Source organism: Oceanobacillus longus (assembly GCF_042650085.1).
GTDB lineage: Bacteria > Bacillota > Bacilli > Bacillales > Amphibacillaceae > Oceanobacillus > Oceanobacillus longus.
The window spans coordinates 115,343-158,887 of the sequence record NZ_JBHSAO010000007.1 but is presented as its reverse complement, the minus strand read 5'-3'; the positions used below and the strand labels follow the sequence as shown (position 1 = coordinate 158,887).

Annotated in this window: 42 protein-coding genes (1 of these 42 running past the window's edge); 13 read left to right on the top strand and 29 right to left on the bottom strand. The window is 37.2% G+C overall.

Annotation, left to right across the window (positions count from 1 at the left end):
- Positions 1-117 precede the first annotated feature (117 nt).
- From ACFOUV_RS10640 to ACFOUV_RS10630, 3 genes are all read right to left on the bottom strand, one after another.
- Positions 118-684 carry an NADPH-dependent FMN reductase gene (locus ACFOUV_RS10640; RefSeq protein WP_379496742.1) on the bottom strand — a complete coding sequence of 189 codons (567 nt, stop codon included), beginning with the start codon at positions 682-684 and terminating at the stop codon, positions 118-120.
- Positions 685-869: 185 nt separating this feature from the next.
- Positions 870-1,262: an OsmC family protein gene (locus ACFOUV_RS10635; protein WP_379496741.1), complete on the bottom strand. Its 393-nt coding sequence runs from the start codon at positions 1,260-1,262 to the stop codon at positions 870-872.
- A gap of 85 nt (positions 1,263-1,347) precedes the next feature.
- The gene (locus ACFOUV_RS10630) at positions 1,348-1,674 is read right to left on the bottom strand and encodes an MGMT family protein (RefSeq protein WP_379496752.1); all 327 of its coding nucleotides are present in this window, start codon (positions 1,672-1,674) and stop codon (positions 1,348-1,350) included.
- A gap of 139 nt (positions 1,675-1,813) precedes the next feature.
- On the opposite strand from ACFOUV_RS10630, the gene ACFOUV_RS10625 reads away from it, so the two are divergent.
- A complete protein-coding gene (locus tag ACFOUV_RS10625) occupies positions 1,814-2,005 on the top strand; it encodes an H-type small acid-soluble spore protein (protein ID WP_379496740.1) in 192 nt (63 codons plus the stop codon).
- 46 nt (positions 2,006-2,051) lie between these two features.
- On the opposite strand, the gene alr is transcribed toward ACFOUV_RS10625, so the two are convergent.
- The 6 genes from alr to ACFOUV_RS10595 all read right to left on the bottom strand — a co-directional run bounded on the left by alr (position 2,052) and on the right by ACFOUV_RS10595 (position 8,777).
- On the bottom strand, positions 2,052-3,179 hold the full coding sequence (alr, locus tag ACFOUV_RS10620; RefSeq protein WP_379496739.1) for an alanine racemase: 1,128 nt from the start codon (positions 3,177-3,179) through the stop codon (positions 2,052-2,054).
- A gap of 162 nt (positions 3,180-3,341) precedes the next feature.
- Positions 3,342-4,088, bottom strand: coding sequence for a hypothetical protein (locus tag ACFOUV_RS10615; RefSeq protein ID WP_379496738.1), 747 nt, complete (start codon positions 4,086-4,088; stop codon positions 3,342-3,344).
- A gap of 124 nt (positions 4,089-4,212) precedes the next feature.
- The gene (locus ACFOUV_RS10610; protein ID WP_379496737.1) at positions 4,213-4,524 is read right to left on the bottom strand and encodes a hypothetical protein; all 312 of its coding nucleotides are present in this window, start codon (positions 4,522-4,524) and stop codon (positions 4,213-4,215) included.
- Positions 4,525-4,573: 49 nt separating this feature from the next.
- Positions 4,574-4,984 (bottom strand): transcriptional regulator Spx, encoded by a 411-nt coding sequence (gene spx, locus ACFOUV_RS10605; RefSeq protein WP_379496736.1) that lies wholly within the window; start codon positions 4,982-4,984, stop codon positions 4,574-4,576.
- 408 nt (positions 4,985-5,392) lie between these two features.
- Entirely contained in the window at positions 5,393-7,270 is a 1,878-nt protein-coding gene (gene htpG / locus ACFOUV_RS10600; RefSeq protein ID WP_379496735.1) for a molecular chaperone HtpG, read from the bottom strand.
- 901 nt (positions 7,271-8,171) lie between these two features.
- Positions 8,172-8,777 carry a YpjP family protein gene (locus tag ACFOUV_RS10595; protein ID WP_379496751.1) on the bottom strand — a complete coding sequence of 202 codons (606 nt, stop codon included), beginning with the start codon at positions 8,775-8,777 and terminating at the stop codon, positions 8,172-8,174.
- A 432-nt stretch (positions 8,778-9,209) separates the two neighbouring features.
- Between ACFOUV_RS10595 and ACFOUV_RS10590 the strand changes: the two genes are divergently transcribed.
- Both ACFOUV_RS10590 and ACFOUV_RS10585 read left to right on the top strand, forming a co-directional pair.
- On the top strand, positions 9,210-9,380 hold the full coding sequence (locus ACFOUV_RS10590; RefSeq protein WP_379496734.1) for a hypothetical protein: 171 nt from the start codon (positions 9,210-9,212) through the stop codon (positions 9,378-9,380).
- 349 nt (positions 9,381-9,729) lie between these two features.
- On the top strand, positions 9,730-10,449 hold the full coding sequence (locus tag ACFOUV_RS10585; RefSeq protein ID WP_379496750.1) for a YebC/PmpR family DNA-binding transcriptional regulator: 720 nt from the start codon (positions 9,730-9,732) through the stop codon (positions 10,447-10,449).
- A 47-nt stretch (positions 10,450-10,496) separates the two neighbouring features.
- On the opposite strand, the gene ACFOUV_RS10580 is transcribed toward ACFOUV_RS10585, so the two are convergent.
- Entirely contained in the window at positions 10,497-11,063 is a 567-nt protein-coding gene (locus tag ACFOUV_RS10580) for a hypothetical protein (protein WP_379496733.1), read from the bottom strand.
- Between the two features lie 252 nt (positions 11,064-11,315).
- On the opposite strand from ACFOUV_RS10580, the gene ACFOUV_RS10575 reads away from it, so the two are divergent.
- On the top strand, positions 11,316-12,122 hold the full coding sequence (locus ACFOUV_RS10575; RefSeq protein ID WP_379496732.1) for a YitT family protein: 807 nt from the start codon (positions 11,316-11,318) through the stop codon (positions 12,120-12,122).
- Positions 12,123-12,186: 64 nt separating this feature from the next.
- On the opposite strand, the gene ACFOUV_RS10570 is transcribed toward ACFOUV_RS10575, so the two are convergent.
- The 3 genes from ACFOUV_RS10570 to ACFOUV_RS10560 all read right to left on the bottom strand — a co-directional run bounded on the left by ACFOUV_RS10570 (position 12,187) and on the right by ACFOUV_RS10560 (position 16,529).
- The gene (locus tag ACFOUV_RS10570) at positions 12,187-13,632 is read right to left on the bottom strand and encodes a DEAD/DEAH box helicase (protein ID WP_379496731.1); all 1,446 of its coding nucleotides are present in this window, start codon (positions 13,630-13,632) and stop codon (positions 12,187-12,189) included.
- Positions 13,633-13,818: 186 nt separating this feature from the next.
- A complete protein-coding gene (locus ACFOUV_RS10565; RefSeq protein ID WP_379496730.1) occupies positions 13,819-15,339 on the bottom strand; it encodes a malate:quinone oxidoreductase in 1,521 nt (506 codons plus the stop codon).
- A 278-nt stretch (positions 15,340-15,617) separates the two neighbouring features.
- Positions 15,618-16,529, bottom strand: a complete 912-nt coding sequence (locus tag ACFOUV_RS10560) for a LysR family transcriptional regulator (RefSeq protein WP_379496729.1) — start codon at positions 16,527-16,529, stop codon at positions 15,618-15,620.
- Between the two features lie 130 nt (positions 16,530-16,659).
- Here ACFOUV_RS10560 and ACFOUV_RS10555 point away from each other — a divergent pair, with 130 nt between their 5' ends.
- From ACFOUV_RS10555 to ACFOUV_RS10530, 6 genes are all read left to right on the top strand, one after another.
- Positions 16,660-17,850: a coenzyme F420-0:L-glutamate ligase gene (locus tag ACFOUV_RS10555; RefSeq protein ID WP_379496728.1), complete on the top strand. Its 1,191-nt coding sequence runs from the start codon at positions 16,660-16,662 to the stop codon at positions 17,848-17,850.
- A 198-nt stretch (positions 17,851-18,048) separates the two neighbouring features.
- On the top strand, positions 18,049-18,912 hold the full coding sequence (locus tag ACFOUV_RS10550) for a MurR/RpiR family transcriptional regulator (protein ID WP_379496727.1): 864 nt from the start codon (positions 18,049-18,051) through the stop codon (positions 18,910-18,912).
- The gene (locus tag ACFOUV_RS10545; protein ID WP_379496726.1) at positions 18,903-20,054 is read left to right on the top strand and encodes an amidohydrolase; all 1,152 of its coding nucleotides are present in this window, start codon (positions 18,903-18,905) and stop codon (positions 20,052-20,054) included. The genes ACFOUV_RS10550 and ACFOUV_RS10545 overlap by 10 nt, the downstream gene beginning before the upstream one ends.
- Positions 20,051-20,863: a GNAT family N-acetyltransferase gene (locus ACFOUV_RS10540; RefSeq protein ID WP_379496725.1), complete on the top strand. Its 813-nt coding sequence runs from the start codon at positions 20,051-20,053 to the stop codon at positions 20,861-20,863. Before ACFOUV_RS10545 ends, ACFOUV_RS10540 begins: the two co-directional genes overlap by 4 nt.
- Positions 20,863-21,969, top strand: coding sequence for an o-succinylbenzoate synthase (gene menC / locus ACFOUV_RS10535; protein ID WP_379496724.1), 1,107 nt, complete (start codon positions 20,863-20,865; stop codon positions 21,967-21,969). The genes ACFOUV_RS10540 and menC overlap by 1 nt, the downstream gene beginning before the upstream one ends.
- Positions 21,970-21,982: 13 nt before the next feature.
- On the top strand, positions 21,983-23,038 hold the full coding sequence (locus tag ACFOUV_RS10530; RefSeq protein WP_379496723.1) for a YkvI family membrane protein: 1,056 nt from the start codon (positions 21,983-21,985) through the stop codon (positions 23,036-23,038).
- A 353-nt stretch (positions 23,039-23,391) separates the two neighbouring features.
- Here the strand turns inward: ACFOUV_RS10530 and ACFOUV_RS10525 are convergent, their stop codons facing one another.
- The 4 genes from ACFOUV_RS10525 to ACFOUV_RS10510 form a co-directional block, all read right to left on the bottom strand.
- On the bottom strand, positions 23,392-24,576 hold the full coding sequence (locus ACFOUV_RS10525; RefSeq protein WP_379496722.1) for an MFS transporter: 1,185 nt from the start codon (positions 24,574-24,576) through the stop codon (positions 23,392-23,394).
- A gap of 648 nt (positions 24,577-25,224) precedes the next feature.
- The gene (locus ACFOUV_RS10520) at positions 25,225-25,767 is read right to left on the bottom strand and encodes a histidine phosphatase family protein (RefSeq protein WP_379496721.1); all 543 of its coding nucleotides are present in this window, start codon (positions 25,765-25,767) and stop codon (positions 25,225-25,227) included.
- A gap of 63 nt (positions 25,768-25,830) precedes the next feature.
- A complete protein-coding gene (gene rlmH / locus ACFOUV_RS10515; RefSeq protein WP_379496720.1) occupies positions 25,831-26,310 on the bottom strand; it encodes a 23S rRNA (pseudouridine(1915)-N(3))-methyltransferase RlmH in 480 nt (159 codons plus the stop codon).
- 69 nt (positions 26,311-26,379) lie between these two features.
- Complete coding sequence (locus ACFOUV_RS10510; RefSeq protein WP_379496719.1) at positions 26,380-27,600, bottom strand: hemolysin family protein; 1,221 nt, start codon at positions 27,598-27,600, stop codon at positions 26,380-26,382.
- Between the two features lie 217 nt (positions 27,601-27,817).
- Here ACFOUV_RS10510 and ACFOUV_RS10505 point away from each other — a divergent pair, with 217 nt between their 5' ends.
- On the top strand, positions 27,818-27,967 hold the full coding sequence (locus ACFOUV_RS10505; RefSeq protein WP_379496718.1) for an aspartyl-phosphate phosphatase Spo0E family protein: 150 nt from the start codon (positions 27,818-27,820) through the stop codon (positions 27,965-27,967).
- A gap of 289 nt (positions 27,968-28,256) precedes the next feature.
- Here ACFOUV_RS10505 and ACFOUV_RS10500 read toward each other — a convergent pair whose 3' ends face one another.
- Positions 28,257-29,426 (bottom strand): TraB/GumN family protein, encoded by a 1,170-nt coding sequence (locus ACFOUV_RS10500; protein ID WP_379496717.1) that lies wholly within the window; start codon positions 29,424-29,426, stop codon positions 28,257-28,259.
- Positions 29,427-29,683: 257 nt separating this feature from the next.
- Here ACFOUV_RS10500 and ACFOUV_RS10495 point away from each other — a divergent pair, with 257 nt between their 5' ends.
- Positions 29,684-30,229 carry a GNAT family N-acetyltransferase gene (locus ACFOUV_RS10495; protein WP_379496716.1) on the top strand — a complete coding sequence of 182 codons (546 nt, stop codon included), beginning with the start codon at positions 29,684-29,686 and terminating at the stop codon, positions 30,227-30,229.
- Positions 30,230-30,252: 23 nt separating this feature from the next.
- On the opposite strand, the gene ACFOUV_RS10490 is transcribed toward ACFOUV_RS10495, so the two are convergent.
- The 3 genes from ACFOUV_RS10490 to ACFOUV_RS10480 form a co-directional block, all read right to left on the bottom strand.
- A complete protein-coding gene (locus ACFOUV_RS10490; RefSeq protein ID WP_379496715.1) occupies positions 30,253-30,591 on the bottom strand; it encodes a YqzG/YhdC family protein in 339 nt (112 codons plus the stop codon).
- Between the two features lie 304 nt (positions 30,592-30,895).
- Entirely contained in the window at positions 30,896-31,657 is a 762-nt protein-coding gene (aroD, locus tag ACFOUV_RS10485) for a type I 3-dehydroquinate dehydratase (RefSeq protein WP_379496749.1), read from the bottom strand.
- A 68-nt stretch (positions 31,658-31,725) separates the two neighbouring features.
- Entirely contained in the window at positions 31,726-33,441 is a 1,716-nt protein-coding gene (locus ACFOUV_RS10480; protein ID WP_379496714.1) for an ABC transporter ATP-binding protein, read from the bottom strand.
- Positions 33,442-33,615: 174 nt separating this feature from the next.
- Between ACFOUV_RS10480 and ACFOUV_RS10475 the strand changes: the two genes are divergently transcribed.
- Positions 33,616-33,984 carry a DoxX family protein gene (locus tag ACFOUV_RS10475; RefSeq protein ID WP_379496748.1) on the top strand — a complete coding sequence of 123 codons (369 nt, stop codon included), beginning with the start codon at positions 33,616-33,618 and terminating at the stop codon, positions 33,982-33,984.
- A 320-nt stretch (positions 33,985-34,304) separates the two neighbouring features.
- Here the strand turns inward: ACFOUV_RS10475 and ACFOUV_RS10470 are convergent, their stop codons facing one another.
- The 8 genes from ACFOUV_RS10470 to ACFOUV_RS10435 form a co-directional block, all read right to left on the bottom strand.
- Positions 34,305-35,507: a S1C family serine protease gene (locus tag ACFOUV_RS10470; protein WP_379496713.1), complete on the bottom strand. Its 1,203-nt coding sequence runs from the start codon at positions 35,505-35,507 to the stop codon at positions 34,305-34,307.
- 71 nt (positions 35,508-35,578) lie between these two features.
- Positions 35,579-36,364: an MBL fold metallo-hydrolase gene (locus ACFOUV_RS10465; protein ID WP_379496712.1), complete on the bottom strand. Its 786-nt coding sequence runs from the start codon at positions 36,362-36,364 to the stop codon at positions 35,579-35,581.
- Positions 36,361-37,281: a two-component system regulatory protein YycI gene (locus tag ACFOUV_RS10460; protein ID WP_379496711.1), complete on the bottom strand. Its 921-nt coding sequence runs from the start codon at positions 37,279-37,281 to the stop codon at positions 36,361-36,363. The genes ACFOUV_RS10465 and ACFOUV_RS10460 overlap by 4 nt, the downstream gene beginning before the upstream one ends.
- 2 nt (positions 37,282-37,283) lie before the next feature.
- A complete protein-coding gene (locus tag ACFOUV_RS10455; RefSeq protein WP_379496710.1) occupies positions 37,284-38,591 on the bottom strand; it encodes a YycH family regulatory protein in 1,308 nt (435 codons plus the stop codon).
- Positions 38,588-40,420, bottom strand: coding sequence for a cell wall metabolism sensor histidine kinase WalK (walK, locus tag ACFOUV_RS10450; RefSeq protein ID WP_379496709.1), 1,833 nt, complete (start codon positions 40,418-40,420; stop codon positions 38,588-38,590). The genes ACFOUV_RS10455 and walK overlap by 4 nt, the downstream gene beginning before the upstream one ends.
- Positions 40,421-40,425: 5 nt before the next feature.
- Positions 40,426-41,127 carry a response regulator YycF gene (yycF, locus tag ACFOUV_RS10445; protein ID WP_379496708.1) on the bottom strand — a complete coding sequence of 234 codons (702 nt, stop codon included), beginning with the start codon at positions 41,125-41,127 and terminating at the stop codon, positions 40,426-40,428.
- A 142-nt stretch (positions 41,128-41,269) separates the two neighbouring features.
- Positions 41,270-42,739: a peptidoglycan DD-metalloendopeptidase family protein gene (locus ACFOUV_RS10440; protein WP_379496707.1), complete on the bottom strand. Its 1,470-nt coding sequence runs from the start codon at positions 42,737-42,739 to the stop codon at positions 41,270-41,272.
- Positions 42,740-42,958: 219 nt separating this feature from the next.
- Positions 42,959-43,545, bottom strand: the 3' portion of a protein-coding gene (locus tag ACFOUV_RS10435) for an adenylosuccinate synthase (protein ID WP_379496706.1). The gene runs 703 nt beyond the window's last position; the window shows 587 of its 1,290 coding nt (coding positions 704-1,290); its start codon lies off the right edge, out of view; its stop codon occupies positions 42,959-42,961.

Genomic DNA, 43,545 nt, shown 5'->3' with positions numbered 1-43,545 from the left:
AGTGGTTTGAAATCCTGCGAATAAGCGAGCATTTAAGAGTAAATTGAATCTATCTGAGGGAGTTTATCTCAACTCTGCAATGATAAAAAAGCAACAAACTATACGAAGAGGCTTTAATTAAAAGGGATATGCCGATTCATTTGCTTTTTTTATTTCTTCTGCTGCTTGAATAGAATAGATGGTATCATCTGCAAGTCTGTCGAGTCTGAAGATTATTTCGTCATCTATGATTTCTTTTTGATAATAATGCTTTTCTTCTATAAATACATATTTTGAAACAACCGATGCCAGCATATAGGTTAATATCGGTTTTAATTGCTGTTCTACAACTAAATAATGCTTCGCTGATCCAGCAGTTGAAACGATACCGATAACTTTATCACGGAAAGCATCCATGGGGAGCAAATCAAATAGGTTTTTCAACGTTCCTGGTATGGAGGCCTGAAATGTAGGTGTGCCGATGATATAACCATCGGCTGCCATGATTTTTTCCAAAACCGTTTTCGTATCCCCTGTATAATCGCGATAATCCCTGCCATCGCTGAACACAAGCCGGTATTCTTTCATATCAATTAGTTCCACTTCAACATCTGTATGTTGCTTTTTCATTCTATTTAAAACCCGTTCGACAGCTATTCGGGTTTTCGAACCAACAATAGAGCCGGAAATTCCGATTATTTTCATTTATAACCCTCCCCTTTTACAAGATTATTTATATAATTTTAAATTTTGTTCTCTTTGGTTTATACACCTTATTATACCGAGTAGATTTATTGAAAGATAATATGTTGCCTGAAAAAGATATTGTTTCCTACTATTATACTTTAAATAATTTTTAGTTGTTCATGAACAACTAAAAAATCCAAAGCCTAAGCTTTGGATTTTTTGATTTCAAATGTTTCTATCACATTTATACTTCCTTTTACTGATTGCACCATGGAACAATTTTTTGACGACGTTTCCAGTGCTTTTGCTACTTTAGTCTCGGAAATATCATTGCCAAATATAATAAAATGCACTTTAATTTCTTCCACACGATTAGCCTCATCAGGATTTCTTTTAACATCAGCAGCTATTTTTATATCATCATAGTCAATGCGCATTTTTGTAAGAACCTTTTTCAAAACGCCCCCACTACAGCCCGCAATGGAAGATACGAGTAACGCAAATGGTCTGAAGCCGAATTCATCGTTACCAGAAATAGTTAACTTTCCAAAATCAAACTCTGACTCAAAACCGTTCTCATGCATTTTAAACTCCATTTAAAGTCACCCAACCCTTTTTAGTATTTATCTTTATTATAGCGAAGCGAATTAAAAGTAAATAAACATATGCTTAAATAGCTATTTATACTTCTTCATTATTGAATATTTCATTGATTTGATATTCCTTTAAGTCAATATAACCAGTATCACTAACTTCGATTCCTTCATCCTCAAGCAGTAATTTTTGTTCCATCCAGGCCTCTTTATCCTTTATGGCAATCTGTCCTTTCGCATTAATCACCCGATGCCATGGCAACTTATGCTTATTGCTCATGGAATGGAGAATCCGTACCACCTGTCTGGACGCTCGAGGGCTCCCCGCTACCTTTGCAATCTGACCATAAGTCATGACTTGTCCTTTTGGGATTTGCTTAATAATACGAATAGCTCTTTCAGTAAATGGTGTCATCGATTTCTTTTCCAATCCGAATTCGTTTTTTATAGGCATTTATTTTTTCAATTAGTATCATCTCCCAATTAATGTTGCTTTGTATATTCTTCTGTGACACAGCAAAAAATAACATACAGCCATACAAAGGAGGATTCCCATGGATAAACAACGTGCACAGGAAATTTTGGAATCCATTGCGATGGTCAATGTAAACTACCATGGTATTCCGGTATATATTCAATCATTGGACAAACAAAATAATACAGCCACCGTATTTCCACTTGATAATATGAATCACGAGCAATCCGTTGAATTAACTGGTTTGGACGAAGTAAAAATAGGTAAATAAAACATTTTATGGATGAGAATGCTCCCTGCAGAGAGCATTCTCCATCCTAAAGATAAACACGTGGCACCCTTTTCCCAATTAAGCACGCTACCTCATAGTGTATCGTATCCATTTGTTCGGCCACTTGTCCTAGCGAAATAAAGCCATCTTCGGGGTCGCCAAATAATGTAACTACATCATTCGTATTCAAGGTATTTACAGCTGTCACATCTACCATTGTCTGATCCATACAGATTCTGCCTACGATTGGTACATGCGTGCCTTTTACAGTAACGCTCCCTTTATTGGATAGGAGTCTTGAAAATCCATCTGCATAGCCGACAGGCAAGGTAGCAATGGTTGATTTATGCTTAGGTATGTAGGTGCGTCCATAGCTGATTGGTTCATCTTCTCCGAGAATTTTTATCATAACTGGTTTTGTTTTAAAACTCATTGCCTGTTTCAATTGTATTTTTTCTTGCAGATGTTTACTGGGATAGAGTCCATATAAGCTTATTCCAACACGGACCATGTCCATATGTAAATCTGGGTAAGCAATGGTTCCTGCACTGTTACAGCAATGCTTAATTGGTATATCTATCTTATGTGCTTCCAAATAGTCAATGACAGCAGTGAAATGATTAAATTGTTTATATGTATACGTCGATTCCGGATGATCTGCATCGGCAAAATGGGTAAATATCCCTTCTAGTTCGATGTCAGGAAAGGCCAGCATGGATTGTGATACTCGGAGAGCTTCTTCTTTATCACGTATTCCTATACGATTCATTCCGCTATCTATTTTAAGATGTATCTTTGCCTTTTTATTGTATGCTTTTGTTGCGTTTATAATTTCTGTTATCGACTCATCCGAGTAAACGGTGATGGAAATATCATTCTTGACTGCTTCTCCGACGGCAGCAGGTGGGGAGTATCCCAAAATGAGGATAGGAGTACGAATCCCCGATTCACGGAGTTTCAAGGCCTCGTCCAAAAAGGCAACACCCAAATAATTTGCGCCGGCATGAATGGCTGCATTTGCTACTTCTACTGCTCCATGACCATAGCCATCCGCTTTTACTACTGCCATTAATTTACTGTTTCTCTGGATGTGTCTTTTAAACGTTTTTACATTGCTTTCAACGGCATCCATGGATACTTCCACCCATGTGTCGCGATAACTTCCATGATTCATGAAGTTGGCCTCCTCAAGTATATATAATGATCCATACAATCATTTTACCATTTTAGAAAAGGGAATTCACAGATTTTATGATATAGGAGATTTTACAGTACTTTACAAAAAAAGAAATTCCATAAAGAAAACGATACAGTTATAAAAACTGTATCGCCTTCTTTATTTATTACTTTTTTCCTTTTCTCTTTGTTTCTGGGATAGTAGATAATTCTTTTGCAGCTGAGCCGATCCTGATATCATGCTGAGGATATACGATGAGGTCTGTTCCATTTTTTCCGATAAATAATTTGTACGTTCAAATAACAGACTTCGGAAATAGTCCACTTGTCTGGTTATTTTTTCCATCATTGCTTCCTGATTATCCAACCGTTTGGTAACAGCTTCATTGGAATTATCTTGTGTGCTAATTTGCTCAGACATTCTTTCCTGCACACTTGTCTGTTGATCCATCTTTAGAACAAGCTGCTCGTTTACTTGTGATACTCCTTCTAACATTTGACTGATTATCTCTTGTGAGGCGTTCAACTGTGTAAGCTGCTCCCTTACTTGTTGTTCGGATAATCGGTCTTCTTCAATAAGCACTTGAAGTTTTTGGTGGTCTGCATCGATTTTGTTTAATCGCTGCATCATCTCGTTTTCCATTTCTGCGTGTTGGGCATTCATCTTTTCTAATTGTTTCAATTGAATACCCAACTCTTCCCACCTCAAGGAGTTCTTATATTCTTGTTGTTCTTTCCTGTTTGATATCTCATGAAACGAACGCAGTAGTGACTTGTTTATTCGCTGCTGTTCCTGAATCATCTCTGAGACATTGTTTTTTATAAACACACCTTGATTAGGCGCTTGTATACTTCCATCATTTTTATAAATATTTTTATTGTTCGTAGCATTAATGTATAATCCCATTGAATTGCACTCCTTATCCATTACTGCATTATCTTATGCATTATCTTAAAACATGGGACTAAGGAACGGTGAGCATAACAAAAACAGCTACTTTTAAGGAAGCAGCTGTAAGTATTCTAGTATTTCACTTAACATTTCCTTTGTCTTGACGAATTGTTTCACGATAATCTTTAAATGCCTCAACGAACGCCGCAGGGGAAGACTTTACGATATAGGAATACACCCCGTATTTAGTATGTAAGTATAGTAACCCGCCATCCTCACCTATAAAGCGATAAGAAATATCCAGTATATCTTCTATAGAGAACTCTCTATGTTGGGTAACAATCTTTTCTTTATATAAATACATCTTTCGTTTCTGTTCGATATCTATCTGATCAATACTGCTTACTTCCCGTACAATCTTTATGTAGGACTGTTCGGCTATCAGATTCATAAAAACCCTCCATTACATGACAGCGTGTTTCCTTTTGTCTCCAACAATCTTAGCCCTCCGCCAGACTCAGGTGATTGGTTCTCCATTGCAGCCATTGATACTCGCGGGTCTTTCTAGGAAGGAACTGTCGTATGTCCTCTTCATGATAGCCGACCTGAAGTCTTTTAGCATCCACAATAATTGGACTTCTGAGTAATCTTGGATGTTCCTTAATTAATTCAAGAAGTTCCTGTAAAGGCAATGATTCAATATCCAGATTTAAATCTTTATATACTTTTGATCTTGTAGAGATAATTTCATCTGTCCCCTCTACGGTCATACGTAAAATACTTTGAAGTTCATGAACAGTCAATTCATCTTTCATAACATTTCTTTCGACATAATTAATGCCATTTTTTGAAAACCACTGTTTTGCTTTTCTTGTGGACGAACAGGCAGATCCATAAATTGTTACTGACATTTATCATACCCCATTTAGAATTTATTTTCATATGTTATTTCTTCATACTTTAACTGATTCTAGTTCAATATATCCTTGCGCACTAATCTCAACACATTAAAATGTGACATGATGTCACCTTCTCTATTACCTATAATAAATGGCACAGTGGCATATGTCAATAAATTATATGACATTGTGTCACTTTTATCGTGAAATTTGACCATTTTATGAATTTAGTTCCCCATTTCCTTATCTACTTATTCCCTATTTTTTTAAACTTTAATCATCCATTTTAGAAAACTTGGCATTCGCCAAGCCTTTGGGCGATGCCTTAGTTGCACTTATGCAGAAAGCAGAAAGGAATATGGATATACTTTCTTTACTGCCAAAAAAGCCCCTGCCTATTAGGCGGGGCCAAAAAAATGTTTAAACCATTACCTTGCAAATATCATTTGTGAACTCTACCGGATCATTAATTGGCAGTCCTTCGATAAGAAGCGCCTGGTTGTACAGTAAATTTGTATACAATTTCAGTTTATCTTCATCCTGCTCCTGAGCGTTCTTTAATGTCTGGAATACTTCATGATTAACATTAATTTCAAGTACCTTATCAGCCTGAATCGTTTGATCGTCAGGCATGGCATTTATAATTTTCTCCATTTCAAGGGAAATTTCCCCATCTGCAGTCAATACAACTGGATGAGATTTTAATCGCTTGGATGCTCGTACGTCCTTAACTTTATCAGACAAGATTTCCTTCATTGCTTCAAAGAGATCTTTATTTTCATTTGTCTCTTCTTCTGTAGAATCCTGTTCGTCATCCTCGATTCCTAAGTCTCCGCTTGATACAGATTTGAATTCTTTTTCTTTAAAGTTCATCAGCATCTTTATAGCAAATTCATCAATTTCATCGGTGAAGTAGAGAATTTCATAACCCTTGTCTGCAACCATTTCGGTTTGTGGAAGTTTTTCAATACGTTCATTGGACTCACCCGATGCATAGTAAATATATTTTTGATCTTCGGGCATTCTTGATACATACTCTTCCAGTGTAACGAGCTTCTTCTCTTTTGAAGAATAGAACATTAATAAGTCCTGCAGTAAATCTTTATTTTGACCATAATCACTATAAACACCGAATTTCAGCTGTTGACCGAAAGATTTATAAAACTTCTCATACTTTTCTCTTTCATCACGCAAAATGCTGAGCAACTGTGTTTTAATTTTCTTATTGATATTCTTGGCAATTAACTTCAATTGTCGATCATGTTGCAGCATTTCTCTTGAAATATTTAGAGAAAGGTCCTCGGAATCTACCATACCTTTAACAAAACTAAAATAGTCCGGAAGCAAATCAGCACTTTTCTCCATGATTAATACACCATTGGAATAAAGCTCAAGCCCTTTTTCAAATTCCCTAGTGTAATAGTTATGGGGTGCATTTTCTGGAATATAGAGAATGGCGTTATAGCGTACGGTACCATCAACATTAATATGAATATGTTTTAACGGTTTATCAAAGCCATAATGTTTTTCATTATAGAAGTTTTCATAGTCCTCGTCTGTCAGTTCACTTTTATTCTTTTTCCAAATTGGAACCATTGTGTTAAGTGTTTGTTCTTCGATGATATCCTCGTATTCATCTTCACTGCCCTCTTTAAGCTTACTCTCTGTAATATCCATTTTAATTGGATAGCGGATGAAGTCGGAGTATTTTTTAATAATCTGTTTCAGACGATATTGATCCAGAAACTCGTCGTAGTTCTCATCTTCTTCATTCTGTTTAATTTCCAAAATAATTTCTGTACCTACTTCATCCTTTTCAGCAGAAGTAATCGAATATCCATCAGAACCTTTGGATTCCCATTTAAATGCCTCATCACTATCGATCGATTTACTGATGACGGTTACTTTATCAGCTACCATAAATGCAGCGTAGAAGCCTACACCAAACTGCCCAATAATATCATGGCCATCTTTAATCTCATTTTCCGATTTAAACGTATGAGAACCACTCTTAGCAATGACACCAAGGTTATTTTCCAAATCTTCCTTCGTCATTCCAATACCAGTATCTGTAATCTTTAACGTTCGATTATCTTTATTTGCATCAATCTTTATGTAATAGCTCTCTTTATTAAAAGTTAACGCATCATCGGTTAACGCTTTGTAGTAAATCTTATCAATTGCATCACTCGCATTGGAAATAAGCTCTCTCAAAAATACTTCACGTTGCGAATAAATGGAGTTTATTACCATATCCAATAGTTTTTTGGATTCTGCTTTAAATTTTCTTTTTCCCATTACTATTCCACTCCTTTAACTTTTTGATGTTAGCACTCTCGATACCAGAGTGCTAACCCCTATACTTTTAATACCATATTCACTTTTTTATGTCAATTATAATAGCTGTAAATAAGAATATCGATTAATTTTTTACTCAACTTTCGCACTATTAAAATAAGTTCGAATCGTTAACTGGGTTAAACTTAGAACGTTTCTAATAATCCCCTTGCTAAACTTGATTAAAACAAGGCTGTTTTTCGTACTGTTTATAGCCTTTTAATCATCGCAGAGTTGAGATAAAATGCGAACTAACTACTAGCTGATATCCAAAATCGTGTGCTTCTATCTCCGTCCGGGATCGCTCTGGGCGGATGCTTTCCGCGGGCACGGCCTCAGCCTCCTCGAGAAACCCACTCTGCGGGGTCTTCGGACACGTGCTTTTCCCGCAGGAGTCACCGCCCGCCGCTCACCCGGACTGGTGAAGTTTTATAATGTTATTTTAGCTACGCTAGTATAGTAATTATTAGCAACCTTCTAACCAGCTCTGGGAAATACACGGAGACTTCTGCGGGAGGAAAGGCATCGGTGAGACACTGAAATGCGTCAGCATGAAGAGGCTCACCAGTCGCCCGCGAAAAGCGCAGTGTATTTCACAGAGCGACCGCCGAAGTTTCTGCATACCGATAGAAACCAACCAGCATTTACTTCGCATTTTATATAAAATCCGACGATAAAAGAGGGAAATTAACGAAAAGATCCTTGAGTATAGATGTATCCAGACTGCTCAGTGCAAACAGTTAATCCAAAGTCAACTTAAACAGTGTAGCTCCAGTCCTCCTAATTCTAAACACCAATACAGGAATTGGATAGATAAAACAAGCAAAAAAAATCTCTTTTCTAAGTAAGAGATTTTTTTGCTCTATGCCATCCATTTTGGTGGGGTATTTTTATCCCAATAGATTTCACCGATATCATGATGTTCTTTGAAACCGTCACTACTTAAATGATAGTGGAAGTTAAAGTAGTATCCTTCTAAAGGCCGGTTATCACGTCGTACATGAAACGTTGCAATGTCTTGTTCTAAATGATGATCATATACATTAAAAATTCTTTCCCCATAACCTTTGGCGGGTTGTTCCGTAATTCCGAAATAAGAATAATCATTTACTACATGATCCGCTACGATCGTTTGAAGTACTGCTTCGATATTAGGCAAGATTACTGCATTAAATTCTTCTTCCACCTGACCAGCAATTTTAGGTCCAAATTTTGTGATTGTTTGCTCTTTGGCTTTTTCAGTTAGTTTATTAATTACATTATCTTTACTGTAATCTTCGGTGCCTACATTAAAGTCAATCTTCTCTGCTTCTTTTGAATCAGAAACAGCTTCATTAACATCTGCTTTCGACGCAACATTATCCTTATTATCTTCGGCTTCTATATTTAAAAGATCTGCTGGCGTATAAATACCCAATGTAACAATCGTAACAAGGACAACTGCTATTTTTCTCATCCATAGCTTCATCAAAAATCTCACCTTCTTATTTAACTACTTATTTCTAAATTTTATCATGTTCAGCGAATATGTCCATAATAGTTTTAATATTTACTTAAATTTTACACTTCTTTTTCATTAAATAGTTGAATTTGCTTATATGTTCTTCGGTTTCCAGGAAATTAGCGCAATCTCCCAATTTTATAGAAGCTAATGACCCTATTTTTAATTCAAATCTTTTGGAAGATGTGAGATAAAATGAATCGGGATATTTATCATGATACCTTATACCTGTAATGATAGTTCTAAATAAACAGAAAAATATTATCCTATTAAATAACTAGGATAATAGGATTAAGAATAGTCTAATTTATTTAAATATTATTACATTAACTTAATAGTAATTTAAAAGAAGTATTTTATACTGGAATAGAATCAAATTTGTTAGGAGAGGTGATTATATTGAAACTGAAGAAGTTAACATTTGCTATGATGATTGCGATTCTTTCTGCAGGACTATTAGTCGGATGTGGAGCTGAGGATGGAGAGAATCCAGAAGAGCCAGCAACTGAAGATCCTGCCGAACAAGAAGACCCGGCGGAATCTGATGTAGAGGAAGAAGAGGGAGAATAAAAATACGATTTTTTTGAAGCCTTCACTTAGTGAAGGCTTCTGTTAATCCCTTCAAATAGCTCACAAGCAGAAAAATCATGTGTCATGAAATTTAGATTGACTTTAGTAAGAAACCTCCATTTCTCTCACACTTGGTGTACAACAACATATTTCACACCCCTGCTGCCTTATCCTGCATCTAAAACGGCTCTCACTCGTTTAAATCAAACATACACATTCTATTTTGATATACTCTAAGATACAGCAATCAATTCCTTAATTAATTATCCTTTTTTTAGAAAAAAACTAGCAATGTCTCTTCTAAAGTTTTATAGTTTTAAATAGAGGCACTGGAAAGAGAGTGAACATGATGGGGCGTAAATGGAATAATATTAAGGAAAAGAAAGCTTCCAAAGATGCAAATACGAGCAGGATATACGCAAAATTTGGGCGTGAAATCTATGTTGCGGCTAAACAGGGTGAACCCGATCCAGAATCAAATGAAGCTTTAAGAGTTGTACTTGAACGAGCGAAGACCTACAGTGTTCCGAAACATATTATTGATCGAGCCATTGAAAAAGCGAAAGGCAATTCAGAGGAAAGTTATGACGAAAATCGTTATGAGGGATTCGGACCAAGTGGATCCATGGTAATTGTCGATACACTAACAAATAATGTTAACCGCACCGCATCTGAAGTGCGCGCTGCATTCGGTAAAAATGGAGGCAATATGGGTGTAAGTGGATCTGTTGCCTATATGTTTGACTATACAGCAGTCTTTGGTATTGAAGGCAAAACAGAGGATGAAGTGCTTGAACTACTGATGGAGACAGACGTTGAAGTTCGGGATATAATGGAAGCAGATGGAACCATTATTGTTTATACCGAACCCGATCAATTCCATGCCGCACATGAAGCATTTAAGTCGATCGGCATTACAGAATTTACAGTGGCTGAGCTTACAATGCTCGAACAGAATGATCTTACTCTTGCACCAGATGATCAGGAGCACTTTGAAAACATGATCGATGCGTTAGAAGATTTAGAAGATGTTCAACAGGTATACCATAATGTAGATTTAAGTGAATAAGATAATAAAGAAATCCAGCATTTGCTTTTCATAGCAAAATGTTGGCTTCATTTTAGCGTCGAATAATAATCCTTCCATACTTTCGCATATTTCTTTTGATACTTAGGATCCTCTTCCATCTCAATTAATTCCTCTGCCAGCTTTTTTATATGCTCATCTTTTACTTCATCATATAAGTTTCGCAAATCTTGAATAATATCGAATCTGATTAATGTATAATTCTTTTCGTCCTTACAATTTTTAAATCGATTAGCCAAATGATGGACCACCATCTCTTTTTGCTCCGGTCCAGCTAAACCTACTTTCCAAATCGATTGCAAGGCGTGTCTTGCCGTAACAAATTTTTCATCTTTGGTTACTTGCCAAAGAGCAGGGAAATCATTCATGATCCGCTTATCATGATCACTTTTTGAAAGGCCTGATAGAAACTGTGCATACCGTGAACGCATATGGTTATCAGTTGAAGACAGCCCTGCCACTAATTCATCCCATACTTCATATGCCCAGTCTACTTCATGCTCAATCGCCGTAATGATATGATTGAAGGCTTCATATTGTTCGTTTTTATCTTTAGAATCAAGATTATCAAAATGAATTTTCATTGCTTTATCCATACTACCCGCCCTTTATATATATACTAGTTTCATTAAAACCATATCATATGTTAATACATTTGGCTTTTTGATTCATCAGCTGCAATGAAAATGTAAATACTAATGACAGGAATTAGGGATGATTATGAACTTTCTTTTAATAATATAATTGCTGACATAATTGTTTTTTTCGGATAAGATAATTAAATAATATCCTTAAAATCCCTCTTACACCAAGATGTCTACATATTTTTTTCAGGAGGTTATCTATAGATGAAAAACATCATGGTCGTCATCGGCTCATTAATCATTGCATTTGCTTTTAACTTTTTTCTCGTACCTTTTGAAATTCTAAGCAGTGGAATTAGTGGGATTGCCATTTTAGTGGGATTACTTACTCCGTTTGATACTGGATTATTGAACTTTATTTTTAATTTACCTATCCTTATTTTTGGCTACTTTAAGCTTGGAAAGGAAATCACAGTCAATACACTCGTATGTGTTGTCACACTCTCTTTCTTCTTATACCTCTTGCCCGTAGTGAATGTAACAGACAATATTCTGTTATCGGCAATTTTTGGAGGGGTTATAAGCGGAATTGGAATAGGGACCATTATGAAGTTTTCCGGTACTTCAGGTGGTTTGGATATTATTGCGATTTTCATTTCCCGTACAAGTAATATCAGTGTTGGTCTGCTTCTCACTGGAATGAACGGAATTATTGTTCTTATTTCTGGTGCTACTTTCAGCTGGAACATCGCATTATATACACTATTATCAATTTATTTGACAGGTAAAATGATCGACAAAGTCCACACGAATCATATTAAATTAACGATGCAGATTGTGACGACCGAGGGTGAGGCCATTCGTCAAGAATTGCTTCAATCCATTTACAGGGGAATTACGATTACAGAAGGTTACGGTGGTTATACGAAAGAGACCAAACAAATAATCATGATGGTTGTTACACGATATGAAACATTGCATATTAAAAATGTTGTTCGTTCACATGATAGTAAGGCATTTATTAATATTTTTGAAACGGTTGAAGTTGACGGGGAATTTGCTAGAAATTAAGACTGGGAAATCGTAAAGGAAGCAGGTTGAACCTGCCTCCTTTACATTCCGGGCCACCTATCTACTACTTATTAGCCTCAAATACTTTTAATAACTTACCTTTCACTTTAGTATCCTTCATTGTTTTTAAAACCAGTGGGCCTTTGCCATTTAATATTTCAACATACGTAGATGTCTCCATGATTGTAATAATTCCTATATCATCAGCTTCTACGCCATCAATCTTAGCAATTGTCCCAACGAAATCGACCGCTCTGAGTTTCTTTTTCTTTCCACCGTTAAAATATAATTTCATAATTTGTTTGTTTAACTGCTCACTTTTAGACTTTTTAACTTCCCGGTACATCTTCATTTTTTCCTGGAAGGCAAATCTGTTTCTATTAACTTCTTCTTTTGATGGAGGGGAAATTTTTCGAATTGTAAAACCGATATAGTCTTCAATTTCCCTTAAAAAGCGATCTTCATACGGTGTAACGAAGGTGAGCGCCTTTCCCTTTTGTCCTGCACGTCCTGTTCTTCCCGTACGATGCACATAACTATCTTTCTCTAATGGAATATCGTAATTGATGACATGCGTGATATTATCAATATCGATTCCTCTGGCAGCTACGTCTGTAGCGACTAGGTAACGAAATTCGCCTTTTCTAAAGCCATTCATGACAACAAGTCGATCATCCTGTTCCATTCCACCATGGATTTTATCACAGCTATATCCTTTTTTCTTCAATTGTTCTGAAACTGTATCGACACGTTCCTTCGTTCTACAAAAAATGATACAACTATCCGGATTTTCAACAACCGTAATATCCATAAGTCTCATCAATTTATCATTTTCAGGAACTTCGTAGAGAAAATGGTCGATTTTTTCCGTTGTTAGCCCTGTTGCTTTAATTTCAATATCTGTAGGTGTTTTCATATACTTTTGACTTAAATTTTTCACAGCTTCAGGAAGTGTAGCCGAGAATAGCATGGTCACTCGATTTTGAGGTAACTCTTTTATAATAGATTCCACTTGTTCGATGAAACCCATGTTCAACATTTCATCCGCTTCATCAATAATAAGATAACTGATTTTATCTAATACCAACGTACCTCTTTCAATATGATCCGAGACCCGACCAGGAGTTCCAACAACAACATGTGTTTTCTGCTTTAACTCTGTCTTTTGAATAGCAATGGGTTGTTTCCCATAGACTGCTGTTGCCTTTATACGCTTAAATCTGCCTATGTTTGTGAAATCCTCTTTTACTTGAATAGCCAGTTCTCTTGTTGGTGTGAGAATTAATGCTTGTGGTTTATTCTCCATCCAATCGACCAATTCACATATAGGAACCCCGAATGATGCCGTTTTACCACTACCTGTTTGTGATTTTACGACAAGGTCCTTCTTATCTAACGCAAGTGGAATGACTTTACTTTGAACCTCTGTAGGGTTTTTATATTCCAATTCTGTTAGTGCTTTTATAATTTCATCACTTAATTTATAATCCTCAAAACGTTTCGCTCTCATTATTTAGCCTCTTTTTCAAAGTATTTTCTCTTATTGTTGTCATGGATATTATTACATTATACAAGTTATTGTCATCGAAAAACCACTTTCTAATGAATCTCCCACCAAAAATTAATATAAACAGGGCCAGTTCCTTACTACCTTAGTAGTGAGGAACTGGCCCTTTAGCATTGCCTAATCAAATATTTAACTAAATGCCAGTTCTTTTTTTTCGCTTAGACCTAGCGTCTGCTCTATGAAAGTCTGAATTTCTTGGTAAATCTCTGGGTTTTCTGATAGGGACACACCGTAAGAAGGAATCATTTCTTTTATTTTCGGTTCCCACTCAGTCAGATGTTCTGGAAAGCATCTTTCCATGATCTCAAGCATGACGTGAACGGCAGTAGAAGCACCTGGTGAAGCACCTAGCAATGCAGCGATCGAACCATCAGCGTCAGTAACTACTTCTGTGCCAAATTGAAGTGTTCCCTTGCCGCCAGTCTCTGTATCTTTAATCACCTGCACACGTTGGCCCGCTATTACAATCTCCCAATCTTCGCTTTTGGCATTTGGGATAAACTCTCGTAATTCTTCCATGCGTTTTTCATCTGATAAAATGACTTGCTGGATTAAATATTTTGTTAACGGCAGCTCTTTTGCACCTGCTGACAACATGGTTAAGAGGTTATCGGATTTTACAGAGGTCACCAAGTCAAGCAATGAACCCGTTTTTAGAAACTTTGGCGAGAAGCCGGCAAACGGTCCAAATAGCAACGATTTTTTATTGTCGATAAATCGTGTATCAAGATGCGGAACGGACATTGGTGGAGCACCAACCTTAGCTTTACCGTATACTTTTGCATGATGCTGTGCTACAACTTCCGGATTGCTACATACCATAAATTGTCCGCTTACCGGAAATCCTCCAATATGTTTTGATTGCGGAATTCCGGTTTTTTGTAATAAATGCAGACTTCCACCCCCACCGCCAATAAAGACGAATTTTGCAGTATGGTATTCAATTTTACCGTTGTCGATATCATGTACTTTCACTTCCCACAAATCATCGTCCGTACGTTTAATATCCTCAACACTATGCTTGTAGTTTACCTCGACATCTTTACTCTGTAAGTGATCAAACAGTATACGTGTTAAAGCGCCAAAATTGACGTCTGTTCCGGAGTCGATTTTTGTTGCAGCTATCGGTTCATTTGATGTACGCCCTTCCATGATTAGTGGAAACCATTCTTTTAGCTTTTCAGGTTCATCGGAAAATTCCATCCCTTGAAATAGTGGGTTGTTTGATAATGCTTTAAAACGATTTTTTAAAAACGCTATATTTTTTTCCCCTTGGACCAAACTCATATGAGGTAATGGCATGATAAAGTCTTGCGGATTCCGAATCAGATTGCTATTTACAAGATAAGACCAAAACTGTCTGGAAAGCTGAAACTGTTCATTAATCTTTATTGCTTTGCTAATTTCTATAGAGCCATCTGATTTTTCGGATGTATAGTTAAGCTCGCACAGTGCAGAATGGCCTGTACCCGCATTATTCCATTCGTTAGAGCTTTCTTCTCCTGCACTTGCGAGTTTCTCAAATGCTTTGATTTCCCATTCTGGTGCTAACTCTTTCAATAATGATCCCAAAGTTGCGCTCATAACTCCGGCACCAATTAAGATAACGTCTGTTGTTGTCGGTCTGCTACTCATTATACCCTTCCTCATCTCAATATTTGCAAAAAAGATGTAAGCGCTCTATCATAGATTAACAATAGCCAGCGCAATTTTAGCAACACACCTTTTCTGTATGAATTGTAACCGTGTTTTAGTTAATTTTAAATATGAATAAATTTATAAATCTATTCTTATCTAATAATTATAAACTATTTCACAATATTTATAAACATGAAGTCTTCCAAAAAACAGATTAATCCATAATCGAAATCCCTATTGCTGACAATTACAGATACATAAGATCAGCAATGTTATGATAAAGCGCACATTCATACATCTAAAGGAGGTTGTCCTACTTCAGATGTATGAATATTTCCTACAAACTTCTTGGCAGCACGTGATAACGGAACACTTTTTAGATAGCATATACCAATATTTCTTTTTGGAATTTCCTCTTCTAGCTTTATTTCATATAAATCTCCTCTTTCTAAATAATCCCTTGAAAACTCTTTTATGACACAGGAAATGCCTAAATTTATTTTTGCGAATTCTAATACTAAATCAAATGATCCCAGTTCAAATACTGGAGAGACATGGAAGCCCCTCTTCTTAAAGAACTGGTCGACAAACCTTCGTGAATTTGATTTCCTTTCTAAAAAAATGAGCGGCATCCCCATTAAATACTCTAAACTAACTGGTTGTGTAGTGAGATTTTTATATTTTTCTCCGCAGACAAAAATATCTTGAATTTCCTTACAGGGGATAACTTGAAGATGTTCGTCATGGATTGGTAAATTACATACCCCAACATCGACTTTTCCTGATTTAATAAAATCACAGATTTCTGTTGTGGTTCCATTTAATATATTCAATTTGATTCCAGGGTATCCTTTATGAAATTTCTCCAAATACGGTAATAAGAAGTAACGAGAAATCGTATCTCCAACCCCTATACGTAATTGTCCAGTCTTTAAAGTTTTAAATTCTAACATTTTATCTTCTGCTACGTTAATGATTCCCAAAGCTGAGTTAATATGCTTATTTAATAATTTTCCTTCGTTCGTCAATACTACTCCCTTCGATGTTCGATAGAAAAGTGGTATCTCTAATTCTTTCTCCAACTTCGAAATAGCTTGACTAACAGCTGATTGTGTCATAAATAGTTCTTGTGCGGCTTTCGAAAAACTTTTATTCTGACTAACGACGTTAAAAATACGATATGCATCCAATTTCCCAATCATATAACTTCTCCTTATATCCGATATTATTATTATTAATTTTAATTATATCCCTATAAAGGTTATAGTAACATAGGGTTTTAAATTAGTGCTTACATCATATAAAGCAACTCTTATTAGAGGAGAGATTATATTGGAAAGAGTAGTTGGAACAGTAGTACGCGGACTTCGCGGACCAATCATTAATAACGGAGATAACATGGAGCAAATCGCAGTAGATACGGTATTACAAGCTGCAAAAATGGAAGGTTTTTCAATCGAGGATCGGGACATTGTAACGATCACTGAATCCGTTGTAGCTCGTGCACAAGGGAACTATGCGACAATTGATGATATTGCGACTGATGTTAAAGCAAAGTTCGGTGAGGAGACAATTGGTGTTATTTTCCCAATTCTTAGCCGTAACCGTTTTGCTAACTGCTTACGAGGCGTTGCAAAAGGAGCAAAGAAGATTGTCTTAATGTTGAGCTATCCAGCTGATGAAGTGGGGAATCACCTTGTAGACATCGATGAACTAGATGTGAAAGGGATCAATCCATGGACAGATGTATTATCAGAAACTGAATTCCGTAATCATTTTGGTTATAAAAAGCACCCATTCACAGGTGTTGACTATATCGACTATTATAAAAGTTTAATCGAAGCAGAAGGCGCAACCTGTGAGGTTATCTTCTCAAACAATCCTAAAACAATTTTAGACTATACCAAAAATGTGTTAGCGTGTGATATCCACTCACGTTTCAGAACAAAACGTATTTTAACAAATAATGGTGTTGAAAAGGTATATGGCCTTGATGATATCCTTAAAGAATCCATCAATGGCAGTGGCTTTAATGAAGAATATGGTCTACTTGGATCAAATAAAGCAACCGAAGACAGCGTAAAATTATTTCCAAATAACTGTCAACCGATCGTTGATGCAATTCAAGCAAAAATAAAAGAAGTAACAGGTAAAACCGTTGAAGTCATGGTTTATGGCGATGGTGCATTCAAAGATCCTGTCGGAAAGATTTGGGAACTTGCGGATCCAGTTGTATCACCCGCTTACACAGCAGGACTTGATGGTACACCTAATGAAATAAAATTAAAATACCTGGCAGATAACAATTTCTCTCATCTTCGTGGGGAAGAGTTAAAACAAGCTGTTTCCAAGTATATTGAGAATAAAAACGAGGATTTAGTTGGTGCGATGGAAGCACAAGGTACGACACCACGTAGATTAACAGACCTAATTGGGTCATTATCTGATTTAACTTCTGGTAGTGGGGACAAAGGAACACCAATGATCTATATTCAAGGTTACTTCGATAACTATACAAAATAAGATTCGTGCAAAAAGGATGCCTTCTATATGAAGGCATCCTTTTTTACTTTCATAAGACGCCATTTCCTTCACTGTCATCGGGGCAATCATGTACCGTTCACCTTTTTTTCTGAAAATTGCTTGTTCTCCTATTTGATTTATGATAAGGTATTAAAAAGTTTAAACTTCTTTTTAAACAAATTAAAGGAGAGACTTCTTTTGGAGGATACGCAAACAATTAAAGACAGGATTGAAATGCATTTTAATGCACTATCAAAGAAGCAACAAAAAGTAGCAAGTTTCGTTTTAAATAATCCGACATTTGTGGGGACGCATGCTGCAGCTGAAGTTGGAGAGAAGGCTGGTACAAGTGAAACAACGGTTATCCGCTTCTGTTACACGCTTGGACTCAAGGGCTTTGCACAGCTACAAAAAGAGATTACTCTTTTTGTATTTAATCAAACCAGTACGCTTGGTAATTACCTTTCTTCTAAAAAAGAACTTTTCAATGACCAAAGTCTGATTGAAAAGGCAATGGGGGAAGACATTTCCAAAATTAACAGAATTGCTGAACAAATTGATAGGAAATTATTTTATGAGGCAACATATAAATTACACGAAGCAAAAAGCATCTATATTATTGGAGCGGGTGCATCGCAGTTTCCTGCCCAGTGGCTCCATTTTACGTTGAATATACTTCGGCCAAACGTTTCGTTTATTCAAACAGAAACACCAGAATTAATTCGGACACTGCGGGAAATAGATGAAGAATCTATCGTCATCGTTATATCCCAACATCGTTACTACAAAGAACCCATTCAAATAGCTGAATTACTTCATGAACGAGGTATACCCGTGCTCGCGATTACAGATTCCAAACTAGCACCGATTCAAGAGCATTGTTCCTATGCTTTTATATTAGAACAAACAGAGACATCAACGATTGATCTAATGCCAGCACTTATTTCCTTTCTCAATTTATTAGTAACGGGAATAATGGCAGTTAATCCAAACTATTACAACAAGCAACGCGTGAATTACGATGATTTTAATAATAGTTTTATTGCAGAAAAATGGAGTTGAAAAAATTGACAGAACAACAATTAGCAGAACGATTACAACCAATTTTTGAGCATTTGCATCAGAATCCTGAAGAAAGCTGGAAGGAAGTAGAAACAACTGCGTATCTTGTTAAGCTCCTCCAAGAAGAAGGCTTTCAACCCCAAACCTTTGAAAATATGACCGGATTGTATGTAGACATTGGAAAAGGTACTCCTAAAGTTGGATTCAGAACCGATATTGATGCCCTTTGGCAAGAAGTTGATGGAACATTCCGAGCAAATCATTCCTGTGGGCATGATGGCCATATGACAGTTGCACTTGGCGCCATTCTTTTATTGAAAGAATTAGAGGCTACACTACCAGGAGCAATTCGCATCATTTTCCAACCAGCGGAAGAAAAGGCACAAGGAGCAAAATTGCTTGTAGAAAAAGGTGTAGTGGATTCCCTTCAATTTTTATTCGGGGCCCATGTACGACCACTCATCGAATTACAAGACGGGACATACGCACCAGCATTACACCATGGAGCAGCGAAGCATTTTACTGGGAAAGTAGATGGGATGGAAGCACATGGAGCCCGGCCTGAACAGGGTGTGAACGCGATTGAAGTAGCAGCTGCACTGATTGATGGGCTCAAGCGAATTTGGATTAGTCCCACAGAGTCAGCCTCTATCAAAATGACGCAAATACAAGCAGGTGGTACGGCGATCAATATCATTCCAGGCAGTGCAACATTTAGTATTGATGCCCGTGCTCAAACGAACGAAACAATGGAAGCTTTGACAAATGGTTTTGAAAAAGTAGTGAAAGCTGTAGGTACGCTATACGGTATTTCGATTGATTATCAAGTAGATGCTCATATTGCTGCAGCTCAGGTTGATGACACAGCAAAAAACATTATGAAGCAAGCAATTATCGGCGTGGTAGGTAATGAAAAATGCGCACCAGAAGTAGTGACACCGGGTGGCGAGGATTTCCATTTTTACACCTATTCCAAACCCCAGCTTCAAACGACGATGCTTGGCCTTGGCTGTGGTGTTACACCAGGACTCCACCACCCAAAAATGACATTTAATCAAAAACGCCTACCAACTGGGGCAAAAATAATAGCTCAAGCACTTTTGCTCGCATTACAACAAGTAGAAGGAAGAGAAGAATCATGATTGAAAGCCGAGAACTAAAAACGATGGACGAAATGGAACAAATACAAGGTCTGGAACAGAAAGTTTGGGGAATTGACACCATTCCAACACATCAAACACTTACAGCAGTTAAAAATGGCGGAATTATGGTTGGTGCTTATGACGGGAAGCAATTAGTCGGATTTAGTTACGGATTTGCAGGTTTTCATGATGGAAAAAGCTATTTATGCTCCCATATGCTTGGGGTTGATGACGCCTACCGTTCAAAAGGCATCGGTGAAATGCTTAAGCAAAAACAACGTGAAATTGCGATCGAAAAAGGTTATGACAGGATGCATTGGACATACGATCCTCTTGAAACACGTAATGCTTATCTAAATTTAACCAAACTGAATGGTATTTGTGATACCTATCTTGAAAATTGTTATGGTCAGATGCAGGACGGTTTCAATAAAGGTCTCCCATCCGATCGCTTTGAAATCCATTGGCATTTAACAAGCCCACATGTAGTTGAAAAACAGTTACCAACCAGTGAAAGCGCAGTAAGCTTAAATACATTAACATTTAATAATGCAGGATTGCCTATCTTTGTTGCTGGCGAGATAACCGAACTAACAGAGGATGCCTATTCCATGGCTGTACCAAAGGATTTTCAAGGATTAAAAGCAGCAAGCCAGGAGCTAGCGATGGACTGGAGATTACAAACACGCAAGCAATTCCAAAATCTTTTCAAAGCAGGATATGTGGCCGTTCATTTAAAATCTCATGAAACTTATGGTGAATACATTTTCGTAGAAAAAGATGCATTAGAACTTGGAGGAAAACAATAATGAAAATCACAGAAATTACAATCCGTCATTTACAAATGAAGTTAAAAGCTCCATTCACAACAAGCTTTGGAACGTTTAAAATAAAGGAATTTTTATTACTAGAAGCGACTGATGAAGCTGGTACCGTTGGTTGGGGTGAATCTGTGGCATTTAACGCACCATGGTATAACGAAGAAACACTGCAAACGAACTGGCATATGCTGGAGGATTTTTTAATTCCTCTTATTTTAAATAAACAAATAAACCATCCAGATGAAGTGAATGAACTTTTTGCCCCAATTCGTAAAAATAACATGGCAAAATCAACGCTTGAGGGTGCTGTTTGGGATATTTATGCACAACAAACAAATCAATCACTCGCCAAAGCCTTGGGTGGAACGAAGGACAAAATTGAAGTTGGGATCAGTATTGGAATTCAAGAGTCTATTGAAGAGTTAGTAGCATTAGTAGATGGCTATGTGAAGGAAGGCTACAAGCGCATTAAAGTGAAAATCAAGCCAGGCTGGGACGTGGACGTCATGCGCACATTACGTGAAAATTTCCCAAATGTAGCAATTATGGCTGATGCAAACTCAGCTTATCACTTAGAAGACACTGACCACTTAAAACAGCTAGATGCGTTTGACCTAACGATGATTGAACAACCATTAGCATCGGATGATATTATCGATCATGCACAGCTGCAAAAGGAACTAAAAACGCCGATTTGTTTAGACGAAAGCATTCATTCTCTAGAGGATGCACGAAAAGCCGTTGAGCTAGGAAGTACAAAAATTATTAATATCAAGATTGGTCGTGTCGGAGGCTTAACTGAAGCGAAGAAAATCCATGATTATTGTGAAGCAAATGGTATTCCAGTTTGGTGTGGTGGCATGCTGGAATCAGGTGTTGGTCGCTCCCATAATGTCGCTTTAACAACATTATCAAACTTTATTTTACCCGGTGATACAGCTGGTTCAACTCGCTACTGGGAAAAAGATATTATCGTTCCTGAAGTTGTCGCTACAGACGGTTATATTGATGTTCCACAAACAACAGGCATTGGTTATGAAGTAGACCGAGAAACAGTCGAAGCTTATACCGTAGCTAAGAAAGATTACAGATAAGGGGGATGGCAGCATGAAAAAGAGTTTTCAAATAGGTAGTGCCTTTGTCGGACTCATTATTGGAGCTGGGTTTGCTTCAGGACAAGAAGTCATGCAATACTTCACTAGCTTTGGTATTTGGGGAACGGCTGGAGGAATTCTTGCTACCATCCTATTCATCTTTTTAGGATACACATTTGCCCAGCTAGGAACAGACCTACAAGCAACATCACATAAAGGCGTTATTTATCATATCGGTGGCCGGTATATCGGAGCAATATTAGATATTTTAATTACATTTTTCTTATTTGGTGTAGCGGTTGTTATGTTTGCAGGCTCTGGGTCAACATTTGAGCAAATGTTCGGCATCGATACCAGAGTAGGGAGTATCATCATGGTAACACTCACCATTCTTACGCTATTATTAAATACGAAAAAGATTATTAGTATCATTGCAATGATAACACCTTATTTAATCACTATTATTTTTATCATTTTAATCTATTCTATCTTTACAATGGACCTATCATTTTCTGAAGCTAACACCTTAGCAAAAGAACAAGTTTCTGCTACAGGCAACTGGGTACTAGGTGCTTTTCTTTATGTGTCATATAATCTGGCAGCCGGTGCCGCATTATTAATTGTGATGAGTGGTGGCGTTAAAGACCGTAAAGTTGCTGGCATGGGTGGTATTCTTGGTGGCGCCATGCTAGGAGGACTGATTATCCTAATTCATATTGGGATGTTAGTGAAAATTGATGTGGTAGCTGGTGCTGACATGCCAACACTAGCACTCGCAAACCAGATCCATCCAGCTGTCGGCATATTAATGGCGATTGCGCTGCTCGGTATGATGTATAATACTGCAGTAGGTATGTTCTACTCCTTTACAGTACGGTTCATCGCACCTGATAGTAAATTATATAAACCAGCCGTAGTTGTTATCGGGTTACTTGGTTTTGTCTTAAGTCTTGTAGGGTTTACTACACTTGTTGGTGAAGTATATTCAACAATGGGCTACTTAGGATTTGCGTTAATTATCGCAGCTGTTATCGCGTGGATAAAAAAGGGAAAAGCCAATTATCAGTAAATCGTAACGGAATGAAAAGATATGATTCCCACATTGTGATGGGAATCATATCTTTTTTAGTGATGATTGTGAGATTTAGGCTGACACAGATAGAAGTAAGAATGCTTCATTTTTGATTAACTCACCTAATGCTATTCGGTTCGCTTCTACCTGATTTCTTTGAACAAGGGTAGAATTTCCCCATTTGTTTTTAACCCTAAAATATCACAGTAACTATTCCAAAAGCCGTTCCCCAGATTTGGAAAATCAGCTTTTTATATCAACTTTTATTATACCAATAGTTCATTTGCATCTTGAATCTGGTAAACACCAAATCCAAGGGCAAGAGGCCCCTTCTTACTATATTACCTGAGCTAAAAAGCATTGATAACAGCCCTTTCTTTCTTGCCATGCAGTAAAAAGAAAAGACCTGAAGTTGCCAAAACGACAAAACCTAAGATGATATACAGCGTACTATAGCTAATGAATGGAATGAGGAAACCAAGCAGATAAGGACCAAATCCTAGCCCTGCGTCAAGAAAAATAAAGAAAGTCGACGTTGCTAATCCCATACGATGAGAAGGAGTCAACTTAACAGCAACTGCCTGAGTACATGACTGCATATTGCCGAATCCGAATCCAATAAGAGCACCCGATAATAACAATGTGATGCTGTTGTGGGCTGATCCTAAAAGCAGCATTCCGGCTGTAAAAAGAATAAAAGCCGGGTACATCACATAGTTTGCCCCTTTCACATCCATTAAACGGCCTGTGAATGGGCGGGAAATCAATACAGCTATGGAATATACTAAAAAGAAGAAACTCGCTGCAGAGACCAGGTCAATTTCAATCGCATAAAAATTAATATAAGATAAGACACTAGAGTAACAGAAAGCTATTGCCAGTGTGATCAATGAAATCGGAACTGCCTTAGGCTCAATAAATTGCGACAGCTTGAATCCTTTTATTTCAGTTGTTATTGCTGTTTCTTCCAATGTTGGCACATGCACGAAGAATGCGATGAACAAATTGGTGATTCCTAAAGCAAGACAGAGGCTGAAAATCAGTTGAATACTTGTATATTGACTCATATATAGCCCAATGAACGGGCCGATCGCGGTAGCCAGTGTCGCACTCATGCTGTAATAGCCGATTCCTTCTCCTTTTCTTCTATTCGGAATAATATCGGCTACAATCGTTCCTGCCGCTGTGCTCGCGACCCCCAGTGCAATACCATGTAAAAAACGAGTAATAATCAGGAATTGGATACCTAAATCGATAAAATATAAAGTTGTTGTCAAGATAAATAAAATTAATCCAATAAACAGCGTTTTTTTCCGACCGATTGTATCAATACTTCGGCCGATAAACAGCCGCCCAATTAAAGTCCCGACAATAAAAATACCTGTAACAAGTCCGGCTTGGCTTGTGGAAGCATTATATTCATTGACCGCATATACACCGATAATGACGATTAATAAATAAAAGACTAACGTCAATAGAAAATTGACGCTGGATACAATGACAAAATCCTTTGTCCACAATTTAGTTTTATTCATTTTTGTCCCCCTCTCTTTTCATAATGTTATTCTATATTTTAGGAAGCGTTTGGAACGTAATCATTTGCTCTTTATTATCGATTCCTTAAATCACCCTATTTCCCAAATCAGTTATTTCTTTCTACACACTTTATAAATTTCTTCTCCTGATTCCGTTAACTGAATGACTTTTTCCCGCTTATATTTACCAGGAATTTGCTTCACTATTTGCAGATGTTCCAAATGATAAACCCTCTTCGTAATAGTAGGCTTTTCAACATGATAGTGATTTGAAATATCAACGAGTGTCGGAGGTCCATTGTTAAGAAAACAGAAGTCCTCTGTTCACCTAATTATAACACCTGCAATTTTCCTTGATTAGCAAAAAACCCCTACTTCGATAAGTGAGGGGTTCGTTCAATTAACAATCTACATTTTACGTAAAATGTTCTCTAACTCCATCCTTCAACCATTTCTCTGTCCATGTTTCTGCATGTAATATCTCTTACTGATTTTATAATTGTTACGTTACTTATACTGTTATTAGCATTTTTATCTCTCAAAGCTGAACCCGTTAGTTTCCAGTAAAATACGTTTTAGATTCTGTTTGTGCCAATCTACATTTTCCTTTAGGTTCACCTATGCCTTTCTGGAAAAGCAAACTTCTTTCTAACTACCTAATGAACTGAAATCTGATAAAGATAGTTTACTTACCACTTCAAAACCGCTTCCTTGTCCTTTGGGGCTTATAATAACTGTTCCCATATCAGGTATTTGACCTAAACCAACTCCTTCTGGGAAACTGTGAGCAACAATTACCTTATTGCCTCCTTCTGGAATTCTTTCCAGCATAAACAGAAGATTATTCAATATTCCTTGTCTCTCACTACTAATTAAATCTCCACTCAACCTATATATATCAACCAAAAAAGGATCAACTTGAACATTACCACTTCCAAATGCTAACTGTGCTGTTTCTATTGTCCTACAAAAGGGACTGGCAGAAACAGGGAATTGAATAGGTATTTGTAAAGAGCGAAGAATTTCTCCATAGTAAGTAGCCTGCCTTCGTCCCTTTTCAGAAAGGTTTCTTTGGGTTAAGCAATTTTGAAAGTTCAAATTTGGTAAATCCCTTCCAACGGTTGCCTCCCCATGCCTCGCATAGAATATATATCCTCCCCTTCTAAGGGCATCAAATAATGATCTATTCAAGTCAATCTTCCCCCTCCATGTTAACGTCTTTGTTTACTGCTAATCTATTCTATAGCTTTACCACTATTTATGATACGGTTCACCCCGATTAATCCGAAACCCTCGATAAACCTGCTCCAACAATATCAATCGCATCACCTGGTGTGGAAACGTCATCTTAGAAAAGGACAACGCCAAATCACTCCGCTTCTGGACATCTTCACTTATTCCAAGTGATCCGCCTATTACAAAGGCAAGTTTGCTTTTCCCATAAATGGCAAGCTCGTCCATCTTGGCAGCAAGTTGCTCTGAGCTCAGCATTTTCCCATTAATCTCAAGTGTAATGACATATGTATCATCATGGATATTGGAAAGAATCCGTTCCCCTTCTTTCCGCTTAACTTCCTGCATTTGGGCTTCACTCATATTTTCTGGAGCTTTCTCATCGGCTACTTCAATGATTTCGACTTTCGCATATGCACTCAATCGCTTCATATATTCCTGAATACCCTGTTTTAAATATTTTTCTTTTAGTTTCCCGACTGAAACAATCGTTATTTTCATCCTGCACTTCCTTTACGTAGCATAGTAAAAACTCCCATCTATCCTGGAACAGAGGGGAGTTAACGAGCTCTATTTAATTATTTGTACTTGCTTGATCGATCTTCCATCGACTTCAAGAATTTTAAATGTAAGGTTTTCCCTCTCAATAACATCTTCCTCTTCCGGAAACTCATTAAATTCCTTTAATAGAAAGCCTGCTAGAACGTCTTCTTCTTCAGGTATTTCGGTGTTGAAAATGGAATTTAATCGATGAAGTGTGATTTTACCATCACAGATAATTTCGGTATCCGTCAGTTTTTCGACGAGGGAGTCACTGTCGACATCCATTTCGTCTTCAATTTCCAAACCAATCATTGCCTCAATAATATCTTCATGTGACAATATACCTTCTGTTCCGCCATATTCATCCAAAACAATTGCCATATGCTTTTTCTCTTTTGTCATTTTGCGGAAGACATATTCAATGGAATGAAATTCATATACCGTCAACGGATCTGTGTCACTGTAATACTTCAACGATTTCCCAACTTCAACTGTCCATGCAATAAGGTATTTGGAATGAAAAACGCCTACAATATTATCAATATCGTCTTCATAGATTGGATACCTTGTAAATGGGTTTTGAAGAACCGTGTCTCTCACTTCTTCATATGTTGCCGTACTTGGGAGTGAAACGATTTCGACACGTGGTGTTTTAAGTACATCTTTCACATTCATATTATAAAAATCAAGAACACCTTTGATACGGTTGGATTCTTCCTCCCTAAATGTCCCTTCTGAATCAGCTATATCGACAATTGCCCTTAAATCTTCCTTGGAGATGGATGCATTGTTAGGCTGTCCTTTGGAAAGTGCTTTGGTAATTATTCCTGTCAGTCCATTAAGTAAGATCGTAATAGGTTTCAAAATAACCACAACAAACTTTATAACCGGATAAACTAGAAATGAAATTCGATCCGGAAATGTTGCTGCAACTGACTTTGGAATTACTTCGGCAAATATGATAATTGCCACTGTTAAGACGGCGGAAGCAATGGCAACATTCCAGCCGTAATCAATTGCCAACATGGTTACGAGCGTTGGCAGCAATATATTGGAAATGTTATTACCAATTAATATTGCAGTAATAAACTCACCTGGTTTTGATACTAAATCTAAAATCTTTCCAGCCTTTATGTCGTTGTTGTTGGCCTTTGATTGCAGCCTCATTTTATTTGTTGCTGTTAGTGCCGTTTCACTTCCAGAAAAGAAAAATGAAACAAATAATAATACGATGATCGCAATGATCACGAGCAAATTCCTCCTCTAATATGTACACAAAAAATGGGTAGTTAAGTTAATCATAGCGTATTTATTCCAAATAAAAAAGTATTATGCAACTATTGGGATTACCATTAGCTAACCCCATTCTATTATTGCCTTTTCCTGCAGTTTATTACAATTTTATGTTTTAACATTTTCCGATTCGGCTATATGTATAAATATCATTGAAAGCAGGTGCATTTACTTGAATACGAAGGAAGAACTAGAAATACATATTGAACAACTAAGGTCTAAAATGTATGATGCTTCTGAAAGCAAATTGAATCAGGATAAAGTTATAAAAATATCTCAAGAATTGGATCTTTATTTAAACAAACTGAAAGAAACCGAATAAGAAAAAATATAGAAAAACACTTTCATCATTGGAAAGTGTTTTTCTTAGAAGATAGGAAAGTATAAATCTTTTTAGCAGTAATTAACTCTTACACATAAACGGCCACGTCCAGCTCCAGCGCCCAGGGAATAGCGAGACTTCCCTCACCTCCGTACGATAAGTCAACATCGACTCCCTCCGGTCGGCGTATTTCCTTTATCTCCTACGTAGGAATGTTCAACAAGTTGAACCACCCCACAGTACGGGGCGCAGTCCGTAGTCCCTTAACGGGCGCTTGCGCTTTTGTTATTTATGATAGATTTTCTATGAATAAACGAACAACATCAAAACCACCGATTAATGTACCCAACGAACTTCCTAAGTTTGCAAATACCACAACAAGGAGGATTTGCGTAACCTTATTGCTCCAAAATCCTTTAACGGTATGCACATCATCCGATAAACTTTCAAAGTCTCCGACATTCGGTTTCTTAACGTAAGCTTGTACAAATCCGGCAAACCAGCCAGCAGCAAGTAACGGATTTAACGATGTAATTGGTGCTACAACAAATGCAGTTAGAATAGCCAGTGGATGAGCCAATGCGATGATTGCTCCGATTGCCGACAACGACCCGTTCCAAAGGGCCCAGCTGATTGTCTGTTGAAGACCTGCAGAAGGATTCATATAGAATGTATAGGCAATAATCGCGAGAATAGCTATTGGAATCGTCCATCCAATTATTTTTGGCGCTTTTGATTTGACAGGGCGTTCAGAAAGCCGTTTTAAATCATGTTCCTTATGAATTTCTTTTGTTATCCCAGGGACGTGTGCTGCTCCGAGAATTGCTACAACTTTTTCGCCAGGAGCATCCTTTATTTTCTGTGATAGAAACTGATCCCGCTCATCAATAAGCGGCGTTTTCAATTTTGGAAAATTGTCCGTAAACTCCTGAAGCATAGCATTAATGGTATCCTGCTCTTTCATTTTTTCCAGTTCTTCTTCGGAAATTTTCTCATTGCTGAAGATACTGCCAATTACTTGCATCAGCAGCATTGCCTTTCCTTTTAAACCAATATTCCCCCATATCCGGGAAAAGGTAATTTGAATATCTCTATCCGCCAAAACCAACTCAGCACCCGTTGCTTTGGCCGACTCAATCCCCTGAATCATTTCCTGTCCTGCATTTATTCCAAACTGCTTTGCCATTCTCTTTTGAAAAGAGGAAATTGCCAAGTTCATTAACAATAATGTTGCTTTTTTATTCTTAATTACTTCAAAGATATCGGTTTCCTTCCATTTATTTCCTTCAGATATAGATTGGTACCTTTGCTCATCAAGTTCGATACAGACAGAATCAGGCTTCTCTGCCTCTATTACTTTTTTTACTTGTTCTGCGCTATATTTGGAAACATGCGCTGTTCCAATAAGGATGTATTCCTTATTGTTAAGTTGTAATCGGGTAATATTCTCTTCGGTCATATTTAGGACCCTTCCTTTTATGTACTTGAGTCACTGTCTTCACGTTAGTATTCTTATTTTAATACAAACCTATCTTCATAATAAACTAGAATGACACAAAATAGAAATTTAACTATTTAAAAATATAAAGTAATTATAATCCATGCACTTCCAAAAGAGGTCATAAAAAGACAAAATTGCATTATTTTTTCTGACTATTTATATGGTATGATTATTTCACGAGATGTAAAAATGAACAGGAATGGGTGGGATACTCCATGTTTATATACGAGGTGGATGAGAATATCGTACTGAAGCAGTTAAAGCTGCAGGATGCCAATGAACTATTTGAGTTAACAGATTATGCGCGTGATTACCTCCGCGAATGGCTTCCATGGGTAGATACAACCATCAAGCCAGAAGATACACTAGCCTTTATTGATCATACATTAAGATCTGCTGAATTAAAGACTGGTTTCACTACGGGGATTTTTTTTAAAAAGAAATTAGTTGGGCTTATTGGTTTTAATCATTTAGACTGGACAAACAAAATTGGTTACATCGGGTATTGGCTTTCCCCGGATTATCAAGGTCACGGTATTATGACAAATGCGGTCAGGGCATTAACAGACTATGCCTTTGCAAAGTTAGAGCTAAACCGGGTGGACATTCGGGCCGCCTATGAAAACAAAAAAAGTAGGTCCATACCCGAACGTCTGGGTTTTACCGAAGAAGGGAAAATCAGGCATGCCGAGTGGTTGTATGATCATTATGTGGATCATGTCATATATGGCATGCTGGCAGGTGAATGGTACAGGTTTTAGTTAGTAATATTTAATAAAATTAATTACTGATCCGTTTCTTCAAAAGTAATATTTAAAACTTCATCCGTTTCCGTATCAAATTCGATATGAATAAAGACTCCAAACTCTCTACTTTCTTCATTCAACCATAACTTGAATTTCTCTACCGTGGTATTACCATTTGCTTCTCTCCCAACGTGCAAATAATCAACAATTTTTGCATTCGGGTATTTTGATTTCGTTTCCTGTACAGCAAGTCGTCCCCACTTTGCATAGGAAGGAATTCCTTCTTCCGCTTGTACATTTCCTCCAATTGGTATAAAGGTGCTGGAAAATGTAGCAAGAATCAACACAATACTGATAAAAAAATAAGTGCCCCTCATATTTACGTCCTCCTTTATTATAGGATGTGTAATTTAGAGTGATATTATTAACTATTACTACTTTAGATACAACAAAAATGATAAACCTTCTCAACTAATTTCGAGAGGTTTATCATTTCCCGGGAAATATCGACAAATTACATGAAATTTGTCGAATCCACCTATCTTCTATTTTTCAGAGATCAATATTCCGTTTTTGTTGAATTTTCTAACATATCAACAGGGTTACTAACAGAAATTGGGGATAACTTTGCTGTTTTAATATAAAAATCATAAAGACAAAAAAATAATTAACTTATATTTTCTATAAATTGCGGTGTAAGAGTTCCATGGTGTTGCGTAATTCGACAACATCTACTTGACCAGGAGCAGAAGCCTTTTTAGCGGCACCAAAAGTTAAAGCTGAACCAAATATTTCACCGGCTAAACGACTAATCACACCTTTACCGGACATAGACATCGTTATAATTGGACGATCTGCATATTCTTCCATCATAATTCTTGTTGCATCCAGTAATGTTAGAACATCAACTGTACTTGTAGGCATAACAGCAATCTTTGGTAGATCTCCACCCAGTTCCTGTGCCCTTTGTAATCTGGAGATAATCTCATTTTTTGCCGGTGTTTTTTGAAAATCATGATTTGAAATGATAACAAAAACATGATTATGATGTGCTGTTTCAATTAAATTTTGTACATCTTTCTTATCTTTAAATAATTCGACATCTATAATATCGACTTCTCTTGTTTCAGCAATAGTACGATTTAATTCCACATAATAGGCGGTGCTTACTTCTGTTTCTCCACCTTCTTTAGCACTGCGGAATGTAAATATAAGTGGCGTATCGGGTAATGCAAGGCGAACTTCGTACAGTGCTTCTTTTACTTTTTCAATATCTTCTACCGCTTCAAAAAAATCTACACGCCATTCTAAAATATCAAATTCCACAGATTTGAGATGTATTGCTTCCTCTTTTAATTCCTCAATGGTTGTACCGACTATAGGAACACAAATTTTTGGAATGCCCTCACCAATTACGACATCTTTAACCTTCACTGTATTAATCATCTTTTCGACTCCTTACTGGGTATGGGTGCTTTCTTATTCACTCGTTAAAAGATGTTCCAAGTTAACTAACTCATCTGCACATTATGCAATTGAGCAAAGATACCATTACGTTCAAGTAATTCTTTATGACTACCTTCTTCTTCAATTCCATTCTTTGTGACAACCATGATTCGATCTGCATTTTTAATGGTTGCAAGACGATGGGCAATAACAAGTGTCGTACGATCTTTCGCAAGTTCATTCAATGCTTCTTGAATAATCATCTCTGTTTCCGTATCCAGAGCAGAAGTTGCTTCATCCAAAATAAGGATTGGCGGGTTTTTTAAAAACATACGTGCAATCGCAATACGCTGCTTCTGACCTCCTGATAATTTCAACCCACGTTCACCTACTTGGGTGTCATATCCTTCAGGTAATTCTTTAATAAACTCTTCCATGTGGGCCTGGCGTGCTGCCAATTCAATCGCTTCATTGGTAGCATTAAGTTTACCGTAGGCAATATTTTCACGTAACGTTCCAGTGAATAAGAATACATCCTGTTGGACGACGCCGATATGACTGCGAAGGGACTCCTTCTTAATATCACGAATGTCAATTCCGTCAATTTTGATACTTCCAGCATCCACATCATAAAAGCGGGGAATCAACGAAGATATCGTCGTTTTCCCAGCACCCGATGGTCCGACAAAAGCCACTGTTTCACCTGCATGAATATCAAAATCAATCGCATTTAGAACAGGGGCGTGTGATGTCTCATAACCGAATGTAACATTGGTAAAAGTAATATCGCCCAATACATTCTTCATGTCCAAAGCATCTTTTCGGTCTTGAATATCTGGACTTACATCCATTAATTCTGTGAATCGCTTAAATCCAGCCATTCCTTTTGGATACATTTCTAGGAGAGCAGTAATCTTGTTTATCGGATTCGTCAATACATTTACAAATAATATAAAACTTACAAGTTCACCATGGGACATTCGCCCATTAACAGTCAGCCATGATCCGATTACAAGTACAAGTAAAGTAATTAAGCGCATGAGTAGATAGATATTAGAATGGACTACTGCCATCACTTTATATGCACCTATCTTCGCCTTTCGAAAACGCTTGTTATCCGTAGAGAATCGTTCCATCTCAAATGCTTCATTTGTAAATGATTGTACAACTCTTACACCTGATACCGCATCTTCCACACGGGCATTTACCCCGGCAATATTTTCATACATATGCTTCCACGATCTATTCATTCTGATATTGCCAAACGTGATTAGTAAAATAAGAATAGGGACGGCAATTAAAATGATTAAAGCTAATGTCGGATTTATCGTGAACATAATTAAAAATGCTCCAATAAATGTCATGATGGAAATAAAGAAATCCTCCGGCCCATGATGTGCAAGTTCACCCAAATCAAACAGGTCGTTTGTAATGCGGCTCATAATATGACCTGTTTTCGTATTATCAAAAAACCGGAACGATTGCTTTTGAACATGGTCAAATAAGTCTTTACGCATATCTGTCTCTATGTTGACTCCAAGCTTATGTCCAATATAAGTAACCACATACTGTAAATAGGTGCTCAGTATATAAACGAATAACAACAATATTGCAACCGTTACGATGAGATTCCAGTCTTTTCCTGGGAGAAGTCCATCTATAATCCATTGAACAGCGAGTGGGAATGCAAGTTCAAGCAATGCAACAATCAATGCTGCAGTAAAATCAATAATAAATAACCGCTTATGCGGCTTGTAATAAGAAAAAAATCTCCGAATCAATAATCGCACTTCCTTTATTTTAGTCTAAAGAAAATTATAGAGATAATTAGTCTAGTTGGCAATTAGATGAACCACCAAATCTTTTAAGGGAAATTTTCCTTAATAAGAAAGATTGTCCACTTGTAGGCATAGGTTATAGGAAGGATAAATCAGGGAGGTAATCATTTGAAAGGAATGCACATAACAACATGGATTTGCTATTGCATTGGCTATGTATTTATTGTTTCTAGTATTATGAAATTAATTAATGGAGATTTTAAAGGTTTTTTCATGAGTATTGGTCTACCCTTTCCAGAGTTGACTTTATTTTTAGTGGCAATTACGGAGCTTGCCTGCGGAATGTTGATTGTAGGAAGAATGTATATGAAATTAGCTGTTCCACCACTTATTCTTATTATGCTCGGTGCCCTCTATTTTACTAAAATCCCTGTATTGTGGACAGATGGCTTACTCACCTTCGCAATGAATGCTCGATTGGATATTGTCATGCTTATTCTACTGCTACTCATTTGGCAACAAGTTAAAGGCTATAAAATCAATTAAGTTTAGAAGCTCGTTTCCGTTTATGTTTTATTATCCACGGACAGTATTTTTTATAAATTACTAATTCACAAGATATACTTTTTTTCTGTGGATAATGGGGGCATAACACCTAAATTACCTTAAATAACGGTAGTTATCCACAAAGTTATGCACATATGCACAAGTGTTCGTAGCTATTTTGTTATGGAATATTTTTTCTATACTATATGTTGATTCCCTATAAATAATTATCCACCGTTTGTGCATAACTTTTAAAATCTGTGGATAATCAGTACAAAAATTAACATTAAACAAGCTCCCGTTATAATAGGAGCTTGTCTTTACTGTGTGCCAAGCGTTATCGTTGTAGTACTTTTTTCACCATTCCGGTAATACGTAATTTCTACATCATCACCGATATTCTTTTCTTGGTACAATATTTTTCTAAGATCAATCATATTCATTACTTTCTCTCCGTCCAGTTCGGTAATAACATCCAATCGCTCTATACCAGCTGTATCAGCCGGAGACAAAGGTTCAATATTCCAGACATAGACGCCACCTTCTACTTCTGAAGGTAGATTTAATGTACTTCTCCACTCCGTGTGTGGAACTTCATCCAGTGAATAAATCTCGACACCTAAATACGGACGTATGACCTCTCCTGTTGCCTCCAGTTCTTCAATGATTGGGATAGCGGAATCAATTGGGATTGCAAACCCTATTCCTTCTACTGCTTCCTGATTGATTTTCATGGAATTGATACCAACCAGCTGGCCGTATATATTAATGAGTGCACCACCACTATTACCTGGGTTAATTGCTGCATCCGTCTGTATAACTTCTGCCTGCCAATCAGAACGTCCATCCTGATTAAAATCCTGTGGGATCGTCCTTTCTGTACCACTGATAACTCCCTGGGTTACCGTACTTGAAAGGTAAAGTCCAAGTGGATTACCAATCGCAATTGCAGGTTCACCTACTTTAATATTAGCTGAGGAGCCAACTTCGATAATCTTGTCTACTTGAGACCCATCCATCCGCAATACTGCCAAATCTGAAAACAAATCACTTCCCACAATTTCTGCTTCGATATGGGTATCATTGGATAAGACCACCTCTACCGTGTCTGCTCCTACTATTACGTGGTGGTTGGTTACAACAAATGCAGTTCCATTTTCATTTTTATAAATAACACCTGAACCTGTACCCGCTTCCACACCATCCTGTTGTTCCCAAAAGTCGTTTCGCTGCTGAATATTTGTAATCCCGACAACTGATGGTGTTACTTCTTCAATGATCTCCGTTAGCTGTGTTGTAACATCAACTTCTAACACTTGATTCATAGACCCATCATCATTCGTATTGGCCTCTTCCTCCGTACCGTTATCGTCTAAAGAAGCTGTATCCCGGTCCGTACGAAATAATTCCGGCATAACAATGAATACCAACAAGCCACCTATTACAATTCCCATGATTAAAGGTATCAACCATCTTCCTCTTCGCTTATGTGGCCTCCTGTAGTTCTGATCATAGTATCCCATGTTTTAGATCTCCTTGCTATATGATATATCATAGTATTACCTTAAACTGAAAAATATTAAACAGCAATACATTATCCGACTTCATATAAAGCAGTAGGAATTTTTGGATCGGTATCATGCAACTCAATATCGATGCCTCTTTCTTGTAGAACATTCTTAACAGACATCCGCGCAAGATCCTTCATATTATTATCAAGGCTTAAATGCGCAAGGTAAATTCTTTTCGTACGATTGCTTATAATATCTGTCAATGCAAGCCCACAATCCTCATTAGATACATGACCTGAATCACCCAGTATTCTGCGCTTTACACTCCATGGGTAACGCCCCATACGGAGCATTCCCACATCGTGATTCGCTTCGAAGATATAAGCATCTGCATCTTCTACCGTTTTTTTTATTCGCTCTGAGACATAACCAAGATCTGTTACGAGGGCTATTTTCTTCCCCTCATGGCGAAATGTATAGAACATTGGCTCAGCAGCATCATGGGAAACACCGAAGGATTCTATTTCCATGTCCTTAAATGTCTTCATCTCTTCCATCCCAAAATGGAATTTCTGATCCACCGAGAGTTTCCCTAATGACTTCTCCATCGCTTTCCATGTCTTTTCATTGGCATAGATTGGGAGATTATATTTCCTTGCAATAATGCCTAATCCTTTAATATGGTCACTATGCTCATGGGTTACTAAAATCCCTGATAATGTGGACGGATCTACATTAACCTCACTAAATAAATAATCCATTTGTTTTCCACTTAGCCCGGCATCCACCAGGATTTTCTGTTCATTTGATTCAATATAAAAGGCATTTCCTGTACTTCCTGATGCCAAAACACTAAAACGTAATGTCATTCTGGTTCACTCCGATTTTCTCTATCAAGCTTTTGATTAAAAACTGCTAACGTTGGTGCCTTCATGTCATTTTCATCTGGTAAAAGTTTAATTTTTTCAATATAATTTTCCATTGTTGTTTGTATGAAGATTGAATCATCCTCGGAATAAACAAGCCCTTCGATAGCGTTCACGAAGTAATAATTTTCCTCATCGATCGTAATCTTCCAAGTTGGCGCAAACACTTGAGATTCAATACGAGAGAGGAATCCCAACGATATATCCGTTACTTCTTCATCTTGCGTAAGTGATCCACGGTCATAAAGTGACCCTATTGCCTGTAATTGCGTGATACTTTCTTCGGTGTTTCCTTGTTGTTCTGCATCCCCAAGCATCGTTTGGGTGTAATGCGTAATCTCATTCTTGTCATTTAAATAAAATAGCAGTAATGCATTCTGATTAAAATAAATGGGTTTGTTATCTTTCTCCTGGAAAAATACAATAACATTTGATTCTTCATCCCAGGCCCAATACGTAAATTGATCCGGATATAACAAATAAGGTGCAACAAGGTTCGTTATATTACTATTGGTTGGATTTGCTGGTAACGTTATTGGTTTTTGAAATTGGGATAGTATAAAATTATCCTCAACCAACGTTGCCTCCAAACCATCCAGATTATTTAATTCATCCATTTCTTCATCGGTAAATGTCTTTTCACTTACATTTATATAATTGGCTTCGGTCACGTCTTGGTTTAATTCAGGAATTTTAATATTCTCTGATTCAAATTGTTCTTCATAACTACCGGATTCTTCATCAGCCAAGAAACCTATATCTGCAGAATCTCTTTGTTTGTCAATGAATTGTGTTAATAAATAGATATTTAATACAAGAAAACTGAGAATGAATAATGTTTTTATATGACCCCATTGCATCCTCAATCTCCTCCTTTTTGAACCGTTTCGTTAAATACAGGCGCCTGCCAATTTCCTTTATAATTTATATACCAAGCAGGTTCCAATTCTATCGCATTTTTTTCAATACTAAGTCTTAACCGATAACCAAGCTTTATATCCTCAATCATTGCTCTATCATAATCTGGATGATTTAATAAATTAGCAATAAAATTTTCAGCTGGTACCAAGTCGAAAGTGGATTGCTGAAAGGATCTATCTATCAGAAAGAGTGGACGACGATATTCCTCCAATTGCTGACTGTTCCATTTTTGTTCAATTACAGACAAGTCCGGATATCCATTATTAAATGTTGGGTATCCTTTATAATGCAACCGATACTTCACCAGGTTTTGATAGATATTCAATTCGGTTAACTGAAAATCACCTGTCCAGCCTCCATGATCATTAATATTTGCAATGCTTCTTTCCAAGAGACTATCTACAGTAAGGGGTGGGTCTGTATTCTCAGTAAAAGGGTTAACATATTCCATCCCCAGATTATTATCACTAATTCGCATTTGTCGGCTGTCCGTAAAGTAAGTCAATCCACTTTGTGGTGTAGTTGATTGCATCACTACAGATGGGTTTGGAAATAGGATATCCCGCATATCAGAAGGACTGATTCCCGTAAACCGCATTGTTTCTTTACTTAATTCAATTTCACCTGATGGAATGTAAATATCCTTTTCACCTGTATCCATCACAGTATATTCACGGAACATATCTGTTTCCAAATTAGTCATGAGAGACCACATCTGTTCATAATCATTTGGATTATTTACCGTTGCAGTCGCTTTTTCATTACCATTCGTTGAAACAAATTCAATACCCATTGATGCCGTATCTGTAAAGGTGATGTATAACCTTTCAAATGACCATTCTGGGAATAAAATATCGTCATCTTTAAAAGACATCATACTGCCGAATAATCCCATTGGAATAGCATCCGGAAATATTACTTCCACTTCATAGTTATCTGGATTTCTCTCATCCGCAACCCGAGTTGTAAAATCAGCAAAGGTCCAGGATTGCATATCCACATACATTTCCTCTCGATTTTGTGTGCTTGAAAAACCATAGAAACTTTCATTTGATTTAAATATAATCTCACTTGGTTGAATTAGACTTCTCCGAGTCTCTTCTTTTGTACCACCCAATTCAACCTCTTCAAACGACTCTTCACGTAGCGTTCCTACATCAGGCTGATAATTCCACATCCCAAATGTAAGAATTAAACTGGTACCTATAAGGATAATTAATACAAAGGATTTTGCTGTTTCCAATTTCATCTGATATCCCTCCGCTTCTTACTCATCAGCGGTAGAGTAAAGAGAATCGTTGTTCCTTTACCTTCTTTACTTTTAGCCCATATTTTCCCATGATGTGCTTCCACTAATTCTTTCGTAATCGCAAGTCCTAATCCTGTACCACCAAGTTTTCTTGTTCTTGCTTTATCAGCTCTGTAAAATCGTTCAAAGATTTTTTCCAGTTTATCATAAGCAATTCCCATCCCTTGGTCCTCGATGCTTACGAGTAAGTAATGTCGCTTTATATCCAGCTTCATGCGAATTTCTCCGCCATCCGGGGAGTACTTTATGGCATTCGAAATAATATTATCCAAAACCTGTGTCATCTTATCTTTATCCATCCAGACAAGAGATTTTCCTTTTGGAATTTCTCTGATTAAGGTTATTTGTTCAGGTGTATTCATTTCGAATCGATCAATCACCTGGTGGAAATAACCTACAAAATCCGTACGTTCCTTGTGCAATGGTAATTCATCGGAATCCATTTTGGAAAGTTGGAGCAAATCATTAACCATGCGAATCATTCTGTCCGTTTCATTCTGTGCAACATGAAGGAATCTTGGCGCGATTTCCTTGTCTTCCCAAGCCCCATCCGTCAATGCTTCAATATAGCTTTTCATCGTTGTTAATGGTGTACGCAATTCATGCGAAACATTGGACACGAAATCACGACGTTCCTGTTCTACTTTTTCCTGTTCTGTAACATCACTAATAACAGTTATAAATCCAGTTATTTCATCCTCATCATCTGAAACCGTAGAAAAATTAGCTCGCACTAAGAAAGGGGAATCATCACTGAAGTCAATAATCATGGAACCACTATCCTGGAGTTCCGTTAAATCAATTATTTTCCCTTCCAACTGAAGTACATCAAGTAAGAAGTCCCCAATTACTTCTTCTGGGTTTTCTCCAATCAATCTTCCTGCTGCTTCATTCATTAATGTTATGGAGCCAGAATTATCGGTTGCGATAACCCCATCAGACATATTTGACAACACCGAGCTGAGCTTTCTCCGCTCCTCCTCGATGGTAGCATAGGAATGCTTAAGCCGGCTGTTCAAATCATTAAATGTCTCCGCTAATTGACCTATCTCATCTTTCCCATACACATTAACTTTTTGAGTAAAATCTCCATTTGCCATTATTCGGGCTTGTTCTCTCATCTCCATGATTGGCTTTGTAATGGTTCGTGCTACAAGTATTCCAATAATTGCCGATATACTAATTGCCAAAATTGATCCTTGCAAAAATATACGGTTAATATCTTCTACCTGATCATAAACCTCTTCCAATGAGGATTGGAAATAGATAACTCCAACTGCAATACCTTCTGCGTCAATTAAAGGTTCTACATGAACATAGACATGACTTTCTGCTTCAGGGTCCCAAAGCTCCTTTTTTTGTGGCAAATCAAAGAACAACGCTTGTTGTACCAATGTTTGTGTTACTTTTCTTCCAAGTTGTTCCTGTTGGTTAAGTTTATTCGTTCCGATAATACGACTTTGATTACTAATAACATTCACGGTCGTTGCTATATTATCTGTATTGATATCTTGCACAATTTGTTGAATTTCGTCCTCTAAAGTTGGCCCGTCATCCTCTTCACTACGTTCCCTGTCAAAAGCCTGCTCTAAGTTATAGCTTAACAGCTCCACACGCTCATGAATCGAATCTTTAAAATTGTTAAGGAGATTATCCTCTAATTTTTGTGTGAAGAAAGATCCGATAACTTGAACGGCAAGAAGTAATAAAAGGATATAGATGATAATAAACTTTAATTGAATGGAACGGAAAAAACCAACTTTATTCATAACAACTACTCCTGCTCAGGATTACGTAAATAATATCCAACACCCCGTCTTGTGACAATCCACATCGGGTTACTTGGGCTCTCTTCAATTTTTTCACGAAGTCTGCGAACTGTCACATCAACAGTACGTACATCTCCAAAATAATCATAGCCCCAAACGGTTTCGAGTAAATGCTCCCTCGTCATAACTTGTCCGATATGACGTGCTAAATAATGCAGTAATTCAAATTCGCGGTGTGTCAATTCAATCTGTTCACCTTTTCTTGAAACGACATATGCATCTGGATGGACCGTTAAATCGCCAATAACAATATCCTTCGTTGTTTTAACTGTATCCTCAGGAACCTGTTGTCTACGTAAATTAGCTTTCACACGGGCAATTAATTCACGATTGCTGAAAGGTTTTGTCACATAGTCATCTGAACCTAACTCCAGCCCAAGCACTTTATCAATCTCTGAATCTTTTGCTGTAAGCATAATGACAGGCATTGTTTGTGTCTTTCTTACTTCCCGAAGGACTTCATTTCCATCCTTACCTGGCAGCATTATATCTAATAGTATTAAATCAGGCCTTTCACTATCTGCAAGTTCAATCGCTGTGTCGCCATCATTTGCAATAATTACCTGATATCCTTCTTTTTCTAAATTAAATTTTAATATATCTGCAATTGGCTGTTCATCATCTACTACTAATATTTTTTGACTCATTTTAGCCACATCCTTTTCATCCATTACTACCCTCTATTCTACCGCAAATCAGCTCATCTGTCTTGTGGTGCCTGTCACTCCCCGAATTTTGTCGAACACCAAGGAATTGTAAAAGGCCGACTTCAACGAGTCAGCCTTCTGCTTATTTGCTTACATATTCGGTAGGGTTTTGTAGTGCTCCATTTTTATAGACTTCAAAGTGAAGGTGGATTCCTGTTGAATTTCCCGTTGAACCCATTACACCGATCTTGCTTCCCTTTTCTACAACTTGACCAACTTTAACATCAATCGAAGAAAGATGAGCATAGATAGTTTTCATTCCATTATTATGATTCATAACAACTTTATTCCCATATCCACCACTGTTAAATCCAGCAGATTCAATTACACCGTTATCAGCGGCAAGAATATTGCGGTTTGATGGACGGGCAATATCAATTCCCTTATGTGTTTTACCCCAGCGTTCGCCTGTATGACTGGAAATATATCCGCCAACAGCTGGCCAAACCATATCACCTGTACCTGTAGGTGATAGTATCTTTGTTCCTCTGATAATTACTTCTTTGACTGGATCCTTTGTTACTGTTTCATCCAATGTCTGTTTATCAGTCTGTTTTCCATTTGTTTTTTCGATCGAATAAAGAACTTCTTTTATACCATCTTTTCCTTCCTGCTTCACCTTCTCTTCACCCTTGTACATTTCATCAGATTCGATTACTTCTGTTTCATAACCAACTGTATCTTCAACTAACTTTTCTTCCGTTATAATAACATCGACAAACGGTTCATATTCCATTACATGTATTTTTTGATCTGGCTTTAAGATGGAATCTGCAGATAAGGAAGGATTTATTTCTAGTAATTTATTTATGGTTAAATCATATTCATTGGCAATTTCACCTAGTACTTCACCTTCTTGTACCGTATGGACTTGTTCTTCAAGTGTTCCTTTTTCCAACATGGTAATACCTTGCTCAACATTTAAAATCTCATCGGGCAATACTTTTTGAGTGGATAATGAAACTTCGTCTGATAAAGTAACATCTGTTACCACGCTTTCCCCAACAGAGAGCTCCATATTTTCCTTTTTCAATAAACCTCTAATTGTTACTTCATCTGTATCATTTTCAAGCTTTATATCTGTAAAAAGCTCCGCATCCACATATTCCTTCATATAGTCCTCTAAAACATGATAGGCTGCATCATTATTGCTGAAATATCCAACTGTCTGATCAGCAATTTTAAGTTCTACAGCATTCGCTTTTAAAGATAGCTCTTCATTTAGTCTATTTTGTACCTTATTGTTATTAAAAGAGGGGTTAAACACCTTCTCTGGAATATAAGACACATCTTCTCCTACTGTTAAGGATAAATTTTCAAATTTTTGTTCGCCTTCGGTAATCTTCGTATCAATAACACGCTGAGCCACTTCTTTTTTATCCACTTTTCCAACATGTTCTCCGTCCACATACACATGATAAACCGTTCCAAGGGCGTCATCAGCATAAGCGGTTGTTATGGTAAACCCAAGTCCCAAACATGCAGTTAAAGCCAATTTCCCTAATAGATTACTTTTCTTCTTTATAAGTCTCTCTGTTTTTCTCTTAAACATTCTCGTATTTCCTCCGAAATTCTTTGATACGATGTATATCAATATGAATTTTCTCTTTTTATAGATTTTAAGTACTATAATAATCTATCATAGGTAAAAAGGATTAAAAAGAGAATGTCGAATAATGTAAAGAAACTGTATAAATACTCCCATTATTTTACATATTTTGCTTGAAAACAAAAAAGGCTGCCTTAGTAGACAACCTTACATACGAACTGATTATTGACTGTATACACTGCGTACATTATTTGTTTGCGCACGGTCTGGACCCACAGAGAAAATCGATAAAGGAATTCCCGTTAATTGTGACACTCTCTCTAAATAGTGGCGAGCATTGGATGGTAATTCATCAAGGCTTTTAACACCTGTAATATCCTCTGTCCAACCGGGCATTTCTTCATAAACAGGCTCACACTCAGCTAATACCTTTAAGCTGGCAGGAAACTCCTTCATGATTTCTCCTTTGTAACGATATGCGATACAAATTTTTAGGTTTTCGATACCAGTTAAAACATCAATGGAATTTAATGATAAATCCGTAATTCCACTCACGCGACGCGCATGACGTACAACGACACTATCAAACCAGCCAACACGACGTGCTCTTCCGGTTGTTGTTCCATATTCACGACCTACTTCACGAATTTGATTACCGATTTCATCATGTAATTCTGTTGGGAAAGGGCCATCACCTACACGTGTTGTATAAGCTTTGGATACTCCAACAACATGATTGATTTTTGTCGGGCCTACACCTGAACCAATCGTTACACCACCGGCAATCGGGTTGGAAGAAGTAACAAACG

What these genes read in the sequence shown, in the direction of transcription:
- rlmH (WP_379496720.1), bottom strand. Translation starts at nt 26,310, where the DNA reads ATGAAAATAACGATTGTTTCAGTCGGGAAACTAAAAGAAAAATATTTA.
- ACFOUV_RS10625 (WP_379496740.1), top strand. Translation starts at nt 1,814, where the DNA reads ATGGATAAACAACGTGCACAGGAAATTTTGGAATCCATTGCGATGGTC.
- ACFOUV_RS10575 (WP_379496732.1), top strand. Translation starts at nt 11,316, where the DNA reads ATGAAAAACATCATGGTCGTCATCGGCTCATTAATCATTGCATTTGCT.
- ACFOUV_RS10530 (WP_379496723.1), top strand. Translation starts at nt 21,983, where the DNA reads ATGAAAAAGAGTTTTCAAATAGGTAGTGCCTTTGTCGGACTCATTATT.
- walK (WP_379496709.1), bottom strand. Translation starts at nt 40,420, where the DNA reads ATGAATAAAGTTGGTTTTTTCCGTTCCATTCAATTAAAGTTTATTATC.
- htpG (WP_379496735.1), bottom strand. Translation starts at nt 7,270, where the DNA reads ATGGGAAAAAGAAAATTTAAAGCAGAATCCAAAAAACTATTGGATATG.
- ACFOUV_RS10500 (WP_379496717.1), bottom strand. Translation starts at nt 29,426, where the DNA reads ATGACCGAAGAGAATATTACCCGATTACAACTTAACAATAAGGAATAC.
- ACFOUV_RS10455 (WP_379496710.1), bottom strand. Translation starts at nt 38,591, where the DNA reads ATGAAATTGGAAACAGCAAAATCCTTTGTATTAATTATCCTTATAGGT.
- ACFOUV_RS10640 (WP_379496742.1), bottom strand. Translation starts at nt 684, where the DNA reads ATGAAAATAATCGGAATTTCCGGCTCTATTGTTGGTTCGAAAACCCGA.
- ACFOUV_RS10595 (WP_379496751.1), bottom strand. Translation starts at nt 8,777, where the DNA reads ATGAAGCTATGGATGAGAAAAATAGCAGTTGTCCTTGTTACGATTGTT.
- ACFOUV_RS10540 (WP_379496725.1), top strand. Translation starts at nt 20,051, where the DNA reads ATGATTGAAAGCCGAGAACTAAAAACGATGGACGAAATGGAACAAATA.
- ACFOUV_RS10440 (WP_379496707.1), bottom strand. Translation starts at nt 42,739, where the DNA reads ATGTTTAAGAGAAAAACAGAGAGACTTATAAAGAAGAAAAGTAATCTA.
- ACFOUV_RS10565 (WP_379496730.1), bottom strand. Translation starts at nt 15,339, where the DNA reads ATGAGGAAGGGTATAATGAGTAGCAGACCGACAACAACAGACGTTATC.
- ACFOUV_RS10585 (WP_379496750.1), top strand. Translation starts at nt 9,730, where the DNA reads ATGGGGCGTAAATGGAATAATATTAAGGAAAAGAAAGCTTCCAAAGAT.
- menC (WP_379496724.1), top strand. Translation starts at nt 20,863, where the DNA reads ATGAAAATCACAGAAATTACAATCCGTCATTTACAAATGAAGTTAAAA.
- spx (WP_379496736.1), bottom strand. Translation starts at nt 4,984, where the DNA reads ATGTCAGTAACAATTTATGGATCTGCCTGTTCGTCCACAAGAAAAGCA.
- ACFOUV_RS10610 (WP_379496737.1), bottom strand. Translation starts at nt 4,524, where the DNA reads ATGAATCTGATAGCCGAACAGTCCTACATAAAGATTGTACGGGAAGTA.
- ACFOUV_RS10475 (WP_379496748.1), top strand. Translation starts at nt 33,616, where the DNA reads ATGCACATAACAACATGGATTTGCTATTGCATTGGCTATGTATTTATT.
- ACFOUV_RS10630 (WP_379496752.1), bottom strand. Translation starts at nt 1,674, where the DNA reads ATGACACCATTTACTGAAAGAGCTATTCGTATTATTAAGCAAATCCCA.
- yycF (WP_379496708.1), bottom strand. Translation starts at nt 41,127, where the DNA reads ATGAGTCAAAAAATATTAGTAGTAGATGATGAACAGCCAATTGCAGAT.
- ACFOUV_RS10570 (WP_379496731.1), bottom strand. Translation starts at nt 13,632, where the DNA reads ATGAGAGCGAAACGTTTTGAGGATTATAAATTAAGTGATGAAATTATA.
- ACFOUV_RS10635 (WP_379496741.1), bottom strand. Translation starts at nt 1,262, where the DNA reads ATGGAGTTTAAAATGCATGAGAACGGTTTTGAGTCAGAGTTTGATTTT.
- ACFOUV_RS10490 (WP_379496715.1), bottom strand. Translation starts at nt 30,591, where the DNA reads ATGAGGGGCACTTATTTTTTTATCAGTATTGTGTTGATTCTTGCTACA.
- ACFOUV_RS10525 (WP_379496722.1), bottom strand. Translation starts at nt 24,576, where the DNA reads ATGAATAAAACTAAATTGTGGACAAAGGATTTTGTCATTGTATCCAGC.
- alr (WP_379496739.1), bottom strand. Translation starts at nt 3,179, where the DNA reads ATGAATCATGGAAGTTATCGCGACACATGGGTGGAAGTATCCATGGAT.
- ACFOUV_RS10465 (WP_379496712.1), bottom strand. Translation starts at nt 36,364, where the DNA reads ATGACATTACGTTTTAGTGTTTTGGCATCAGGAAGTACAGGAAATGCC.
- ACFOUV_RS10545 (WP_379496726.1), top strand. Translation starts at nt 18,903, where the DNA reads ATGGAGTTGAAAAAATTGACAGAACAACAATTAGCAGAACGATTACAA.
- ACFOUV_RS10495 (WP_379496716.1), top strand. Translation starts at nt 29,684, where the DNA reads ATGTTTATATACGAGGTGGATGAGAATATCGTACTGAAGCAGTTAAAG.
- ACFOUV_RS10470 (WP_379496713.1), bottom strand. Translation starts at nt 35,507, where the DNA reads ATGGGATACTATGATCAGAACTACAGGAGGCCACATAAGCGAAGAGGA.
- ACFOUV_RS10580 (WP_379496733.1), bottom strand. Translation starts at nt 11,063, where the DNA reads ATGGATAAAGCAATGAAAATTCATTTTGATAATCTTGATTCTAAAGAT.
- ACFOUV_RS10615 (WP_379496738.1), bottom strand. Translation starts at nt 4,088, where the DNA reads ATGGGATTATACATTAATGCTACGAACAATAAAAATATTTATAAAAAT.
- ACFOUV_RS10460 (WP_379496711.1), bottom strand. Translation starts at nt 37,281, where the DNA reads ATGCAATGGGGTCATATAAAAACATTATTCATTCTCAGTTTTCTTGTA.
- ACFOUV_RS10560 (WP_379496729.1), bottom strand. Translation starts at nt 16,529, where the DNA reads ATGATTGGGAAATTGGATGCATATCGTATTTTTAACGTCGTTAGTCAG.